The organism is Streptomyces sp. NPDC051677, assembly GCF_044453465.1.
In the GTDB taxonomy this organism is placed as follows: domain Bacteria; phylum Actinomycetota; class Actinomycetes; order Streptomycetales; family Streptomycetaceae; genus Streptomyces.
Window position 1 is genome coordinate 630,429 of record NZ_JBITCT010000001.1, and the last position, 57,300, is coordinate 687,728.

At 70.8% G+C, this 57,300-nt stretch carries 48 protein-coding genes and 4 pseudogenes (1 of these 52 cut by a window edge); 32 read left to right on the forward strand and 20 right to left on the reverse strand.

The features are described 5' to 3' along the window. Positions 1-1,213 carry the 3' portion of an RNA-guided endonuclease InsQ/TnpB family protein gene (locus ACIBAF_RS02750; RefSeq protein WP_399461268.1) on the forward strand. Its footprint begins 2 nt before the window's first position, so the window shows 1,213 of its 1,215 coding nt (coding positions 3-1,215); its start codon straddles the left edge of the window (only 1 of its three bases is visible, at position 1); its stop codon occupies positions 1,211-1,213. 79 nt (positions 1,214-1,292) lie between these two features. Here ACIBAF_RS02750 and ACIBAF_RS02755 read toward each other — a convergent pair whose 3' ends face one another. Continuing rightward, positions 1,293-1,916: a hypothetical protein gene (locus ACIBAF_RS02755; protein ID WP_399461269.1), complete on the reverse strand. Its 624-nt coding sequence runs from the start codon at positions 1,914-1,916 to the stop codon at positions 1,293-1,295. 146 nt (positions 1,917-2,062) lie between these two features. On the opposite strand from ACIBAF_RS02755, the gene ACIBAF_RS02760 reads away from it, so the two are divergent. From ACIBAF_RS02760 to ACIBAF_RS02785, 6 genes and pseudogenes are all read left to right on the forward strand, one after another. Continuing rightward, a complete protein-coding gene (locus ACIBAF_RS02760) occupies positions 2,063-2,950 on the forward strand; it encodes an LLM class flavin-dependent oxidoreductase (RefSeq protein WP_399461270.1) in 888 nt (295 codons plus the stop codon). 43 nt (positions 2,951-2,993) lie between these two features. Continuing rightward, positions 2,994-4,190 (forward strand): annotated as a pseudogene (locus ACIBAF_RS02765) (FAD-dependent oxidoreductase); the annotation flags it as partial. 98 nt (positions 4,191-4,288) lie between these two features. Then, positions 4,289-5,029: a response regulator transcription factor gene (locus ACIBAF_RS02770; protein WP_399461271.1), complete on the forward strand. Its 741-nt coding sequence runs from the start codon at positions 4,289-4,291 to the stop codon at positions 5,027-5,029. 79 nt (positions 5,030-5,108) lie between these two features. Beyond that, entirely contained in the window at positions 5,109-7,223 is a 2,115-nt protein-coding gene (locus ACIBAF_RS02775; protein WP_399461345.1) for a sensor histidine kinase, read from the forward strand. A gap of 171 nt (positions 7,224-7,394) precedes the next feature. Next, positions 7,395-7,796, forward strand: coding sequence for a sortase-dependent protein (locus ACIBAF_RS02780; protein ID WP_399461346.1), 402 nt, complete (start codon positions 7,395-7,397; stop codon positions 7,794-7,796). 94 nt (positions 7,797-7,890) lie between these two features. After that, on the forward strand, positions 7,891-8,544 hold the full coding sequence (locus ACIBAF_RS02785; RefSeq protein ID WP_399461272.1) for a class F sortase: 654 nt from the start codon (positions 7,891-7,893) through the stop codon (positions 8,542-8,544). A 111-nt stretch (positions 8,545-8,655) separates the two neighbouring features. Here the strand turns inward: ACIBAF_RS02785 and ACIBAF_RS02790 are convergent, their stop codons facing one another. The 5 genes and pseudogenes from ACIBAF_RS02790 to ACIBAF_RS02810 form a co-directional block, all read right to left on the reverse strand. Continuing rightward, positions 8,656-9,339 (reverse strand): DUF4232 domain-containing protein, encoded by a 684-nt coding sequence (locus ACIBAF_RS02790; protein ID WP_399461273.1) that lies wholly within the window; start codon positions 9,337-9,339, stop codon positions 8,656-8,658. A gap of 220 nt (positions 9,340-9,559) precedes the next feature. Beyond that, positions 9,560-9,799 (reverse strand): hypothetical protein, encoded by a 240-nt coding sequence (locus ACIBAF_RS02795; protein WP_399461274.1) that lies wholly within the window; start codon positions 9,797-9,799, stop codon positions 9,560-9,562. A gap of 25 nt (positions 9,800-9,824) precedes the next feature. Next, a complete protein-coding gene (locus ACIBAF_RS02800) occupies positions 9,825-10,217 on the reverse strand; it encodes a hypothetical protein (RefSeq protein ID WP_399461275.1) in 393 nt (130 codons plus the stop codon). Positions 10,218-10,233: 16 nt separating this feature from the next. After that, positions 10,234-10,749: pseudogene (locus ACIBAF_RS02805) on the reverse strand (transposase family protein). Between the two features lie 325 nt (positions 10,750-11,074). After that, positions 11,075-12,289 (reverse strand): helix-turn-helix transcriptional regulator, encoded by a 1,215-nt coding sequence (locus tag ACIBAF_RS02810; RefSeq protein ID WP_399461276.1) that lies wholly within the window; start codon positions 12,287-12,289, stop codon positions 11,075-11,077. A 508-nt stretch (positions 12,290-12,797) separates the two neighbouring features. On the opposite strand from ACIBAF_RS02810, the gene ACIBAF_RS02815 reads away from it, so the two are divergent. Both ACIBAF_RS02815 and ACIBAF_RS02820 read left to right on the forward strand, forming a co-directional pair. Then, entirely contained in the window at positions 12,798-12,998 is a 201-nt protein-coding gene (locus ACIBAF_RS02815; protein WP_399461278.1) for a hypothetical protein, read from the forward strand. A 364-nt stretch (positions 12,999-13,362) separates the two neighbouring features. Then, positions 13,363-13,572, forward strand: coding sequence for a DUF397 domain-containing protein (locus ACIBAF_RS02820; protein WP_399461279.1), 210 nt, complete (start codon positions 13,363-13,365; stop codon positions 13,570-13,572). 336 nt (positions 13,573-13,908) lie between these two features. Here ACIBAF_RS02820 and ACIBAF_RS02825 read toward each other — a convergent pair whose 3' ends face one another. Together ACIBAF_RS02825 and ACIBAF_RS02830 are read right to left on the reverse strand one after the other, a co-directional pair. After that, positions 13,909-14,439, reverse strand: a complete 531-nt coding sequence (locus ACIBAF_RS02825) for a tetratricopeptide repeat protein (RefSeq protein ID WP_399461280.1) — start codon at positions 14,437-14,439, stop codon at positions 13,909-13,911. Between the two features lie 209 nt (positions 14,440-14,648). Then, on the reverse strand, positions 14,649-15,950 hold the full coding sequence (locus tag ACIBAF_RS02830) for an RNA-guided endonuclease InsQ/TnpB family protein (protein ID WP_399461281.1): 1,302 nt from the start codon (positions 15,948-15,950) through the stop codon (positions 14,649-14,651). Positions 15,951-16,884: 934 nt separating this feature from the next. On the opposite strand from ACIBAF_RS02830, the gene ACIBAF_RS02835 reads away from it, so the two are divergent. The 9 genes from ACIBAF_RS02835 (at position 16,885) to ACIBAF_RS02875 (ending at position 28,301) form a co-directional block, all read left to right on the forward strand. Beyond that, positions 16,885-17,826, forward strand: a complete 942-nt coding sequence (locus ACIBAF_RS02835; protein WP_399461282.1) for an ABC transporter ATP-binding protein — start codon at positions 16,885-16,887, stop codon at positions 17,824-17,826. Next, positions 17,823-19,202, forward strand: coding sequence for an ABC transporter permease (locus ACIBAF_RS02840; protein WP_399461283.1), 1,380 nt, complete (start codon positions 17,823-17,825; stop codon positions 19,200-19,202). The genes ACIBAF_RS02835 and ACIBAF_RS02840 overlap by 4 nt, the downstream gene beginning before the upstream one ends. A 3-nt stretch (positions 19,203-19,205) precedes the next feature. Further along, positions 19,206-21,962: a phosphoesterase gene (locus ACIBAF_RS02845; protein WP_399461284.1), complete on the forward strand. Its 2,757-nt coding sequence runs from the start codon at positions 19,206-19,208 to the stop codon at positions 21,960-21,962. Between the two features lie 275 nt (positions 21,963-22,237). Beyond that, positions 22,238-23,167 carry an ABC transporter ATP-binding protein gene (locus ACIBAF_RS02850; protein WP_399461285.1) on the forward strand — a complete coding sequence of 310 codons (930 nt, stop codon included), beginning with the start codon at positions 22,238-22,240 and terminating at the stop codon, positions 23,165-23,167. After that, positions 23,167-24,021 (forward strand): ABC transporter permease, encoded by an 855-nt coding sequence (locus ACIBAF_RS02855; protein ID WP_399461286.1) that lies wholly within the window; start codon positions 23,167-23,169, stop codon positions 24,019-24,021. Before ACIBAF_RS02850 ends, ACIBAF_RS02855 begins: the two co-directional genes overlap by 1 nt. 86 nt (positions 24,022-24,107) lie before the next feature. Continuing rightward, positions 24,108-25,463, forward strand: coding sequence for a sensor histidine kinase (locus ACIBAF_RS02860; RefSeq protein ID WP_399461287.1), 1,356 nt, complete (start codon positions 24,108-24,110; stop codon positions 25,461-25,463). Beyond that, positions 25,460-26,125: a response regulator gene (locus ACIBAF_RS02865; RefSeq protein WP_399461288.1), complete on the forward strand. Its 666-nt coding sequence runs from the start codon at positions 25,460-25,462 to the stop codon at positions 26,123-26,125. The genes ACIBAF_RS02860 and ACIBAF_RS02865 overlap by 4 nt, the downstream gene beginning before the upstream one ends. 236 nt (positions 26,126-26,361) lie before the next feature. After that, positions 26,362-26,565: a hypothetical protein gene (locus ACIBAF_RS02870; protein WP_399461289.1), complete on the forward strand. Its 204-nt coding sequence runs from the start codon at positions 26,362-26,364 to the stop codon at positions 26,563-26,565. Then, the gene (locus tag ACIBAF_RS02875) at positions 26,562-28,301 is read left to right on the forward strand and encodes a D-glucuronyl C5-epimerase family protein (protein WP_399461290.1); all 1,740 of its coding nucleotides are present in this window, start codon (positions 26,562-26,564) and stop codon (positions 28,299-28,301) included. Before ACIBAF_RS02870 ends, ACIBAF_RS02875 begins: the two co-directional genes overlap by 4 nt. A gap of 58 nt (positions 28,302-28,359) precedes the next feature. On the opposite strand, the gene ACIBAF_RS02880 is transcribed toward ACIBAF_RS02875, so the two are convergent. Together ACIBAF_RS02880 and ACIBAF_RS02885 are read right to left on the reverse strand one after the other, a co-directional pair. After that, positions 28,360-28,653 carry a putative quinol monooxygenase gene (locus ACIBAF_RS02880; protein ID WP_399461291.1) on the reverse strand — a complete coding sequence of 98 codons (294 nt, stop codon included), beginning with the start codon at positions 28,651-28,653 and terminating at the stop codon, positions 28,360-28,362. A gap of 150 nt (positions 28,654-28,803) precedes the next feature. Continuing rightward, positions 28,804-29,766, reverse strand: coding sequence for a carbohydrate kinase (locus ACIBAF_RS02885; protein ID WP_399461292.1), 963 nt, complete (start codon positions 29,764-29,766; stop codon positions 28,804-28,806). A gap of 322 nt (positions 29,767-30,088) precedes the next feature. Between ACIBAF_RS02885 and ACIBAF_RS02890 the strand changes: the two genes are divergently transcribed. From ACIBAF_RS02890 to ACIBAF_RS02930, 9 genes are all read left to right on the forward strand, one after another. After that, positions 30,089-31,105: a sugar ABC transporter substrate-binding protein gene (locus tag ACIBAF_RS02890; protein WP_399461293.1), complete on the forward strand. Its 1,017-nt coding sequence runs from the start codon at positions 30,089-30,091 to the stop codon at positions 31,103-31,105. 422 nt (positions 31,106-31,527) lie between these two features. Continuing rightward, positions 31,528-32,541, forward strand: coding sequence for an ABC transporter permease (locus tag ACIBAF_RS02895; RefSeq protein WP_399461294.1), 1,014 nt, complete (start codon positions 31,528-31,530; stop codon positions 32,539-32,541). After that, positions 32,541-33,377 carry an ATP-binding cassette domain-containing protein gene (locus ACIBAF_RS02900; protein WP_399461295.1) on the forward strand — a complete coding sequence of 279 codons (837 nt, stop codon included), beginning with the start codon at positions 32,541-32,543 and terminating at the stop codon, positions 33,375-33,377. The genes ACIBAF_RS02895 and ACIBAF_RS02900 overlap by 1 nt, the downstream gene beginning before the upstream one ends. Before the next feature lie 76 nt (positions 33,378-33,453). Then, positions 33,454-34,491: a LacI family DNA-binding transcriptional regulator gene (locus tag ACIBAF_RS02905; protein WP_399461296.1), complete on the forward strand. Its 1,038-nt coding sequence runs from the start codon at positions 33,454-33,456 to the stop codon at positions 34,489-34,491. A gap of 191 nt (positions 34,492-34,682) precedes the next feature. Continuing rightward, on the forward strand, positions 34,683-35,105 hold the full coding sequence (locus ACIBAF_RS02910; RefSeq protein ID WP_399461297.1) for a hypothetical protein: 423 nt from the start codon (positions 34,683-34,685) through the stop codon (positions 35,103-35,105). 160 nt (positions 35,106-35,265) lie between these two features. Further along, positions 35,266-37,077, forward strand: coding sequence for a GMC family oxidoreductase (locus tag ACIBAF_RS02915; RefSeq protein ID WP_399461298.1), 1,812 nt, complete (start codon positions 35,266-35,268; stop codon positions 37,075-37,077). Beyond that, positions 37,074-38,927 (forward strand): peroxidase family protein, encoded by a 1,854-nt coding sequence (locus tag ACIBAF_RS02920; RefSeq protein WP_399461299.1) that lies wholly within the window; start codon positions 37,074-37,076, stop codon positions 38,925-38,927. Before ACIBAF_RS02915 ends, ACIBAF_RS02920 begins: the two co-directional genes overlap by 4 nt. 1 nt (position 38,928) lies before the next feature. Further along, on the forward strand, positions 38,929-41,001 hold the full coding sequence (locus ACIBAF_RS02925) for a trypsin-like serine peptidase (RefSeq protein WP_399461300.1): 2,073 nt from the start codon (positions 38,929-38,931) through the stop codon (positions 40,999-41,001). Between the two features lie 118 nt (positions 41,002-41,119). Next, positions 41,120-41,431, forward strand: a complete 312-nt coding sequence (locus ACIBAF_RS02930) for a hypothetical protein (protein WP_399461301.1) — start codon at positions 41,120-41,122, stop codon at positions 41,429-41,431. Between the two features lie 78 nt (positions 41,432-41,509). On the opposite strand, the gene ACIBAF_RS02935 is transcribed toward ACIBAF_RS02930, so the two are convergent. From ACIBAF_RS02935 to ACIBAF_RS02950, 4 genes are all read right to left on the reverse strand, one after another. Further along, a complete protein-coding gene (locus ACIBAF_RS02935; protein WP_399461302.1) occupies positions 41,510-42,376 on the reverse strand; it encodes a hypothetical protein in 867 nt (288 codons plus the stop codon). A 590-nt stretch (positions 42,377-42,966) separates the two neighbouring features. Next, the gene (locus tag ACIBAF_RS02940; protein WP_399461303.1) at positions 42,967-44,211 is read right to left on the reverse strand and encodes an MFS transporter; all 1,245 of its coding nucleotides are present in this window, start codon (positions 44,209-44,211) and stop codon (positions 42,967-42,969) included. A gap of 20 nt (positions 44,212-44,231) precedes the next feature. Then, positions 44,232-44,762: a DinB family protein gene (locus ACIBAF_RS02945; protein ID WP_399461304.1), complete on the reverse strand. Its 531-nt coding sequence runs from the start codon at positions 44,760-44,762 to the stop codon at positions 44,232-44,234. A 283-nt stretch (positions 44,763-45,045) separates the two neighbouring features. Further along, positions 45,046-46,080, reverse strand: coding sequence for an alcohol dehydrogenase catalytic domain-containing protein (locus ACIBAF_RS02950; protein ID WP_399461305.1), 1,035 nt, complete (start codon positions 46,078-46,080; stop codon positions 45,046-45,048). A gap of 523 nt (positions 46,081-46,603) precedes the next feature. Between ACIBAF_RS02950 and ACIBAF_RS02955 the strand changes: the two genes are divergently transcribed. Then, positions 46,604-49,165, forward strand: a complete 2,562-nt coding sequence (locus ACIBAF_RS02955; RefSeq protein ID WP_399461306.1) for a GH32 C-terminal domain-containing protein — start codon at positions 46,604-46,606, stop codon at positions 49,163-49,165. A gap of 250 nt (positions 49,166-49,415) precedes the next feature. On the opposite strand, the gene ACIBAF_RS02960 is transcribed toward ACIBAF_RS02955, so the two are convergent. From ACIBAF_RS02960 to ACIBAF_RS02975, 4 genes and pseudogenes are all read right to left on the reverse strand, one after another. Further along, positions 49,416-50,072 (reverse strand): sigma-70 family RNA polymerase sigma factor, encoded by a 657-nt coding sequence (locus ACIBAF_RS02960; protein WP_399461307.1) that lies wholly within the window; start codon positions 50,070-50,072, stop codon positions 49,416-49,418. Between the two features lie 200 nt (positions 50,073-50,272). Beyond that, positions 50,273-51,037, reverse strand: coding sequence for a hypothetical protein (locus ACIBAF_RS02965; RefSeq protein ID WP_399461308.1), 765 nt, complete (start codon positions 51,035-51,037; stop codon positions 50,273-50,275). A 556-nt stretch (positions 51,038-51,593) separates the two neighbouring features. Next, positions 51,594-52,340 carry a hypothetical protein gene (locus tag ACIBAF_RS02970; protein ID WP_399461309.1) on the reverse strand — a complete coding sequence of 249 codons (747 nt, stop codon included), beginning with the start codon at positions 52,338-52,340 and terminating at the stop codon, positions 51,594-51,596. A gap of 330 nt (positions 52,341-52,670) precedes the next feature. Further along, positions 52,671-52,906 (reverse strand): annotated as a pseudogene (locus tag ACIBAF_RS02975) (glyoxalase); the annotation flags it as partial. A 138-nt stretch (positions 52,907-53,044) separates the two neighbouring features. Between ACIBAF_RS02975 and ACIBAF_RS02980 the strand changes: the two are divergent. Further along, positions 53,045-53,299 carry an acyl carrier protein gene (locus tag ACIBAF_RS02980; RefSeq protein WP_399461310.1) on the forward strand — a complete coding sequence of 85 codons (255 nt, stop codon included), beginning with the start codon at positions 53,045-53,047 and terminating at the stop codon, positions 53,297-53,299. 124 nt (positions 53,300-53,423) lie between these two features. Continuing rightward, positions 53,424-54,095: pseudogene (locus ACIBAF_RS02985) on the forward strand (cysteine hydrolase family protein); the annotation flags it as partial. 278 nt (positions 54,096-54,373) lie between these two features. Here ACIBAF_RS02985 and ACIBAF_RS02990 read toward each other — a convergent pair. Continuing rightward, positions 54,374-54,751, reverse strand: coding sequence for a TetR/AcrR family transcriptional regulator (locus ACIBAF_RS02990; RefSeq protein WP_399461311.1), 378 nt, complete (start codon positions 54,749-54,751; stop codon positions 54,374-54,376). A gap of 33 nt (positions 54,752-54,784) precedes the next feature. Here ACIBAF_RS02990 and ACIBAF_RS02995 point away from each other — a divergent pair, with 33 nt between their 5' ends. After that, complete coding sequence (locus tag ACIBAF_RS02995; protein ID WP_399461312.1) at positions 54,785-55,198, forward strand: PIN domain nuclease; 414 nt, start codon at positions 54,785-54,787, stop codon at positions 55,196-55,198. Between the two features lie 271 nt (positions 55,199-55,469). Here the strand turns inward: ACIBAF_RS02995 and ACIBAF_RS03000 are convergent, their stop codons facing one another. Then, positions 55,470-55,994 (reverse strand): hypothetical protein, encoded by a 525-nt coding sequence (locus ACIBAF_RS03000; RefSeq protein ID WP_399461313.1) that lies wholly within the window; start codon positions 55,992-55,994, stop codon positions 55,470-55,472. A gap of 297 nt (positions 55,995-56,291) precedes the next feature. On the opposite strand from ACIBAF_RS03000, the gene ACIBAF_RS03005 reads away from it, so the two are divergent. Continuing rightward, the gene (locus ACIBAF_RS03005; RefSeq protein ID WP_399461314.1) at positions 56,292-57,068 is read left to right on the forward strand and encodes a maleylpyruvate isomerase family mycothiol-dependent enzyme; all 777 of its coding nucleotides are present in this window, start codon (positions 56,292-56,294) and stop codon (positions 57,066-57,068) included. The last annotated feature ends 232 nt before the right edge of the window (positions 57,069-57,300 follow it).

Here is a 57,300-nt window from a genome sequence, read left to right on the forward strand (position 1 = left end):
GATCCGTGCGTACAAGTTCCTCATGCGGCCCACCGTGGGCCAGGCCGCCGCGTTGACCGCGATGCTGGCCGATCACTGCTCGCTCTACAACGGGGCGTTACAGGAACGCCGCGACGCCTACCGGCACGCGTCGAAGACGAGCATCAAGTACGGGATGCAGTCCGCACAGCTCAAGGACGTCCGCGCGTTCGACCCGGAGCGTCAGGGCCGCTGGTCGTTCTCCTCCCAGCAGGCCACCTTGCGGCGTCTCGACAAGGCGCTCGCCGCGTTCTTCCGCCGGATCAAGGCCGGCGAGACGCCCGGCTATCCGCGCTTTCGCGGCGTGAACTGGTTCGACACGGTGGACTTTCCCAAGGACGGGGACGGCTGCCGGTGGGACTCCACCCCGCACGATCCGGTGACCCGCGTCCGCTTCCAGAGCGTCGGACACGTCAAGGTCAACCAGCACCGGCCGGTGATCGGCAGGGTCAAGACCGTCAGCGTCAAACGCGAGGGCCGTAAGTGGTTCGTCGTGCTGACCGCGGAGCAGGAACAGCCCGAGCCGCTGCCGAACACGGGCAGTGTCGTCGGCATCGACATGGGCGTAGCGAACTTCCTCGCCGACTCGAACGGCGAGTTCGTGCCCAACCCGCGCCACGGCCGGAAGGCCGCCGCGAAGCTGGAAGCCGCGCAACAGGCCTTGTCCCGGTTCCCACGCCGCAAGGCCAAGGACCGCACCGCCAACCACCAGCGTGCCGTGGAGAAGGTCGCCAAGCTGCACGGCAAGGTGCGACGCCAGCGCCTCGACCACGCGCACAAGACCACGCTTGGTCTGGTCCGTGAGCATGATTTCATCGCGCACGAAGACCTCAAGATCCGCAACATGAGCAAGGCCCCCGCGCCGAAGCCCGACCCAGACCAACCGGGCAGCTTCCTGCCCAACGGGGCCGCCGCGAAGGCCGGGCTGAATCGCTCGATCAACGATGCCGGATGGGGGGTGTTCCTGACGATCCTGCACGCCAAGGCTGAAAGCGCCGGACGGGAAGTGATCGCCGTGGACCCCCGCAACACCTCCCGGCGGTGCCCCGAATGCGGGCACACCGCCAAGGAGAACCGGCCCACACAGGAGAAGTTCCACTGCGTCTCGTGCGGCCACAACGCGCACGCGGACACGGTGGGCGCCCTGAACGTTCTACGGGCCGGGCTGGTCCGTCGCGACGCCAACCAGGCATAGCGAGAAGCCCCCTCGTTTACGAGGGGGAGGAGTCACCACCTCGGGATCCTACGGTTACTGCGGAATCACTGGTGGCCGGTCACCTCCGTTGGAGGGATGCAGCGGCTGCCGTGTTCCTCCTCGTCCGGGCTCGGTCCGCGTACCACATGGTCAGAGCCACCAGTGCCGCCACCCCGAACGCGTACGCCGGCAGCCACAGGGTTGTCGTCGCTGACAGGCAGTCGGCGACGGCCTCATGGATCCTGGCCTGCTGGGCGTGAGCCAGGGCGGATTTGTCGCGGCCGACCAGGTTCGCCAGCGCGGCCTCGGCCTGGATGCCCTCGTACCTGCCTGTCTCCGGGCACCCGCGTCGCGTGCCCGGCATCGGGAACAGCCACGCCGAGCGCTGCAGCACGGGGGCCAGGGTGATCGCCACGCACAGGCCGACGACCAGGGAGAACGCGGCCGTACTCCGCATGTACACGGATGCCAGGCCGGGCGTCCATGTCGGCGGCCGGTAGTAGGAGAAGATCACCGCGAGAAGCGTCACACCGATGTATGTGGCGAACCACTGCCAGGAGCCCTGCGCGAAGGCGGCCGTCAGCACGGCGGCGAGCGCGATGCCGATGACCCCCGACTGACCGGAAGCGTCAGGGGCCGCGCCGACGGATGGCGGCGGCCGGACTCCTTGAAGGCTGGGGCGGTCGTCCATGGTCATCAGCATCCGGGCATGATGCGCCTCGGCATGACGCCATGCCGGACCCGCCGGGAGGTCCCGCCCGGTTGGCGGGGGAGAACCATCGGGTGGGGTCGCCGTCGATCCGCATACGCCGTTGATCCGACCGGCGCCCACGCCGTAGGTTCCTGAGCATGACGAACCTACGGATCGGTGTGATGTTCGACCGCGACTGGGCGCCGGAAGGGCTCCCCGGGTTCGCGCGGCAGGTCGAGGCGCTCGGCGTGGACGATCTGTGGGTGGTCGAGGACCTCGGGTGGAACGGCGGGGTGTCGGCGGCGGCCGTCGCGTTGGGGGCGACCGAGCGGCTGCGCGTCGGCATCGGGATCGCCCCGGCGCCGTTGCGCAGTCCGGCGTTGCTGGCGATGGAACTGGCCACGCTGGCCCGGGTGTTCCCGGGGCGGCTCGTGGCCGGGATCGGGCACGGCGTGCGCGAGTGGATGGTCTCGGTCGGCGTCGCGCCCCGGTCGCCGCTGGCCCTGCTGGAGGAGACGATCACCTCCGTGCGCGCGCTGCTGCGCGGCGAGCGGGTCGAGGTGGACGGGCGGGAAGTCCGGCTGGACGGCGTCCAGCTGGTGCATCCGCCGGCGCAGGCGCCGCCCGTGGTGGCCGGGGTGGTCCGGCCGCGGTCCCTCGAACTGTCCGGCCGGGTCGCGGACGGCACCCTGATCGCCGAGGGCCACGGCCCGAGCGACCTGGAGAACATCCGCGCGCTGACGGCGAAGGGCGGCGCCGGAACCGACCACACCCTCACGGTGTTCTCCTTCGCGTGCGTGGGCGACGACCCCGACGAGGTCGCCCGGACCCTGCACCCCCACACCGAGGGCCACGGCGCCTGGCTGGGCCGCCCGCAGGAGGAGGTGTTCACCGTCTCCGGGACGCCTGCGCAGGCCGTCGGCGACATCCGCGCCCTGGCGGCGTCCGGCGCGGACACGGTCGTCCTGCGCCTCGTGGGCGCCGAGCCGCTCCGTCAGCTCGAAGCCGTCCTGGGCGCCCTTCGCACCGGGCCGGCCGCGGACTGACGCCGGGGCGCGCGCTCATGCGAAGGTCCGTACGGCGAAGTACACGACGAGTGGGGTGAGCATGACGCGTTTCCTGGTCATCGGCGGCGGTACGGCCGGTACGGCGGCGGCTCTGGCGCTGAGCAAGGCGGGCCGGGAGGTCACCGTGTACGAGGCGCACCCCGACTCCGCCGAGGACATCGGCGCGTTCCTCACCCTGGCGAGCAACGGCCTGCGGGCCGTCGCGCAGCTCGACGCCTCCCCCGCGGTCACCGCGCTCGGGTTCCCGCTGACCTCGATGCACGTGACGGACCACACGGGCGCCGAGCTGGCACACGTCCCGCTCGGCGAGGCCGACGACCCCCGGCTGCGGTACCGGTGCCTGCGGCGCGGCGAGCTCAACGCGGCCCTGCAGGTGGAGGCCGTGCGGCGGGGCATCCCCCTCGTCCACGGCGCCCGGCTCGCCTCCGTCCAGGACGGGCCCGACGGCATCACCGCGCACTTCGCCGACGGCAGCACGGCGTCGGGCGACGTGCTCATCGGCGCCGACGGCCTCAACTCCACCGTCCGCCGCGCCGTCGCCCCCGCCGCACGGCCCCGTTACGCGGGACAGCGCGTCTTCTACGGCTACACCGGCGCCGCGCCGAAGGCCGCCGTCGACCGGGCCGCGTGCATCACGATGGTGCGTGGCAGCACGGCCGCCTTCGGCCACGCGACGTCACCCGACGGCGAGACGTACTGGTTCGCCCGCGTCGGCGCCGACGCTCCCCTGACCGCCGAGGAGACGGCGGGCGCCGCCCCCGACCGGTGGCGCGACCTGCTGGTCCGGCTGCTGCGCGAGGACCCCACCCCCGCCGCGGACATCGTCGCGGCCACCACCGCGCCCGTCCTGGTCACCAACGCCACCGAGATGCCCAACGGCGCCCCGTGGCGCTCCGGGCGGACCCTGCTCATCGGGGACGCGGCCCACGCGGCCTCCCCCGCGACCGGGCAGGGCGCCTCCCTGGCCCTGGAGGACGCGGTGGTCCTCGCCAAGTGCGTGCGCGACGCGCAGGACGTCGACTCCGCGCTCGTGCGCTACGAGGCGCTGCGCCGGCCGCGCGTGGAGCACAACACCACCGTCAGCGGAAACATCTCCCGGGGGGTCCAGGCGCCGTCCCGGGCCGCCGGGGCGACTCCCGCGCCCCGGCGGCCCGGCGACGACGAACTCGTCCGCCAACTGGAGTGGGACTCCCCCGTCCCGGCCGCCCCGACCTCCTGATCACCCGCGCCGGCCGGCCGCCTCGCCGGCGGAACTCCCTTCGGGGCAAAGCCACTTACCGCCGTCCCCCGGTCAAAGGCTCGCTTACGATCCTCGGCGTGTGCGCAAACATCCTGGTCGCCGAAGACGACACGAAGCAGGCAGAACTGGTGCGCCGTTACCTGGAGCACGAGGGACACGCGGTCACGGTCGTCGAGGACGGCCGTGCGGCTCTCGAAGCGGTACGGCACCGGGAACCCGACCTGGTGGTGCTCGATGTGATGATGCCCCGGGCCGACGGTCTCGACGTCGTGCGGATCCTGCGCGCCGAGTCCCGGGAGGTGCCGGTGCTGATGCTGACGGCCCGAAGCACCGAGGACGATCTGCTGCTCGGGCTGGATCTCGGCGCCGACGACTACATGACCAAGCCGTTCAGCCCGCGTGAGCTGGTGGCCCGGATCCGCACGCTGCTGCGCCGCAACAAGCGCTCCTCCGCCCCCGAACCCGTGCCCGCCCCCGTCGAGGAGGACGACGCGCTGTCGGTGGGGACGCTCAGGGTCGATCCGGTGCGCCACGAGGTGTCGGTCGGCGGGACGCCGGTCGTGTGCACGCCCGGGGAGTTCCGCATCCTCGCGGCGATGGCGGCGGAGCCCGACCGGGTCTTCTCCAGACAGCAACTGCTGGCGGAGCTGCACGGCTTCGACAAGTTCATCAGCGGCCGCACCGTCGATGTGCACGTCATGAACCTGCGCAAGAAGATCGAGCGCACCCCGCGGCGGCCGGACCGGCTGCTCACGGTCTTCGGCGTCGGCTACAAGCTGACCGACCCGGCGAAGGGCAAACGCCGTGCTTCGTCGTGACAAGGATGACAAGGGCGGCAAAGGTGGCAAGGGTGGCAAGGGTGGCAAGGGTGGCAAGGGTGGCAAGCAGGACGGTCGGGTGGGGCGGGCGCGGCTGCCGCTTCGCAGGAGCCTGCTCGGGCGGCTGCTGACCGTGTCGGCGCTGGTGGCCTTCTGCTCGGTCGCCGCCACCGCCTGGCTCGCCGTGCAGACGACCACCGTCGCGATCCGCCAGGAACAGGGGCAGAACCTCAGCGCCGACGCGAAGATCTACAACACCCTGCTGGGTTACGCGGCCGGCCATCCCGACTGGGCCGGCGCCGAGGCCACCGTCCGGAAACTGGCCCAGCAGTCCGGCCGCCGCATCGTGCTGACCACCGAGGACCGGCGCCCCCTCCTCGACTCCGCCCACGCCGACGGCGCCTCGTCCTCGTCCGCCTCGTCCTCGTCCGCCTCGTCCACCGCCTCGCTGCCGTCGCAGGCGTCGGCGGTCGTCGACCCGCTGTCGGTCGACACCGTGCTGGTGCCCGACGCCGTTCCGGTCGGCGCGGACCGGGTCGATCCACGGGCCGTGGGGCCGTTCCTGCTGCCCGCGAAGGAGCGGGCGGACCTGCGCAGGGCCACCGCCCGCAGCGTGGGGTGCCTCGCCGAGGCGGGCATCGCCGCGGACGTCGTCCAGAGCCCGAGCGGGCGGCCCCGGGTCCAGTTCGTGAGCGACGCCACCGACCGCTCCGTGGAGCTGAAGTGTCTGGCGATCAGCGGGGCCGCCGAGGCCACCCCGACCGAGGAGAAGGCCCTGCGCGCGCTCGAACTGCTCGCCGGCTCCTGTCTGAAGCGGCAGGGCCGCACGGGCGTGAAACTGAACCTGGGCCTGTCCTGGGAGCGGGGGTACGGGCAGGACGGCACGGACGTCGGCGCGTCGGCGCCCGTCCCCGTGCCCGACACCGGGATCACCGAGGGCGTCACCGAAGGCATGACCGACGAGGAGATGCTCCGACGGAAGGCGGCCGAAGACCGGGAGGCGGCCGCGGCCGCCGGCCGGGACGACGGCAGGAGTGACGACGCGACAGACGGCCCGACGGACAGCCCGAGGAAGGCGCGCGACAGCGGGTACGACCGGGCCGTGGCCGCCTGTGTCGGCAGCGCCCGCCGCGAGCAGCTCACGGCGTATGTCGCCGCGCCCGCGCTGCTGTTCATCGACGGGCCCGGCGCCGTCAGCGTGCCCGGTTTCGACCTCTCCCCGGCCAGCACCGCACGCATCGCCGGTGTCACGGCCCTCGTCCTCGCCCTCACCGTCGGCGCGTCGATGATCGCCGGCGCCCGGCTCGTCCGCCCGCTGCACGCGCTCACGGGCGCCGCCCAGCGGATGCGGGACGGACTGGACTCGGCGCCCGTGCCGGTCGGCGCGGACAACGAGATCGGTCGGCTGGCGGCGGCGTTCAACGACATGGCCGCGCACCGCACCCGGCTGGAGGAACAGCGCAAGGCGATGGTCAGCGACGTCGCCCACGAGCTGCGCACCCCGCTGAGCAACATCCGCGGCTGGCTGGAGGCCGCGCACGACGGGCTGGCCGAGCCGGACCCGGCGTTCGTCTCCTCTCTCCTCGACGAGGCGGTGCAGCTCCAGCACCTCATCAACGATCTGCAGGACCTGGGGGCGGCCGACGCGGGCGCGCTGCGGCTGCACCTGGAGCCGGTGCGCGTGGACGACCTGCTCGGCCAGGTCGCCGCGGCGCACCAGGCCCTGGCCGAGACCGCGGGCGTCACCCTGCGGGTCTCCGCGCCGCCGGACACCCCTGCGCCGTCGTCTCCGCCGTCGGCTCCGCCGCTGATCGAGGGCGATCCGGTGCGGCTGCGGCAGGCCGTCAGCAACCTGCTCTCCAACGCCGTACGCCACACCCCGCCCGGTGGCCGGGTGACGCTGCGCGCGTACGTGAACAAGGCCGGGGACGAGGTGGCCGTGGAGGTGGCCGACACCGGCAGCGGCATCCCGGCGGGCGACCTCCCGCATGTCTTCGACCGCTTCTGGCGGGCGGAGAAGTCCCGCAACCGCAGCACCGGCGGCAGCGGGCTCGGCCTGGCGATCGTCCTCAAGCTCACCGAGGCGCACGGCGGCACGGCGGACGTGGTCAGCACCGAGGGACTGGGCTCGGTCTTCACCCTGAGGCTGCCGGCCCTGCCCGGCCCCGAAGCCGACGGCCCCGCCCGACCCTGAGCCACCCCTGAACCGCCCGAACCACCTCCTGAACCGCCCGAACCACCTCCTGAAACCACCCTGATGCGATGACCATGGTGCTCTGACAGGTTCTTCACAAGTGGTCGCGAGTCTTCGGTCATGCCCGCGGCCACCGAGGCCGGGCCAGAACTGGAGTCCTACATGTCCCGCATGCCCCGCCGTCTCACCCTGCGTCTCGCCGTCCTGACCGCCGTCGCGGCCGGCGCCCTGCTCGCCCCGGCCACCGCGGCGCTCGCCGACGACGTGGTCCCGTCGGCGAGCGCCGTCGCGGGAACCGACGACTCGGACGCGGCGAAGGAGAAGGAGGAACTCGCCAAGAAGGTGGAGGAGGACGCGGCGCAGAAGCGCAAGGAGGCTGCGGTGGCCGAGGCCCGCAAGGGCGAGGAGGCGAAGAGGATGCCGCGTGGCGGCGTCGACGCCGGAGAGGCCGTGACCAAGGACGGCGGCACCGACACCACCGCTGTCGCCGGTTCGGCCGCCGGCGCCCTGCTGCTCGCGGGTGCGGGCGCCTTCGTGGTCCGTCGTCGCGCCGCCGGACGCCGCGAGGGCTGATCCGGCCCGCCGTCCGACCGCACACACCTGTGGCGCCGTCCCTCGTCGGGCGGCGCCATCGCCTGTTGCACCCACCCCTGTTCTGGAGTCCGTCGTGTCCCCTGCACCCCTCCCGGTACGGCGCTTCGGCACGCTGCCGGCCCTCGCCCGCCTCGCCCTCGTCGTGCCCGTGGCCCTCACCGCGCTCACCGGCTGCTCGTCCGCCGACGAGAAGCCCGCCGCGCCGGTCACGTCCGCCGCGTCCGCCCCGTCCGCCGCCGGGGCCCGCGTGCCCGCCGGCGGCGGCACTGCCGTGGCCGGGCGGCCCGCGGCCCCCGCCAAGGTGGCCATCCCCTCGCTCGGGATCACCAGTTCGCTGCTGGAGCTCGGGCTCGCCACGGACGGCGCCGTCGAGGTCCCGCCGGCCGAGAAGGGCATGACCGCCGGCTGGTACACCGGCGGTTCCCTGCCCGGCGAGCCCGGTGCGGCCGTCATCATCGGGCACAACGACACCCGCTTCGGCAAGGCCGTCTTCCACGACCTGCACAAGATCGCCAAGGGTGCGGACATCACCGTCACCGACGTGCGGGGAGAGTCGGCGCACTTCACGGTCACGGGCACCGAGAGCGTCAGCAAGACCTCCTTCCCCACCCAGAAGGTCTACGGCCCCACCCAGGACCGCGCGCTGCGGCTGATCACCTGTGACGGCGACTTCGACGCCCAGGGTCACCCGGTGAACAACCTCATCGTCTACGCGACGCTGACTTGAATTGAGCCGAACCCGGCCGGCCGCCCCGCTCAGCCCAGGCGAAGGCGGGCCGCCAGGGCGGCGAGGGCCTGGGCGGTGCCGGTCGGCGACTGCACGGCAGCCGCCAGGTCTTCAGCTGCCGACGGGGCCGGTGTAGGTGCCGGGATGCGTGGCGCCGTCCTGGAGCAGGACGCTGCCGCCGGGCCAGGCCAGGGTGGTCGAGGTGGTCTCGTTCGGCGGGGTGACGACGACGGAGGTGGCCTTGAACTCGGTGCCGCTGCCCTGGGTCCACGGCAGGAAGGCGATGGTGAACGTCGCGCTGCTGCCGGCGGCCAGGGTGATCTTCTTGGGCGTGGCACTGCTGCGGGTCAGTGACCAGCTTCCCCCGGAGGACTTCAGGTCGACCCCGGGAAAGCCCTGGATGGTGCACGCGGCGGACGTCTTGTTCTTCAGCACCACGGGCAGTTGCTGCTGGTCGTCCGAGCTGCTGACCTTGCCATCGCCGGAGCCGAAGGAGAAGCCCAGCCCGGCGGTGTGGCAGCGGTCCGCGCCGGTGCCGTCACTGCTGGTGCCCGTACCGCCGCCGGTGCTGCTGCCCGCGGCACTGCTGCCACTACCGGTGCTGCTGTCCGCGTCCTTGGTGGCGCCCGCGTTCTCGGCCGTGGCGCTGCCGGCGGCAGTGGCCGAGGACGCGGACGTCGGTGTGGACGGCTGCCCGCCCGAGGTGTCGTTGCCACTGCCGTTTCCGCAGGCGGTGAGCGTCAGGGCGAGCGCTGACGTGGCGGCGAGTGCGGTGGCAGAGTGGAGCAGACGCATCGTGGTGTTTCTCCGTTGCATGAGGTGCGCTGACGAGCGCGGTGTTGATCACCACAGTATGGGTGAAATCTCAACAGGCCTGTAACCGCAGTGTTCTGATGTCACATCAGGTGTCAACGGGTGGCCGCGTACCGGCGGACGAACCTCACCCTGCGGCAGCTCGCCCCCGCTGTTCGGCGCCTTGCAGTTGGACGCGCCATTCCCCGCTCACCTGCGTTGATCAGGCGCCGCTGCTTTCCTGCATGGCGCACGAGGACCGCGTCAGCGATTCCGCCTCGGACGCGCGGCCGGACAACCGCCCGGCCTCCCGGATCTGGTCGGGCGTCATGGAGCCTTTTCCAACCTCAGGTTGGGCGTGGTGAAGGACGAAAACGGGCTTCACAGCTGCTGTGGCGGAGGCGTACTGGCCGCGCGCCTGCGCCCGCGCGGAGACGACGGAGCCGTCCCCGGTGACACGCACCGGGGACGGCCCCTTGCCCACTCGTTCAGGAAGCCCGGATCGCCTGCTCGATCTCCGCGCCGCTACGGGCCACGACGACGGGCCATTCGTCCTTGAGGGAGGCGGGCAGAAGCTCGCGGTCCTCGTCCCGCTGAATCATGGTCAGCCCGCCAGGGACGACGAGCACGGCATCCAGTTGACGTAGCAGGACGGCGAGGAGGTCCATGATCCCGTCCCCTCCGAAGCGGTTGAAGGTGATGCCGGTCGGGCTGTTGAAGTACACGCCCGCTTCCTCCCCCTCCGCCGTACTCACCAGCAGGAAGTCCGTCTCGGGGTCCCGCGCCACCGCATAGGGGTCGAGGACCTCGTGCGCGGCACCCATGTCCAGCGGTGCCAGCTCACCGTTCTCGAACCGGCACACGAAGATGTCAAAACTCATGGAGTCTTTTCTAACCTCAGGTTGAGGTGTGGTGAAGGACGACGACGGCCTTCACGATGTCGGTGATCCGGTTGGTGCTGCAGCGGAGCTTCCGCAGAAGGCGCCAGCCCTTCAGGGTGGCCATGGCCTGTTCGCCGAGACCGCGGATCTTGGCGTGGGTGCTGCCGTGGCGCCGGGCGGCGGTCAGGTCATGGGCCGAGCCGGGCAATGCCGGCGAGGCCCACAGCAGTCGATCACGAAGGCTTTCGCTCGTACGGTTTTCATCGCCTGGGTCAGGGTCGGCGCGGCGGCAGCCAGGACGTCGATCGCCTCACGTATGTATCGGTACACGGTCGCGACGCCGATGCCGAACCCGGCGGCGAGCCGCACCTAGGTGTCCCCGCACCGCAGGTGGGCGAGGGCGAGCAGGGCCTGACGGTCGGCAGGTAGCCGTCGCCACCGGGTCCCGATCTTTCGTTGCCGGGCACGGAGCCGCGGTCAGGTAGCGCAGGGTGCCGCTGGACAGCTCGATCGACGAGGGGTAGGCAAGCACGCGAAGCTCCTGGCGGACACGGATGATCTTGGTGGAGATCCCGTCCACCAGGAGCTTCGTCGTTCCGTACAGCTGGCAACCTCCAGTACCTCACCGCCGCAGCCAGGTTGGAAAAGGCTCACTGATGTGTTCTATGTGCCCTCCCACTCAACCCTGTCTGCTGGCCCAGTCTGCCGCACATCCCGACCAGCAGACAGGGCCATTGGTCACGAAATTCACGGAGATCGCTTACGGGACAACCCTTAATCAGGCACAGCAAACAGGTAAAATGATCCCTAGGTAATTCGCAGACGCACGATTACCCGAGAGCCTCTCTTGCTGTTGCCTAGGATTCGATCGCCTTCAAGCCCTCGTATGCTTCACGCAGGTCGGATGCTTCCGGCAGTTGTCTAACCTCAACCGCGTTGACGACTTCTAGCGCTCGCCAGTGGTTAGAAGGGACTACGCGCCCGCTCAGTATGGCTTTCTGGGCGGAGTGGCAGGCTTCGTCTAGTCGGTCACCTGCGAGGAGCACTAGAGCCAAATCGATGTTCGCGGAGGCCACGCGGCGAGGCCATTTGGTGACATCATTGGATGGACTCAGGCGCGCGATTACCTCGCGCGCGTACGGCTCTGCGGCAGCGTCGCCCAACCATGCGAGAGTTGTCGCGGTGTAGGCGAGCGCCTTTGCCGGATCATATTGATAGTGGTGCTCCGTGGGACGCTCCGGGATGCCTAGATTCGCAGCCATCTTCTGGATTTTTTCGATCGCTGCGTACGTCTCCTTTTCGTGGCCTAGCCTGGCGCGTGCCCGCCCTTCCTGGGCGGTCGCCTGAATTAGGGCAGAAGTTCCCGCAGGCGCGACGCTTTGCGCGGCAAGGGACAGTTCAAGGGCCTGTGCATATTCGCCATCTGTCAATACGCGCCATGCGTCGGTTTCGTAGCACCATGCTTCGATTTCGGGGTGTTCCGCCTGTCGGGCAAGTGTGACCGCCGCTTGCAATCGTGCCGTTGCCGCATGCTCCTGCTTCAAGTCGATATGGAGAGTTGCGCCGAGCAGAGACAGCCAACCCCCGACGACCAGCAGACGCCTATGTTCCGCAAGCGTCTTGCGCGCATCGAGTAGGTGCACGACATATGCAGAGTGCTGCCGCACCCGCTCCAATAGTTCGCGTGGAGGCGCAACCGGATAAGCCGTAGCAAGGTCATCGAAAGCGCGCTCTAGACGTGTAAGCGTCGTCGATCCAACGTCACTTGCTTGAACGCGTCGAGCCAGCTCCCAAGCGGCCATTTCATCGTCGTTGGCCGGTTGTGCGGGCACATTCCAACCGGGTGCCGAAGCAACGGGCAGAATGTCCGCCGTTAGCAATTCGTCCAGCTCTTTAGAGGTGAGCTGCAACAGCTTTGACATTTTCGGCCGTTGATGCGGCTGCGGATCAACCTCGCCTTTTTCCCAACGCTGCACAGTCGTGCGGTCGACTTTCAAGGCATCCGCGAATTGCTCTTGGGTGTAGCCGCTGGCCTTCCGGCGTTGCACGAGGTGCTGCCGCTTCCCTGCCATTCCGGTACTCCGTCCGGGGTGCTGTCTTCCCTGGTCAGGGTACAGCGTGCGGCCAACTTGCCGCCTAAATGCGGCACTTCTGCCGTGGTGCAGCACGCCTGCCGCGCGGCAGCGTGGCCAGACGCAAGGACCCCCGCACCGCTGGAACGGCCGGGGGCATGGACCACCTGAGAGAGCAGGCAGTCATGAACTTGGTATCACGAACCCTCGAACGGGTGAGAGGGGCCTTACGCGGGCGACGCACACCAGGCAGGCACAGCCGACCGGCGGCACCGCAGGCAGCGCCCCAGGCGGCCCCTGCGCGGCTCTCGCCGGACGCCTGGGGTGCGCGACCGGCCGTCGCCCGCAGGGAGCGCAGGGAGCGGCACGCGCCGCGCGCCGACTGGTTCCCGCCCGAACCGTGGGAGCACACAGGCGCTCCCGTCCGGCCCTACGTCGAGCGCCTGGGCGACTCGCCCAGGAAGGCCAGCACAAGCGACCAGGCAGACCCCTGGAGGGATGCCCGGTGATGACAATTTCGGTGTACCGCATCAATCCGGAAACGGGCGTCCGGACACCCGTGCGCGAAAAGCACACGGTAAAGCCGGTACAGATGGCGGAAGTTGGCCAGAAATACCCGCCCTGCGCGTGCACGCGCTGCGAGAGCCGTCCGGAAATACTGCGCACCAAACTGGCTGAAGTAAACAGGCGCAGCCGGGGGGAACTGTGACGCGGTCAACTGTCAGGCCTGACGCTGACCCGTCGACCATGTCCGCAGAATGCGCGCTCGCGCAACGCACGGAATACGAGGATCTGCACAGCAGTTGCCGCCGAACCGAGGACATTCCGCTACCGGGTGAAGCAGGGATCGTTCTAGTGCCACGCTGCACCTGCCACTGCCATCCGTACGCCAAGAGGGCGAAATCCTGAACCGAGTACCACACCCCGACGGCTGCCGCTCCGGGGCGTCGCGATACGCATGGACAGCGCCGAAGCCCCCGTTCCGGCAGGTGAGTTATCGCGTCTGCCGGAACGGGTTGCATGACGGTACGGGGACCGATTCCCCGAAGTGGTTCAGCGAAGGGATAAGCACCATGAGCGAAATCCCCGAATTCGAATTCTTCAGTGCGGCAGCCTGCCGGGACAAGAAAGTTGGCAACTGTCCCCAGGTGGCGGTGAACGTGCCCGGCACGGTGGCATTGCGGGACAGCGAGCGTCCCGACACGATCGTCACCATGACGTCTGAGCAGTGGGTGACGCTCACGGCAGCCGTCAAGGCCGGAGAGTTCGATCTGAGCGCCTGAGAGAGGTCCCGTGAACAAGTGCCCCCGCTGTTCCGCTGAATGCCCGACGGACCCTGAGAACGGGCTGCCGTGGTGTCCACGGTGCGGGGCGCACTTCGGCCTCTCGCAGCCGTCGTGCAGGGGCTTGTGGTGGTGGCGCAACGCTGCCACTCGCGCCCCTGCGCGACCGCGTGAGCACTGAGCACTGAGCACTGAGCACTGAGCACTGAGCACTGAGCAGACTCCCACCCCGGCCCCCGTCCGGGACGGGCCCGGCGCCCCCAACTCGGCTGTCCGCCCAGACGCACCATTCCCCGCCCACCTGCTTGATCAGGCGCCGCAGCTTTCTTGCAAGACTTACGAGGACCGCGTCAGCGATTCCGCCTCGGATGCGCGGCCGGACAACCGCCCGGCCTCCCGGATCTGGTCGGGCGTCATGGACCGGGCCAGTTCGATCGCCTCGTGGACTCCGTCGCCGTTGTTCCGGTCGAGCATGGTGAGGAACCATCTGACGGCCTGCACGGGATCCGCCGCGCATCCGATGCCGTCCCGGTATCTGCCGGCCGCGGCGAACATCGCGGGCGCATGTCCCGACTCGGCAGCCCTGACGTACCAGGCGAGGCTCTCTCCGTCGCTGCCCTTCCTGGCCAGTTGGTCGCCGAGCACGGCGCAGGCCTCCGGGATTCCCAGCTCGGCGGCGACCCGCAGCCAGCGGAAGAACTCCCAGAAGTTCCGCATGCCGCCGACGCCCTGATAGCAATTGACGGAGAGATTGAAAGCGGCGTAACCGTCCCCGGCCTCGGCCGCTTTCCGGAACAGGGCATTGGCCCGCACCGGATCGCGTTCCACACCGACGCCGTTGGTCAGCATGAATCCCCATTCACGCATGGCCTCCACCACACCCGCGTCGGCTGCCTCACCGAAGAGACGGGCGGCCCGGTCCAGGTCGCTCCCTCGGTCAAGGGGAACGGCGGCAAGCAGCGCCTTCGCATCAGCGTCCCCATGGGCGACAGCCGACTCCAGCTCGGGGACGAGGGTCGTGATCCGGTCCGCCGCACCCGTGGCTCCACGGCGTTTCGCTTGACATCCTCCCCCTCTTAAAAGAGGGGGATTCCAACCCAAATGGGTTGAGGTTCACGGACGTTCTTCGACCGCGTGGGCGGCGTCGTCCCTCCGGCACCGGCTGTGCGCCGGGGGCGGGGGATCCCGCCCTGTCCTGCCGCGACGTTGTGACTGGCATTGGTGTCCGCGTTGCAGGTGAAGCCACAGGACACACACGCGAAGTCGGCTTGGCTCTTGCGCGACTTCTTCTCGATCCACCCACACGCACTGCACCGCAGAGACGTGTAGGCAGCGGGAACGTCCTCGACCCGGCCCGGCGCCTTGTGCCCGGTGCGCTGCCGCAGCAGGCCCCAGCCCTGGGCGAGAATCGACCGGTTCAGCCCGGCCTTCTGCGCCACGTTCTTACCGGGCTGCTCCACAGTTCCCTTCGCTGAGCGGGTCATGTTCTGGATGTTCAGCTTCTCGAACCGGATCTGACCGTAGCTGCGGGCGAGCATGGTCGAGGTCTTCTCGCACCAGTCCTTACGCCGGTTCGCCTCCCGCGCCTTCAGCTTCGCGACCCTCGTATACCCGGCCGCCTTCCGCTCGCTGCCCTTCGGCGCGCGGGCGGCGCGCCGCTGGTGTTTGCGGATCTGCGCCCGTTCCCGGACGGTGAGCTGCGGGCAGTTCAGTTTCCGCCCGTCGGAGAGGGCGGCGGTGACGGTCACCCCCCGGTCGATGCCGATCACCCCACCCCCGGCGGGCGCTGGTACCGGCTGGGGGATGACGGCGAACGCCACATGCCACTGCCCGTTGCGGTAGGTGACCCGGAACGTCTTCGCGTCGGGCAGCTGCGCGCCCCTGCCTGTGGTGCTGAGGCGGAAGCGGACCCAGCCGCAGCCGGGCACCCTGACCTGGGCCCACCGCCGGTTGAGCTTCTGCACGACGACGGAGCGGCCCAGGACCTGCCGGCCGGTCTTCGCGTTCAGCTTCGGCGAGCCGTCCTCATGGTATTCGGGGACGCGGTCGGTGCCGATGACTCTAAAGCCCTCGTGCACATGCTTCCGACGCCAGGTCGGCTCACCGAACCCGGACGTGAAACGCGCCTGCTTGGCCTTCGCGAAGTCCTTCAGCGCCTGCTGCTGCACGTCCGCGTTCCCGGACCCCAGCCACTCGTTGTCGCGCCGGGCCGCGGTGAGCTGACGGCACTGCTCCGCGAAACCGGGCGCACTGCGACGCCACCGGCGCCAGTGCGCATGCTGCTCCACGGCAAGATTCCACACGTACCGCGCGTGCGCGCAGTGCGTGAGCATCAGCCCGGCCTGCGCGGGCGTCGGATACAGCCGGAAACGTGCCATGCCACGAAGCTAGCCACCCAGTTCCCCACCCGCCCACGGTTTCGATCACCATCACCCGGGAGAGTGAACGGCATCTTTTCGCGATCCGCCCCCGCCCTGACCACAGCACCCGCAACCCGCCCGACGCCACCGAACCGCTTGAGACCGGCCTCACCGCCATATCGCCCGGGACGCCCAATCGCCTCGGCGGCGATTCGGCTGCCTCTGCCCCGCTACGCGGGAGCGGGCATTCACCCCGGTCCTGAAGGACCGGGCCCCCTGCCCGGCAGGCAAGGTGGAAATACCAGTTCCCCGCACCCACCGAGTCGCCCCGGGCATGGGCGTCTTCCGCACGCTCGATCAACTCCGCGACGGAGACGCCGGCCGGGTACATACGCCAGTTCAACGCGCTCTCGCCTTCAGCGGGCCCGACAGTCGAACGAATGCCGCAGGCCATCCGGCGCGTGACCACGTGAACCACGGCCCGATCGGAGCCGACTGTCGGTACGCCGGGTGGCGGGGCTCGACTCCGGAACCAGGGTATGCCGTCAGGTTGTGGAGGTCGGCCGCGCTGGGGGTCACGGGGGACGGTCCATGACGCGGGCGACCCTGCACGTACCGGCCGGGCGGGGCGTTGGCCAGATGCGTCGGCGGCGCGGGCAGCGTGAGGGAGACCTCCTCGCCGTCGGGACCGACGCTGGGGGAGCTCGTTGCCGTACCGCCTCCCCGATTCGCCGTCCGCCTGGAGGAACCGCCGTTCGGTACCGCGTGCAGCCGGTCGGCAGGCTCCGGGGACGGGCCCCCGACGCGTCCGGCTTTGCTCAATGCTGGGTCGCCGCTGGGCAATCCATGGACTGCCGTTCCGGCAACATTCAGTCCATCGTTGCTGCTTGCGTTTTGTGAATTCCCTAGGGTCCCTGAAGGCGCGATCGCCTTCCTTCGAAAAAGGGGACCCATGGACACCCTCCTTTCCGTCCGGGCTCGCGGGATCACCAAATGCTTCGGAGACGTCGTCGCGCTCGACGGCATCGATCTGGATGTGGCGCAGGGTCAGATACACGGCCTGGTCGGGCCGAACGGCGCCGGCAAGACGACGCTGCTCGGCCTGCTGCTGGGCCTGGCCGTCGCCGACAGCGGCCGACTGGAGATCCTGGGCACGCCCGTCGGACGGGGGCTCGCCGCCCCTGACGGCGTCGCCGGCTTCGTGGACGGCCCCGGCCTCTACCCCTCGCTGACCGCCCGGCAGAACCTCGCCGCGCTGGCCGCGCTGCGCGGCGGCGACGCGCGCACGGCGGGCATCGACGACGTGCTCGACGAGGTCGGGCTCACCGATGTCGCCGACGACCGGACCCGCGGCTTCTCCCTCGGCATGCGCCAGCGGCTCGGGCTCGCCGCCGCCCTGCTCACCAGGCCCCGACTGCTCGTGCTCGACGAACCCGCCAACGGCCTCGACCCGGCCGGGAAACGGCACGTGCACGGTGTCCTCGCGCGGCTCGCGGCGGACGGGACCGGCGTGGTGCTCTCCAGCCACCGTATGGACGACCTGGAGGCGCTGTGCTCCGAGGTCACCATCCTCGCGACCGGACGCGTGGTCTTCTCGGGCCCGCTCGGCAAGCTGGCCGCCGAAAGCCGTGAACTCGACTACCGGTTGGTGACCTCCGACGCCGAGGCCGCCCGCCGGGAGGCCGTCGACACGGCCGGGATCCACGTCGTGGACGACGCCGGGGCCCGGCGCGGCGTCGAGGGGCTCGTCGTGCGCGCGCTGACGCCAGCCCTCGACGAGCTCGTCGTACGGCTCGTCCGCGCGGGCATCGCGGTGCGCGAGCTGACCCCCGTGGTGTCGCCGCTCGAAGCCGCGTTCCTCGCCCTCACCGATCAGCAGGAGGCCGTCAGATGACCGCGACCGCAGTGGACGAGCGCGCCGACGACCGTGCTGGCGCCGCCGGTCGGGCGGCCCCCGTCTCCGTGCCGCGCGCCTACCGCTTCGAGTTGGTCAAGCTGGTCTCGCAGTGGCGGATCCGCCTGCTGGTCCTCGCCTGCTGGATCGCGCCGGCGCTCTTCGTCGCCGCGGTGAGCCGGCAGAGCACGCTTCCCTCCGACACCCTCTTCGGCCGCTGGATGCACGCCACGGGGTGGGCCGGACCGCTGGTGATGCTCGGGTTCGCGGGCGCCTGGGCGCTTCCGCTGCTGACCTCGGTGGTCGCCGGCGACGTGTTCGCCGCCGAGGACCGGCTCGGCACCTGGCGCCATCTGCTGGTGGCGGTCCGCTCGCCGCGGCGGATCTTCGCGGCGAAGGCGCTGGCGAGCCTCACCGTCATCCTGCTGCTCGTGGCCGGGCTGGCCGCATCCAGCACGGTCGGCGGGGTCGTGGCGGTCGGAAACCAGCCGCTGGTCGGCCTCGACGGCCACCTGCTGGCGCCGGGGGACGCCGCCGGGAAGGTCCTCCTCGCCTGGGTGTGCGTGCTCGCCCCGACCCTGGCCCTCGCCGCGATCGGGCTGCTCGGGTCGGTGCTGCTGGGACGGTCCCCGATGGGCCTGCTGCTGCCCGCGCTCGTCGCGCTGGCGATGCAGCTCGCCCAGATGCTGCCGCTGCCCGTCGCCGTGCGCCTCGCCCTGCCCGGCTACGCCTTCATCGCCTGGAACGGCCTGTTCACCAGCCCGACCCAGCTCGGCCCGCTGTTGATCGGCATCGCGGTCGGCCTGGTGTGGGCGGTCCTCGCGACCGCGCTGGCCTATCTGCTGTTCCTGCGGCGGGACTTCACCGACCTGACGTACGACGGTTCCGGGCGCCGCGCGATCACCGTCGGGCTCCTGCCGCCGGCCGCGCTGCTCGCCCTCACGGTCGCGGTCGTCGCCGTGGCGACCCCGTCCGGGGGTTCCGGGATCCGGCAGAGCAAGGTGCAGCGGTCGGTCGCCACGGCCTTCGCGCACCTCTACCGCATGCAGACCGAGCAGCTCCACCGCCCGGCCGTCACCGAGGCGGAGCTGCGGGCCGCGGCGGCGTGCACCAAGAGCGACGGCCGGGCCGCCCAGGAGGGCCCGGGCAACGACTGGCGGTGCGTCGTGACCTGGCATCTCCCCGGGGTGTCGGTCACGGGGTCCGCCGTCTACCAGCTCGACATCACCTCGGACGGGCGGTTCGTGGCCGACGGCGACGGACCGAAGGAAGTGAACGGCTACTTCCTGGTGCGGACTTCGACAGGGGACGCACCGAACCCGCTCTGGCAGTTCGACGGCAACGTCGAGCTGCTTGACACCACCTCGAAGGGATAGTCCATGCAGGTAACACGGCAGCGCCGGGTGGCCCAGAGGGAGCAGCTCAACCTCTTCGGCAGACGTGTCGGCCGCCGCACCGTGCTGGTGACGGCGGGCATAGCGGTCGCCCTCGGCGTCACGGGCACCGCGGTCGCCTCGACGTACCGGTTCGGCACCCAGCAGGTCGCCCAGACCACCGCCGACGGCCAGGTCATCTCCAGCGACCAGTACATCAAGCCGTACGGCAGCCGCACCGTCGTCAACGACGGCAAGATCATGTCGTCGGCGGTCAGCCCGGACGGCGCCCACCTCGCGGCCGCCGTCGCCGACGGTGACGCGTCGCTGGTCGTCATGGACCTCGCGACCGGGCAGGTGAAGCAGAAGGTCGGCACCAACGCGGCCGACGACCTGCGCATCAAGAACGGCTCCGTCGGCCAGGAGGGCCCGACGTACTCGCCCGACGGCAAGCAGCTGTGGCTGGGCCAGACCGACGGCTACACCAAGTTCACCGTGGGCGCGGACGGCACGCTCGCCAACCCGGTGACCGTCTCGATCCCGGCCGACGGCGCCAAGCACGCGCTCGTGGGCGCCGCGGTGTTCTCGGCCGACGGCTCCACCGTGTACTGCGCGGTCAACGGCCAGAACCGGGTGGTCGCCATCGACGCGGCGACCGGAACCGTCAAGCAGAGCTGGGCCGTCGGCAACGCCCCGCGCGGCCTCGCCCTGGTCGGCGGCAAGCTGTACGTCAGCAACGAGGGCGGGCGTCCGGCCAAGGCCGGCGACACCACGATCAACTCCTACGGCACCGACGTCCCGGCGAACCCGGACACCGGCGCCACCACCACCGGCACGGTCAGCGTCATCGACCTGGCCGCCCCGTCCGCCGCCGTCGCGAGCATCGACGTCGGTCTGCACCCGACGGCGGTGTACGCCAAGAAGGGCACGGTGTTCGTCACCAACACCGCCGACAACAGCGTGTCGGTCATCGACACGGCCAAGGACAAGGTCGTACAGACCGTCGCCACCCAGCCGTGGCCCGAGGCGTCGGTCGGCTACGAGCCCGACGCGGTGACGCTCACCGACGACGGCCGTCTGCTGGTGACGCTCGGCCGCGCCAACGCGGTCGCCGTCTACCGCTACACCTCCCCGCAGCAGCCGGCCCGCTACGTCGGCCTGCTCCCCACGGACTACTTCCCCGCGGAGATCACCACCGTCGGCAGGAAAGTGATCGTCTCCAACACCCGTGGCATCGACGCCCGCCGCCCCACCACCGCCGCCGGCCACGGCACCCACGACACGACGTCGAGCCTGACGCAGTTCACGCTGCCTGCCGACAGCGTCATCAGGTCGCAGACGGCCAAGGTCTTCAAGCAGAACGGCTGGACGCCCGGCTCCGTCCTGACGGCCAAGGGCAGCAGTCACGCGAAGGCGCTGCCGGTCCCGGTGCGCCTCGGCGACCCCTCGACGATCAAGCACGTCTTCCTGCTCGTCAAGGAGAACCGGACCTACGACCAGGTCTTCGGCGACATGCCGCAGGGCAACGGCAACGCGTCGCTCACGACGTTCGGCGCGAACGTGACGCCCAACCAGCACGCGCTGGCCGAGCAGTTCGGTCTCTACGACAATTTCTACGACGTCGGCACGAACTCCGCCGAGGGCCACAACTGGCTGATGCAGTCGGACAACCCGGAGTACACCGAGTCCTCGGCCGGCGAGTACCAGCGCAGCTACGACACCGAGAACGACGCCCTCGGCCACCAGAAGAGCGGCTTCATCTGGACCGGGGCGCAGGCGGCCGGCAAGTCCGTCAAGGACTTCGGCGAGTTCCAGTCGCTGGAGACCAAGCCGGCCGGCGCGACCTGGCAGAACCTGTACTGCGACAGCAAGAACATGGCCGCGACCGGGGCGCAGACCCAGTACCCCATCAAGACCGGTTCGGCGATCCCGTCGCTGAACAAGGTGTCGGTGCAGGGATTCCCGCTGTTCGACCTCGACGTCCCGGACATCTACAAGGAACAGGTCTGGCAGCAGGACTTCGAGAAGAACGGTCCGGCGAACCTGAACATGTTCTGGTTCTCCAACGACCACACCGGCGGCCCGGCTAACGCGTCCGCCGAGGTCGCCGACAACGACCTCGCGGTCGGCCGGATGGTCGACGAGATCTCCCACAGCAAGTACTGGAAGGACTCGGCGATCTTCGTCGTCGAGGACGACTCGCAGAACGGCCTCGACCACGTCGACGGCCACCGTGCCCCCGTCCAGGTCATCAGCCCGTACGCCCAGCGCGGCGCGGTCGACAACCACTACTACTCGCAGATCACGATGGTCCGCACCATCGAGCAGATCCTCGGGATGCACCCGATGAACCAGCTCGACAGCGCGGCCACCCCGATGTACGGCGCGTTCACCCCGAAGGCGAACACGACTCCGTTCACCGCGGTGCCCAACCGGACCTCGCTGACCCTCGGCGTGAGCCCCCAGCCGACCTGCGGCGCGGACACCCCGGCGCCCCAGGACACCAAGGCCGCGGCCGCACCGACGTCCGTCGCGGTGCCGGAGGCCAAGCAGGAGCTCGCGGCGCAGTGGAAGTCCTGGGCCAAGCAGCAGCGGCTGACCGGCCCCAACGCCGTGCCCGACTACGCCAACCCCACGCAGATGAACCGCTACACGTGGTACCAGACGCACAACTGGACCAAGCCCTACCCCGGTGACAAGCAGGTCTACGCACCGGCCGACGTACCGGGCGCCTACCTCCCGTCGCCGGACTCCGACGGCTGACACAGCCCGCGCCCAGCCAATAGCCCCTGGTCGGCATCATCGCTGACCAGGGGCTATTGGCTGACCAGGGGCTTTGGCTGATCGCCGAGAGTCCGCCGGGTCCTCGCTGCGAGCGGTCGGCGAGGGCGGCCCGAGTGGTACCGGGGTACCACTCGGGCGCCGAAGATTCCCCCGCGGTCCCAGGGTTCGGGCCTGCCGTGCTCCTAGCGTCGAAGACAGCCACCGCGGCGCATCCGCCGACGAGTTCGAGTCCCAGGCAGGAAGGGCCCACTCCCATGATCGAAGCGCGTGAGCTGACGAAGCGGTACGGCGACAAGACGGTCGTCGACCAGCTGAGCTTCACCGTCAAGCCCGGCGAGGTGACCGGCTTCCTGGGTCCCAACGGCGCGGGCAAGTCCACGACCATGCGCATGGTCATCGGCCTGGACTCCCCCACCAAGGGCTCGGTCGTCGTCAACGGCCGGCCCTACGCCAAGCAGACCGCGCCCCTGCACGAGATCGGCACGCTGCTGGAGGCCAAGTCCGTCCACCCCGGGCGCAGCGCGTTCAACCACCTGATGGCGCTCGCGCACACCCACGGCATTCCGCGCCGCCGGGTGGACGAGGTCATCGAGCTGGCCGGACTGACCAGCGTGGCCGGCAAGCGTGTGGGCGCCTTCTCGCTCGGCATGGGTCAGCGGCTCGGCATCGCCTCGGCCCTGCTCGGCGACCCGGCGATCGTCATGCTCGACGAACCGGTCAACGGCCTTGATCCGGAAGGCGTGTTGTGGGTGCGCAACCTACTGCGCTCGCTGGCCGGCGAGGGCCGGGCCGTGATGCTCTCCTCGCACCTGATGAGCGAGACCGCGCTGATCGCCGACCACCTGGTGATCATCGGGCGGGGCCGGCTGCTCGCGGACACCACGGTCGACGACTTCACCCGGGAAGCCAGTGGCGGCGGCGTGAAGGTCGTCAGCTCCGAGGCCGCGAGGCTGCGGTCGCTGCTGGCCGGCCCGGACGTCACGATCAGCTCCTCCTCCGCCGAGGAACTGCTGGTCACCGGCCGCGACGCCCGTGAGATAGGCACCATCGCCGCCCAGCACGGGGTGCCGCTGTACGAACTCACCCCGCAGGCCGTCTCCCTGGAGGCGGCGTTCATGGACCTCACCCGTGACGTCGTCGAGTACCAGAGTGCTCCGGCCGACACCGAACGAAAGGTCGCGTGATGGCTACCACCAGCCTTGCCCCCGTCCCTGACCCTGCCCCCGTCCCTGACCGCCCGACGGCCTACAAGGTGACCGGCGTCCGGGTGCTGCGCTCGGAGTGGGCCAAGTTCTGGTCGCTGCGCTCCAGTTGGATCACCCTGGGCGTCGCCGTGTTCCTGCTGGTCCTGTTCGGGGCGATCGCCTCCTACACGTACAGTCCCGACGCCGTCGCGCCCGACGGGCCGCCCGGACCGGGGAACGGCGCCGACAGCGACGCGGTCAGCCTGGCCCTGACCGGCGTCACCTTCGCCTCGCTGGCCATCGGTGTGCTCGGGGTGCTGCTGTCCGCGGGCGAGTACAGCACCGGCATGATCCGCTCCACCCTCGCCGCGGTGCCGCGCCGGCTGCCCGTCCTGTGGTCGAAGGCCGCCGTGATCGGCCCGATCGCCCTGGTCCTCACCACGATCGGGGCCCTGGCCGCGTTCCTGCTGGGCACGCCGGGCCTGGACGGCGAGAAGATCGCCCTGTCCCTGGGCGACGACGGCGTGCTGCGCAGCCTGGTCGGCGCCGGCCTCTACCTGGGCCTGGTGGCCGTGTTCGGTGTGGCGCTGGGCGTGCTGATCCGCTCCTCGGCCGGAGCCATCGCGGCCCTGGTCGGCATCCTGCTCATCCTCCCCGGCCTGGCCACGCTGCTGCCCGACTCGCTGTACGACAGCATCAACCCCTACTTCCCCGGCAACGCGGGATCGGCGGTCTACGCCCTGCACCAGTCCTCCGACGCCCTCTCCCCCGGAGCGGGCCTCGCCGTCTTCGCCGGCTGGGTGGCCCTGACCCTGGCCGGGGCGGCCTTCCGGCTCGTCAAGACCGACGCCTGACCTGGGACGAGGACCTGGGACGAGGACAGACGAGGACCTGGGTCGAGGACAGGGGACGAGGACAGGGGACGAGGACAATGGTGTCCATGACTGCGCACCGTGCGGCAGCCCCCGCGGACACGGCCCGGGGGACGGCGCCCCGGTCGTCCCTCGGGTTCGACACCGCGTGGGCGCACCCGCTCCTGGGCCGTCTGCTGCGCCACGGGAGCCGGCTGCGGCGGCTGGACCGCCGGCGTCCGTGGCTGGCCGACACCGCGGTGGTGCTGACCGTCGCCCTGATCAGCCTGCCGGCCCTGCTGCGCAGCGACGGCGACTCCCCGTTCGGGGACCCGGACGTCCGGGACCAGCTGCCGTTCGGCGCCCTGCTCGTCTGCGTCGCCGCGTTCGTCGTTCCGCTGTGGTGGCGTCGCAGGGCCCCGGCCCTCACGTACTTCGCGATCGTGGCGGTGTCTTTCGCCCAGTGGTCCCTGGGCGTCTGGCTGCCGACCGGCCTCGCCGCGCTCATCGCCCTGTACACCCTGGCCCGGAACGGATCCCTGCGGCTGCTGGGCTGGGCCGCCGCGCTCACCGTGGTCCAGACGGTGCTCGCGGCCTTCGTCCTGGTGCCGATCACGCATCCGTGGCTCGGCCTCTTCTTCCTGCTGGGCACGGCGACCGGGGCCGTCGCCACCGGCCTGACGCTGCGCATCCGGCAGATGTATCTGGCGGCACTGGAGGACCGCGCCCGACGTCTGGAGATCGAGCACGAGCAACGCGTCCTGCTCACCGCCGCCGCCGAGCGCTCCCGGGTCGCCCGCGAGATGCACGACATCATCGGCCACAACCTGTCCGTCATGGTCAGCGTCGCCGACGGCGCCGCGACCCTCGCGGCCAACCGGAACGAGCAGTCCACCGACGCCCTGCGCATCCTCGGCGACACCGGCCGCCAGGCCATGAGCGAACTGCGCCGTGTGCTGGGCGTCCTGCGCGAGGAGCAGGACGACGAACGACCGCTCGGCCCCCAGCCCGGCCTCCGCGACCTGGACCCCCTCCTCGCGCGGGTGCGGGCGGCCGGTGTGCCGGTGACCTACCGGACCATGGGCGATCTCGACGCGCTGAGGGACGGCGTCCAGCTCACCGTGTACCGCATCGTCCAGGAATCGCTGACCAACACCCTCAAGCACGCGGGGTCCGGGACGTCCGCCGAGGTCACCATCGCCGCCGGGGCGGGAGAGGTACGCGTCGAGGTCGCCGACAGCGGCGTACCGCCGGGGACACCCGCGCCGGCGAAGCCGCGCACCCGCGAGAGCGAGAGCGACCTCGGCCCCGGCCACGGCCTCGTCGGCATCCGCCAGCGGGCCGCCATGTACGGCGGCACCGTCATCATCGGCCCGCGCGACACCGGCCACGGCTGGCTCGTGGACGTCGTGCTGGACGTACCGCCAGGAGAGCAGCTGCCATGACCACCGTCCTCATCGCCGACGACCAGCCCCTCCAGCGCATGGGCGTCCGCATGCTCCTGGAGGGCACCCCGGGCCTGCACCCGGTGGGCGAGGCCGAGCACGGCGCCGAGGCCGTCCGCATGGTCGCCGAACTCCGCCCCGACGTCGTCCTCATGGACATCCGCATGCCCGGGATGGACGGCATCGAGGCCACCCGCCGCATCATCGCCGCCGGAGGCCGCACCCGCGTCCTCATCGTCACCACCTTCGACCTCGACGAGTACGCCTACGACGGCCTGCGGGCCGGCGCCTCCGGCTTCCTGCTCAAGGACGCCCGTCCCGAGGAACTCGTCGCGGGCATCCACGCGGTCGCCACCGGCGACGCCGTCGTCGCCCCCCGCCTCACCCGCCGTCTGCTGGACGCCTACGCCCACCGGGTCCTCGCCCCGGCCGACGCCCCCGCCCCGGAGGACCCCCGGCTGGGCGCCCTCAGCGACCGCGAACGCGAGGTCCTGGTCGCCATCGGCCAGGGCTGGACGAACACGGAGATCGCCGAACGGCTCGTCCTCACCGAGTCCACCGTGAAGAAGCACGTGGGCCGCGTCCTCGCCAAGATCGGGGCCCGCGACCGCATCCAGGCCGTGATCACGGCGTACGACACCGGGCTGGTCACGGCCAAGTAGGGCCACTCTCCCGGCGATGCGGAGCCGCGTCAGACGACGACACAGCTGGTCTGTGCGTCCGGCGCCAAACAGCTCGGCAAACGTGTTCTGACTCGGGGTCGGGCTGGTCCGACTCGGGGTTGCTGCGGGGCCGCATCGCCCGATCCAGCCTCTTGACGCGTCCCCCTTGGGCAGTGACGGCTCGCCGACTTCACGAAGAACTCCGCCGATGCGTGGCCCAAGCCGGGAAATCAGGCATGGTGGCAGTCCGCGTGCGGCTCCGCACCGGCTGGAACGGCTTCGCCTTCGGCGGAACGGGTGACTTCACCGGCGACGACACCGCCGACCTCGTCACCCGTGAGGACGCCACCGGCATCCTGTGGCCGAACCCCCGTTGGGTCCGCCATGCCTCCGTGCATGGCATCAGCATGCCTCCCCTTTTCCGAAGGAGTCGTACGTGACGGGTCAACGACGCACCGATCTCGGACGCCGCCGGTTCATGCGCCTCACCGGCGGCTCCGCGCTCAGCGCACTCGCCCTGAGTGGCAGTGCGTCCCCCGCGTCAGCCGACGTCCTCGCCGTCCCCACCCCGGATCCGTCGGCGGGAATCCCCATGTCGCGGGTGCTCAGCCTGCCGATCGTCCAGGAGCCGACCACCGTCCTGGGGCCGCCGCCGGAGCAGTTCACGGGCGGCACGATCACGCCCCCGAGCAGACGGATCCCCTACACCGCCCGCAGCGTCACCCCGCGGACACGCGTCGACGACGTGCCCACCACCCTGCCGTTCGAGTTCAACACCACCGGCTACGCCATCGCCGACGTGCCCGAGGAACTCCGCCCGTGGCGCAACCGGCCCGTCGCCAAGGGCGACGAGGGCGCCTACGTCGACGCCGACGGCGTCCGGATGTTCTACAACGACCCGAAGGTGTTCATCAACGGCGACGGCAAGCTCTACGACCACCCGGTCACGCAGATCCAGTACGGCCTGGGCTGCCTCGCCTCGTACCGCACCACCGGCGACGAGTGGTTCCTCACCCGCGCCAAGGCCCACGCCCAGCGACAGATCGACCGGCGGGTCGAGACCCGCGGCGCCTGGTACTTCCCCTACCCGTTCGACTACACCCACAACTCGCACAGCGGCCTGGTCTTCACCGCCCCCTGGTACTCCGGCATGGCTCAGGGCGAGGCGATCTCCCTGTTCATCCAGCTCGCCCAGCTCGCCGAGATCACCGACGAGGAGCGCACCCGGTACCTGGCAGCGGCCGACGGCGCGTTCGCCTCGCTGCTGCTCGCCGACGACGCCGACCCATGGGTGATCAACAAGGACGGTGCGGGTTACTTCTGGATCCAGGAGTACCCCGTCGACGCGCCCGGCACCTCGGACTACACCTACAACGGCATGATCTTCGCGCTGTTCGGACTGTGGGACTACTACCGGCACACCCGCAACGAGTTGGCGCTCAAGCTGTGGGACGGCGGCCTGACCACCATCGACCACCGCTACCCGCGGCTGCGCAACACCCACTGGGTCTCCTACTACTGCGACACCCACCGCATCGCCCCGCTCACCTACCACCACCATCACATCGACCTGTTCATGCAACTGCAGTGGTTCTCCGGCCACTACGCCTTCGCCCGCGGCATGGACCAGCTGCTGGACGACTACCCCTACCCCGGCCTGGTGTCCGACCGCCTGCCGGACGGCGGCACCATCGCCTTCGCCGCCGGCACCCACACGCTCCACCAGTACGCCACCACCGCCACCGGCGCCTACGACCCCGCCAAGGACGACGTCCGGACCGCCACCACGCAGGTCACCTTCGCCGGGGACGTCACCGCACCCGCCACCATGCGCCGCCGCATCCACGGCCGGGGCGTTCACTACCGGATCGGCGCCGGGGCCCATGCCGGCTGGTGGGTCGGCGAGTCCTACCCCGACGCCTTCCTGCGCGGGCAGTGGTGGACGAAAAGCTACCTACCGGCCCGCACCATGACCTTCCCCGCCCGCACCCCGGTCGACGTCTTCAAGTACGGCACCGACGGCACCGTCGGCGCCACCAGGACAGTCCAGTGGGACCACCCCTCCAACGCCCCGTTCGACCAGCGCGCCACCATCAACGGCCGCACCATGCTCCGCATCAGCGCCGGCGCACTCACCGGCCACTGGGTAGGGCAGGACGACGTCACCACCCTCTGAACCCGAAGCCCTTACGGGCTGACAGGCTGGCGGGCTGGCGGGCTGGCGGCCTGACGGGCTACGCCAGCGGGTCGAGGAACGTCAGCACGGAGGCGTCCTCCTCGATCAGCGGGACGAGGGCGGCGTTGAACGGGCCGCCGTACGGGGCGTTCAGGTGTGCCTGGAAGGCGTCCTCGTCCCGGTACACCTCGAAGATCCAGAAGGCGCGCGGCGCGGCCGCCTTGGTGTAGACGTCGAAGGCGATGTTGCCCTCTTCCTCGCGCACCTTCAGGGCGTAGTCGCCGATCATGCGGGCGACCTCGTCCTGCGCTCCCTCACGGGCGGTGAACTCGGCGAGCAGGGTCTTCTTCACGGTCTCGTGTCCTTCTCGGTCGTGACGAGCCAGGTCGATGTCATCGTTGACTTGTGTCATCGATGACATCGAGTCGCCCGATGATGGACGCAACGCGGCCGACGCGTCAACGGTTCGGGCGGGACCGCCCGGCACGAACCGCCCGCCCCGTCAGACGCCGCCGGCGATCGTGAGCTCCTCCAGCTCGTTGCGCCACGGCGGATTGGGACCGGCGACCGAGCAGGTCAGGGCCGCGACCCGAGCACCGAACCGGCAGGCCTCCGCGACGTCGTCGAGGCGGAGTTCCGTCAGCCGGCCGCCGAGGAGTCCACGGGCGCCGAGGCGGTGCAGCAGTCCGGCCGTGAAGGAGTCCCCCGCGCCGACGGTGTCGACGACCCGGGCGGTCACCGCGGGCACCCGCACCCGTTCGCCGTCGAGCGAGGCCAGGGCGCCGTCGGCGCCGCGCGTGATCACGACGAGCCGCGCCCCGGCCGCGTGCCAGATGTCGCACGCCTCCTCGGGCGAGACGCCCGGCAGCAGGAGCGCCAGGTCGTCCTCGCTCAGCCGCAGGATGTCGGCGAGAGCGCACCAGTGCGCCAGCCGGGCGCGGTAGACCTCGGGGCGCACCAGCAGCGGCCGGACGTTGGGGTCGATGCTGACGGTGGCCCGGGGCGCCGCTGCCGCCAGGAACTCCTCCACCACCGCCCCGCCGGGCTCACGGACCAGCGCCAGCGACCCGGTGTGCACACAGGCCGATTCGGACAGATCCACCCGTGCCAGTTCCTCGGCCGTCCACTGCCAGTCGGCCGTGTTCTGCGCGTGGAACGAGAACTGGGCCTGCCCGTCGGCGTCCAGTTCCGCCACGGCCAGCGTGCTGGGCTCGGCGGCGGCGACGGCGTACGACAGGTCGACGCCGGACGCCTCCAGGTGGGCCCGGAACAGCCGGCCGAACACGTCGCCGGACAGGCGCGCGAGGAACCGGGCCGGGGTGCCGAGCCGGGCCAGGGACACCGCCGTGTTCGCAGGTCCGCCGCCCGGCAGCACCCTCAGGGCGAGTTCGTTCGAGGCGTCCGCCGGTTCGGTGAAGGCGTCCGCGACGCACTCTCCCAGGACGGTGATCTGACGCGGGCTCATGTGCTGCTCCCTCTCGGAAGGGCTCGGAAGGCTCGGAAGGACCGGGGTGCACCGGGTGGACCGGAGGACCGGAGGACCGGATGGACCGGATGGACCGGACAAACGGGCGGCGCGGCGACACCGGCGCTGACCGGCTGTGCGGAGACGGGGGCGAGGGGCGTTGCCGATTTGTGACGAGTGGAAGGCATTGACGTTGCCGGGATCCGGAGTCCATCATCCTCGCCAGGCAGTGTCAACGATGACATAAGTCAACGATGACACCCCGGGGCGGCAACGCTCTGATCCCAACCCCGTGCTGCCCGCTATCCCACAGGAGTCGATCATGTCTCGCACCACTCGCCTGTCCTCCTCCCTCCTCAGAGCCGCAGCGGTCACGGGCGTCGCGGCACTCACCCTGACGGCCTGCGGGTCCGGCTCCGGTTCGGGCTCCTCGAGCACCGGCTCGGGCGAGGTCAAGGTCGGTCTGATCACCAAGACCGACACCAACCCGTTCTTCGTGAAGATGAAGGAGGGCGCGGAGAAGGCGGCCAAGGAGAACGGCGTCCAACTCTCCACCGCGGCAGGCAAGTTCGACGGGGACAACGCCGGACAGGTCACCGCCATCGAGAACATGGTCGCCGCCGGGGTGAAGGGCATCCTGATCACCCCCAGCGACTCCAAGGCGATCGTGCCCGCGATCGAGAAGGCGAAGGCCAAGGGGGTCCTGGTCATCGCCCTGGACACGCCGACCGAGCCGCAGAGCGCGGTCGACGCCCTCTTCGCCACCGACAACCTCAAGGCCGGCCAGCTGATCGGCGAGTACGCCAAGGCCGCCATGAAGGGCAAGACGGCGAAGATAGCCGCCCTCGACCTGGCGCCGGGCGTCTCCGTGGGCGTCCAGCGGCACGACGGTTTCCTGAAGGGCTTCGGCGCCACCGACAAGGACGTCGTCTGCGCCCAGGACACCGGCGGCGACCAGGCCAAGGGCCAGACCGCGATGGAGAACTGTCTGCAGAAGTCGCCCGACATCAACGTCGTCTACACCATCAACGAGCCGGCCGCGCTGGGCGCGTACACCGCGCTGAAGGCCAAGGGCCGGGAGAAGGACGTGCTGATCGTCTCCGTGGACGGCGGCTGCACCGGCACCCAGGCCGTCAAGGACGGCAAGATCGCCGCGACGTCGCAGCAGTACCCGCTGAAGATGGCCGCCGAGGGCGTCAAGGCCGTCGTGACGTACGCCAAGGACGGCAAGAAGGCGTCCGGTTACACCGACACCGGCGTCACGCTGATCACCGACAAGGCGCAGGCCGGCGTCACCTCGAAGGACACCGCCTTCGGCCTGGAGAACTGCTGGGGCTAGGGCGTGTTTCGAAAGTCCCGTCTGCCCGGCGACGCCTGGCACGCTCCCCCAGAGGGGGCACCCCCACCCCCAGAGGGGGGACCCCCAGCCGCGTTGTCGGGATCGCCCCGATACAACCAGTATCGGGGCGACCCTCCGCCTTGCGATCGCACGCTCCCCCACGCTCGACTGCGCTCGCGCGGGGGGACCCCCATGCCCCCGCCGGGCCTGCCCTTCGGGCAGACGACGCTACTTTCGAAACACGCCCTAGGCGCTCCGCGGGCGCCCCGACAGGGCGCTGCCGAACCGCAGCGGTCTCCGCCCGACCGTCTTGGACGCTCCCAAGGACCGTACGAAACGTCTCTCCCTCTCAGCGGGGCGGCCGCCCCGACCTCTCCCCGACCCGGGGCGGCCGCCCCCTTGTCTTCCGACAAGGACTTCGCATGACAGCCACGACCACGCCCCCGAGCACGTCCTCGCCCTATGCCGAGCTCAAAGCGCCGTCAACGGCCCGCAGACTGCTGACCGCGCCGACCACCGGCCCCCTGGCCGCCCTCCTCCTGGCCTGCGCCTTCTTCTCCTTCTCCACCGACCAGTTCCTGACCGGCGGGAACTTCTCGCTGATCGTGCAGCAGGTCATGGTCGTGGGCACCCTCGCCATCGGGCAGACCCTGATCATCCTCACCGCGGGCATCGACCTGTCGTGCGGCGCCGTGATGGCCTTCGGCAGCATCGTGATCGCCAAGATGGCCGCCGAGGGCTCCCTGCCGCCGCTGCTCGCCATCGCGCTGGGCATCGTCGTCTGCGGCGGCTTCGGACTGCTCAACGGGCTGCTGGTGCAGAAGATCCCGCTGCCGCCGTTCATCGTCACCCTCGGCATGCTCAACGTGGCGTTCGCGCTGACCCACATCTACTCCGAGGAGCAGACGGTCACCAGCCTGCCCGGTCCGCTGACGGCCCTCGGGGAGACCTTCCCGCTGGGCCACACGGACATCACCTACGGCTCCCTGGTCACCATCGCCCTGTTCCTTCTCCTCGCCTACGCGTTGAGCAGCACCGGCTGGGGCCGGCACGTCTACGCCCTGGGCAACAGCGCCGAGGCCGCCCGGCTCAACGGCATCCGCACCTCCCGGCTGACCATCGGCATCTACACCGTGGCCGGGCTGCTGTACGGCATCGCCGCCCTGCTGCTCATCTCCCGCACCGGGGTCGGCGACCCGCAGGCCGGGCAGACCGACAACCTCGACAGCATCACCGCGGTGGTCCTCGGCGGCACCAGCCTCTTCGGCGGGCGCGGCTCGGTCCTGGGCACCTTCATCGGCGTCCTCATCGTCGGCGTGTTCCGCAACGGCCTGCAGCTGATGGGCGTCGCCTCCATCTACCAGACCCTGATCACCGGCGTCCTGGTGATCCTCGCGGTGACCGTCGACCAGATCTCCCGGAAGAAGGCACGTTGATGACCGCCACCTCCTCCGCCACGCCCGTGCTGCAGGCCCGCGGTCTGGTCAAGCGCTACGGTCACGTCACCGCCATCGACGGCGCCGACTTCGACCTGCTGCCCGGCGAGGTCCTCGCCGTCATCGGCGACAACGGCGCCGGCAAGACCAGCCTGATCAAGGCCCTCACCGGCGCGGTGGTACCCGACGCGGGCGAGATCCGCCTCAACGGCGAGCCCATCACGTTCTCCGGTCCGCAGAGCGCCCGCGCCCACGGCATCGAGACGGTGTATCAGGACCTCGCCGTGGCCGCCTCCATGGACATCGCCTCGAACGTGTTCCTCGGGCGCGAGCTGCGCCGCCCGGGCGTCCTCGGCAGTGTCTTCCGCATGCTGGACAAGAAGCGCATGCGTCAGGAGGCCGCCGAGCACATGGCCGACCTGAAGATCGGGCTGCGCTCGCTGACGCAGTCGGTGGAGACGCTCTCCGGCGGACAGCGCCAGGCCGTCGCGGTCGCCCGTTCCGTCGCCTGGGCCCGCAGCGTCGTCGTCATGGACGAACCGACCGCCGCACTCGGCGTGAAGGAGTCCGGCCAGGTGCTGGACCTCATCCGCCGAGTCCGCGACAAGGGCATGCCGGTCGTTCTCATCAGCCACAACATGCCCCATGTCTTCGAGATCGCCGACCGGATCCACGTGCACCGGCTGGGCCGGCGCGCCGCCCTGATCAAGCCCTCCGACTACTCCATGGCCGAGGTCGTCGCCATCATGACCGGGGCGCTCAGCATCGACGAGGCCGGAGATACTGTCGTAGCGGATTCGGAGGCCGCGAAGGCCGCCGGAGTCCAGGCCACCTGACAGCACAACCCAGCTCTCGCAGTCTCCGGCCGAGGCCGCGGCCGGAACCGAGAGCCCTCAGGAGACGGTTTCCTCCATGGCAGCGAACCGCCGCCCTACCCTGGCCGACGTCGCCCGCGAAGTCGGCGTCAGCGCCAAGACGGTGTCCCGAGTCCTCAACGAGGACGGACCCGCCTCCGCGCAGACCAGGGAACAGGTGCTGGCCGCAGTGGCCAAGCTCGGCTTCCAGCCGAACCTCATGGCCCGCAACATCCGCGTCGGCGGCCCGGACACCACCATCGGTCTGGTCATTCCCGACCTCGCCAACCCCTTCTTCGGAGCCGTGGCCCGCGCCATCGAGGACACCGTCCGCGAACGCGGACTGACCCTGCTCATGGGCTCCTCGGCGGACGACCCGGCACGTGAACGCGCCCTGACGGACAAGTTCCTCGCCCGCCGCGTCAGCATCCTGATGGTCGTCCCGTCCGTCGGCGCCGACCACTCCCACCTGAAGTCCCACCGTACGGCGGGACTTCCCGTGATCTTCCTCGACCGACCCGGAGTCGGCCTCGTCACGGACAGCATCGTCAGCTCCAACCGTGCCGGAGCCCATGACGGCGTCGCGCACCTCGTCGCCCACGGACACCGGCGCATCGGCTTCGTCGGCGATCTGCCCCCGAAGCTGTACACACGCCGGGAGCGTCTGGCCGGCTACCGCTCGGCGCTCCAGGAAGCCGACATCCCCTACGACCGCTCGCTCGTCATCAGCGCCCACGACCAGCGGGGCGCCGAGGCCGCGACCGCCCAACTCCTCGGCCTGGCCGATCCGCCCACCGCCCTGTTCGCCGGGAACAACATCATGGCGCTGGGCATAGTCGCCGAACTGGCCCGCAGCAAGCGCAAGCACGTGGCCCTCGTCGCCTTCGACGACGTGGCGCTCGCCGAGGCGCTCGAACCGGCCCTGACGGTCGTCGCCCAGGACGCGGAAGAACTCGGCAGGGCTGCCGCGACCACCGCGCTGACCCGGCTCGACGGCGACCGCTCCCGCGCCCGCACCCTCACCGTCCCCACCCATCTGATCGTCCGGGGCTCGGGCGAGCTCCCCGTCCCCGCGCTGCAGGAGGCGCTGACCTGAGCGGCGCGGGGGACGGTGGCCCACGTGGGCTCCGGGGCTCGGCGGTGGAGCCCCGGAGTTCGAGGTGCAGGGGAACCCCGGTTCCCATAATGTGGAGATTGCAGTGTTTCCGGGGTGTTTGTCTCCCCCGGCGGGGGGTGCGGCGGTAATCACCCGTCACCGCATGAATCACCGCACCGTCAGGAGACGTGATGGCCTCCCACAAAGCCGTCCCTCGCGCTGTCTCGGTGTACGCGCTCGCCGGCATCCGGATCTTCAACGGGGCCGCCGGACTGCTCGCACCCGACCTGCTCATCCGGCGCCTCGACCCCGACCGTGAGCCGCCCAGTCCGGCGGCCATATACGCCTTCCGGCTCTTCGGGATCCGTACGATCCTGCTCGGCCTCGATCTGCTGACCAACCGCGACGAGCGGTTGCGGGAGAACCTGCGCGACGGCGTCCTGATCCACGGCAGTGACACCGCGACGGCGGCCTCGCTGGGTCTGAGCGGCCGGGTCCCGCCGCGGACCGCGGCGCTGACCACGCTGATCTCGGCCGTCAACACGGTCCTGGCCGCCGCCTCGCTCGCCAACTCGGCGAAGGCGAAGCCGAAGACGACGGAGAAGCCGACATGACCGAGGGCCCCTGCGCCGTTCCCCCGGCCGAGACGGGTTTCGAGTACGTCGTCGTCGGCGCCGGAGCGGGCGGCGGACCGTTGGCGGCCAACCTCGCCGCCGCGGGCAGGCGCACCCTGCTGCTCGACGCGGGCGGCGCCCCGGACAACGACGCCTACGGGTGCCCGCCTTCCACGCGGACGCCTCCGAGGACCCCGTCCAGTGCTGGAACTACTTCGTACGGCATTACGCCGACGAGCGGCAGCAGCAGCGCGACAGCAAACTCGTCCCGGACCAAGGCGTCCTCTACCCGCGTGCCGGGACGGTCGGCGGCTGCACCGCGCACCACGCGCTGATCACCGTCTATCCGTACAACCGCGACTGGGACGCGATCGCGGCGGAGACCGGCGACGCGACCTGGCACAGCACGGCCATGCGCCGCTACTTCGAGCGGCTGGAACGCTGCACCTACCGGCCGCGACCCAAGGAGCCGCCCGCCGTCCCGCTGCTGGGCCCGCTGCCGGCCGCGCTGCTGAAGGTCCTGCCCTTCGTGGGCGCCCGGTACCGCAACGACGCACGCCACGGATTCGACGGCTGGCTGCCGACGGCCCTCGCCGACCCCGAACTGGCCGTCCAGGACAAGCAGTTGCTGAAGGTGGTCCTCTCGGCCGCGGAGGGCGCGCTGGCCGACTTCCTGGACCGGCCGCTGTCCCCGCTGGAGGGGTTCGGCTCCTTCGTCGACCCCAACGACTGGCGGGCGCAGACGCATGCCCTGCAGGGGCTGTGGCAGATCCCCCTGTCCACGGCGGACGGGCGGCGCAGCGCCGTACGCGAGCGGATCCAGGCGGTGCAGCGCAGTCATCCGGGCAACCTGGCAGTCCAGACGAACGCGCTGGCGGCCCGCGTCGTGCTGGGCGAGGACGGAGCCGCGGCCGGCGTCGACTATCTGGACGGGGCGCACGCCTACCGGGCCGACCCCGCGAGCCGGCCGGCCGCCGGGCCGCCGGTCCTGCGCAGGGTGCTCGCCTCCCGTGAGGTGATCCTGGCCGCGGGGGCCTTCAACACGCCCCAGCTGCTGATGCTTTCGGGCATCGGGCCGCGTGAGGAGCTGCACCGGCACGGCATCCCCGTAGGGGTCGACCTCCAGGGGGTGGGCGCGAATCTGCAGGACCGCTACGAGGTCGGCGTGGTCAGCCGGATGGACCGCGAGTTCCCGGTCCTCCGGGACTGCTCCTTCCACGCGCCGCAGCCCGGGGCCGAACCGGACCGCTGCTACCGGGCCTGGCAACGCGGCGAGGGTCTGTACACGACCAACGGCGCCGTCGTCGGCGTCACCCGCAAGTCCCGTCCTGAGCTGGACGCACCCGACCTGTTCGTCTTCGGCGGCCCCTTCGACTTCCGGGGCTACCGCCCCGGCTACTCGCTCGACCTGACCCGCCACAAGGACCGGTTCACCTGGGCGATCCTCAAGAGCCGCACCCACAACACCGGGGGCCGGGTGCGGCTGCGCTCGGCCGACCCTCGCGACACCCCGCTGGTGAACTTCCACTACTTCGACGAGGGCACGGACAAGGACGCCGTGGATCTCGAAGCCATGGCCGACGCCGTCGAGTTCGTGCGCGGGATGAACCGCAGGGCCGGCTCCGTGATCGCCGAGGAGCTGTGGCCGGGCGAGGAGGTCGTCGGCCGCGACGCCGTCCGGCGTTTCGTGCGGGACGAGGCCTGGGGCCACCACGCGTCCTGCACCTGCCGGATGGGACGCGCGGACGATCCCTCCGCCGTCGTCGACAGCGAGTTCCGGGTGCGGGGAGTGGACCGCCTGCGGGTCGTCGACGCCTCGGTCTTCCCCCGCATTCCCGGATTCTTCGTCGCCGCCCCCATCTACATGATCAGCGAGAAGGCGAGCGACGTGATTCTCGCAACCGCCCGAGAAGCACCGCGAGGAGCGCCCCGAGGAGCGCCCCCACGAGCACCGCAAGGAGTACCGCCATGAGCAAGCAACGAGGCGCCGCCCGACGTTCCGCGGCCGGATACCGTACGTCCCTGCCCTGGCGGATCGTCACCGCCGTCGCCGAGGTCGTGGACCGGCGCATCGGCTGGGACAGACTGCCCGTCCTGCCCGGTCTGCTGACGCTCCTCGGACTGCGCGTCAAGCTGCGGCAGAAGAACCTCCACGACACCGGCCGGCTGCCCTCGGTGAATCTGCCCGATCCGGCGCCGCCCTCCGAGACCCACAAGGTCAACCGGACCGCCGACGGCAGCCACAACGACCTCGACCAGCCGCGCATGGGCATGGCGGGCACCCGCTTCGGCCGCAACATCCCGCTGGACCGGATCGCCCCGGCCGCGCCCGAGGACGTCCTGTCCGCGCCCAGCCCGCGCGAGGTCAGCCGCGCCCTGCTCACCCGCGACGAGCTCACCCCCGCCGAATCGGTCAACTCCCTGGTCGCCGCCTGGCTCCAGTTCATGATCCGCGACTGGTTCAGCCACGGGACCAGCCCCACCGAACGGCCCTGGGAAGTACCCCTCATGGACGACGACCCGTGGCCGGAGCACCCCATGCGGATCATGCGGACACCGGACGACCCGACCCGCGACCCGCAGGCGCCCGCCGGGACGCCCGACACCCGTGTCAACGTGTCCTCCCACTGGTGGGACGCGTCGCAGATCTACGGTGCGAACGAGACCGAACAGCGCCTGATGCGCGCCGGCGAGCTGGGCAAGCTGCATCTGTGGGACGACGAGCAGTCCCCGATCCCCTCGGACCCCGCCCGGGACCCCTCGCAGGTCCCCGGCTTCTGGCTGGGCCTCGCCATGATGCACGACCTCTTCGCCCGTGAGCACAACGCGATCTGCGATCACCTGCACGGCGCGTACCCGTCGTGGGGCGACGAGGAGCTCTTCCAGCGGGCCCGGCTCGTCAACGCCGCGCTCCTCGCCAAGATCCACACCGTGGAGTGGACGCCGGCCGTGATCAGCCACCCCACCACCGTCAAGGCACTGCGCGCCAACTGGTGGGGCATCGCGGGCGAGCGCGTCCACGACCTCTTCGGCCGGATCAGCGACAGCGAGGTCGTCAGCGGCATCCCGGGCGGCGAACGGGACCACTACGGCGTCCCGTACTCCCTCACCGAGGAGTTCGTGGCCGTCTACCGCATGCACCCGCTCATCCGCGACGAGTGGCATCTGCGCTCCGTCGCCGACGACACCAGCCTGCGCCACTGCACCCTCCGCGACATCTCGGGCCCGGGGGCGCTGAAGGTCCTGGAGACCACCGAGATGGCCGACCTGCTCTACAGCTTCGGCACGCTCCACCCGGGACTGGTCACCCTGCACAACTTCCCCAGGTTCCTCCAGGAGTTCGAACGCCCGGACGGGCGTCTGCAGGACCTCGCCGCCACCGACATCCTGCGCACCCGGGAGCTGGGCGTCCCCCGCTACAACGAGTTCCGGCGGCTGCTGCGGCTGAAGCCCGCCGCGAACTTCCTGGAACTGGCGGAGAACCGGGCGGTGGCGGAGCAGATCGAGCAGCTCTACGACGGCGACGTCGAGAAGGTCGACCTCATGGTCGGGCTGTACGCGGAGAAGCTGCCGGCCGGATTCGCGTTCAGCGACACGGCGTTCCGCATCTTCGTCCTGATGGCGTCACGCCGGCTGAACAGCGACCGCTTCTTCACCGAGCACTACACGCCCGAGGTGTACTCCAAGGCGGGCATGGCCTGGATCGACGACAACTCCATGAGCACGGTGCTGCTGCGCCACCACCCGGAGCTGCGCCCGGCTCTCGCGGGCCTGACGAACGCCTTCGTGCCGTGGCGCCAGGCCGCGGGGACGGTGACCTGACATGGCAGCGGTGGACAGGCTCCACGAGGAACGGGAACGGCAGGTCGCGGCCGCCGCCGCACGGTACCGGGAGTCCACCGACGAACGGCGGGCGATCGAACGGCAGCGGGACGCCGGGATCGTCTTCCCCGACGCACCGGAGGCACTCGCGGCGCGCGCGTCCCGACTGCTCGACCGGAACGCGGTGCCGGCCGCGCTGGTCATGGCGGCCGTCCGGGCGGAACCGCTGGACCCGCCCGCCGCATACGAACGCATCCTCGGGGTGTCCAAGGATTTGCAGGCATGGAGCTTCCTGCCGCGCGGCGCCCGGGCGGCACGCACCGTCGCCCGGATCTCGGTGCGGGAGAACGGGCGCGAACTGCCTCTCGGCACCGGCTTCCTGGTGTCGCCGGGCCTGCTGTTGACCAACCATCACGTGCTCACCGACGCGGAGACCGCCCGGCAGTGCTTCGTGGAGTTCGACGCGCAGGTCACCGTCGACAACGCCCCGCAGCCGACGACGCGGCTGGAACTGGACCCCGACGGCTTCTACGCGACGGACGAGCGCCTCGACTTCGCCCTGGTGCACGTCGCCGCCGGCCCGGACGGGCGGCCTCCGGGGGAGACGTTCGGCTGGAACCGGCTCAGCGTCCAGACGGGAAAGCTGGTCGTCGGCGAACCGGTCAACATCGTCGGGCACCCGATGGGCCGGCTGAAGGAGATCGCCGTCCGCAACAACCTGCTCCAGGTGCGGCTCGACGACTTCCTGCAGTACACGACGGACACCGAGCCGGGAAACTCGGGCTCACCCGTCTTCAACGACCAGTGGGAGGTCGTCGCGCTCCACCACAGCGGCGTGCCCAGGACCGACGAACAGGGCCGTGTCCTGCGCCGTGACGGTCAGGTCTGGCGGCCCGGTGACGGCGACGACGCCATCGACTGGGTGTCCAACGAGGGCGTGCGGATCAGCTCCGTCCTGAAGCATCTCGCCGCCCTGCCCCTCGCCTCCCCGCAGCGGGCGCTGCTGTCCGAGATGGGCCCGGAGTCGGGGCTCGGCCTCGCGGAGGCCGCCGTCGCTCCGGCGACGGCTGCCGCTCCGGCTGCCGCTGCCGCTGCCGCTGCCGCTGCCGCTGCCGGAGCGGGAGCGGCGTCGCGGCCGGCCGCCGAGAAGGTCACCGCGCGTGCGGGACTGCGCGGCCGGGACGGCGCGTTCGGCGGCGGACGGCATCTGGTGTTCCTGCACGGCCGTTCCCAGGAGGGCAAGGAACCCGAGAAACTGCGCCGCGAATGGGCGGCCGGACTCAACCAGGGGCTCGTCCGCGCCGGGCTCCCTCCCATCGACCCGGCGGACGTCTGGTTCCCCTACTACGGCGACAGACTGGTGCAGGCCCTGACCACGCACGAGGCCGTCCCGCACATCGTCGAGGCGCCGGCCGCCACGGCGGCGGAGGTGGTGGCGCCCTCCTCCCCCACCGCGCGCGCGGTGTACGAGGAGATCGTCGGCGAGGCGGCAGCCAAGTGGGACATGCCGCGGGAGGGGCAGCTGGCCACCGAGCGCATCGGCCTGCCGGACGTGGTGGGGGCCCTGCAGAAGCGGCTGAGCTGGCTGGCCGCCAGAAGCGACCTCGACGCCTGGGCCATCGCCCTGGTCTTCCGTGACGTGGCCGCCTACCTCGACGACCGGCGCATCCGGGACGCGGTCCTGGACTGCGTGCTGGAGACCATGCCGGACGACGGAGAGGTGGTCCTGGTCAGCCACAGCCTGGGCACGGTCGTCGCCCTGGACCTCACCACCCGGCTGTCACCCGGGGTGCACGCCGTCCACCTCACCACGGCGGGCAGTCCGCTCGGCCTGGACAGCGTGTACAGCAGGCTGCTCGTCGGCGGCCCGAAGCGTCCGGACATCGTGGCGGACTGGCTGAACCTCTGGTGCCCGACCGACGCGGTGGCCATCGGCTGCCCGCTGGGCGACGACTGGGCGGACGGACTGTCCGACCTCGCCGTCGTCAACGCCCGCGACCGGGCGCACAGCATCGTGGAGTACCTCTCCCACACCGAGGCGGCCCGCCCGATCGGCGGCCGGCTCGTCGGCTGAGCCCGACGCGGGGTCCGGCGTCCGCGCTGCCGCGCAGGTGAGGGCCTATGGCCCGGGCATGCCCGCGCCTGCATGATGGACAGGGCCCACTCACAGCGCGGAGGACACCTTGGATCCCTTGTCGCTTGCCATCGCCGGAGCCCTCGCCGCCGGCCTCGCGACCGGAGCGGGCGAATCCACGGGCGCCGCTCTGCCCGCGCTCTTCCGGCGGATCAGGGAACGGTTCGCGGGTCGCCCGGACGTGCCGGAGTCCCGGGCGCAGTTGGCGGCGGCGCTGGACGAGGAGTTCGCCCGCGACCCCGGCTTCCGTCAGGAATGCCAGAACCTGTGGAACCAGGCGGCCGGCGACGGGGTCGTCAACTCCTTCCACGGCCACGCCAAGAACGTGGTGCAGGTCCGCGACATCCACGGCGGCCTGACGATGGAGTGACAGCACGTCCGGGTCAAGTCTCCGGCCCGACGACCCCGACGGCCTCGACCGCCTCACAGCCCGCCCGAACCACCCCCCTCACTCGTCCTCCCCGGTGTTCCTGTTCGGCAGGAACGTCTGGCGTGCCCAGAGGCCCAGCAGCGCCGTCCCGCCCACCCACAGCGGCACCGGGTCGCTGGCCAGGGGCGCCAACGCGTATCCCAGCGCCGTCACCGTGCAGACGGTCAGGGGAATGAACGCCGCGGCGCCTTCCATCCCCGACCGCAGCGCCGGCCGGCCCGCGCCCAGGACGCTCGCCCCGCCGGGGACCCAGGCGGCGACGGCGACGATCAGCAGTCCTGCGGTATCGCAGCCGTCGGCCAGCAGGGACGTCCCCTCGGGGCCGTGTGGGCCGACCGTCCACAGGCGCACTGTGTCGCCGATCAGCATGAGGGACAGTCCGACGATCGTCACCCACACCGTGGCCTGCTGGTCGCTCCGCACGAGCCGTCGCAGCGCGAGCAGGAAACTGAGGAACACGACTTCCGCAGTCCACAGGACGCCCACCATGCCCGTCTCGGGCCGCCAGCCGTCACCGGCTCTCCCGAGAAGCACCCATCCCGAAAGGAACACGGCCCCGGCCGTGACGGTCCCGTCGAGCACCCGCCGCAGCCACGCGTGCCTACCGGTGCCGGCATCAGCCGCGACCACCAGCCCGGCCATCCCCAGACCGACCGTGACCGTCACTCCGGTGACCACCGCAAAACCGACCAGGCTCCGTGCGTCCAGTCCCTGCGCCGGTCGCTCCGACAGAACGGCGATCGCGACCCGGTAGACCCCGCCGGCGGCCGCAGACCCAGCCAACAGCAGCAGACGCGTCCGTACCCGCCCGCACGCGCCCCCGACCCGGAGCAGCAGGGAGACCGTCAGCACCCAGCAGCCGACGGACGGTCCGAGCGACATCATCCGCACCTCCCGGCCCTCGCCCGGCCACCACCCGGGGCTGCCCTGGTCCGACGGCAGCCACTAGGGCGTGTTTCGAAAGTAGCGTCGTCTGCCCGAAGGGCAGGCCCGGCGGCGTCATGGAGGTCCCCCCACGTGAGCGCAGTCGAGCGTGGGGGAGCGTGCGATCGCAAGGCGGAGGATCGCCCCGATACTGGTTGTATCGGGGCGATCCCGACAACGCGGCTGGGGGTCCCCCCTCCGGGGGAGTGCGTGCCAGGCGTCGCCGGGCAGACGGGACTTTCGAAACACGCCCTAGTCCGGACTCCGAGCAGGTCCGGCGCCTTCCCCAACCTCAGCATGACGCCGACCGTACGAGAGTCACCACCGGCGCCGAGCGGAAAGCCGGTTGATTCACTCGGGCTGTGGACCTCGGCCGCGGGAAGGTTTGCCTTACCGCCGCGCGGAGCAGGGGTGTGCGGTCCGATTGGCCGGTGACAGCGGGGAACGCTCTTTCAAGGGGTGGAGACCTTCGCCGGACGTCGAGGCGAATCCCGACGAGGTCAAGGCCTGGCTCGGCCAGGACAGGCCCTGGGGCAGCCCGGGCAGGTCGTTCACCGGCTGCTCGCGGTGGCGGCGACGGCGGGGAGCACGGCGAGGGCGAGGACGCCGCCGGTGAGGGCGAGGGCGGGGTAGCCGGCGGCGGTCACGACGAGCCCGGAGGTGAGGCCGCCGGTGGCGCCGGCGATGGCGATGGACACGTCGACCATGCCCTGGGTCTTGGCGCGGGTGGCCAGCGGCACGGCGTCGGTGATCATCGCGGTGCCGGAGACGAGGCCGAGGTTCCAGCCGAGGCCCAGCAGGGCGAGCGCCAGGGCGAGCAGGGCGACGGAGTCCGCGGGCGCCGAGGCGGCGGTGAGTCCGGCGGCCAGGAGGGTGAGGCCGGAGGCGGCGGCGACTGCCTTGGGGCCGTGGCGGTCGACGAGCCAGCCGGTCAGCGGCGAGGGCAGGTACATGGCGCCGACGTGGATGGCGATGACCAGGCCGGCGGCGGCGGTGCCGTGACCGTGGTCGTGCATGTGCACGGGGGTCATCGTCATCACGGCGGTCATGACGAGCTGGGTGAGGATCATCGTCAGCGCGCCCGGTATCAGCCCTGGACCACGGGCGGGTGCCGCCTTCTGCGCGGTGGCTTCCGTCCGTTGCTGAAGGTCGAGGCTGCGGGCGAGCAGCAGGGGGTCGGGGCGCAGCCAGACGGCGAGGACGAGGGCGGCCAGCGCGTAGGCGGCGCCGGAGAGCAGGAACGGTCCGGCGAGGGCGGGGATGCCGAGGCTGTCGGCGAGGCGGCCGGTGGGCGCGGCGAGGTTGGGTCCGACGACCCCGCCGAGGGTGGTGGCGACCAGGACGGTGGAGACGGCGCGGGCGCGGTGCGCGGGGGCGGCGAGGTCGGCTCCGGCGTACCGGGCCTGGAGGTTGGTGGCCGTGCCGGCGCCGTACACGAACAGGGCGATGAACAGCAGTACGGGGCTGCCTGCGACAGCGGCGGCGATGACGCCGGCGCTGCCGACGGCGCCGGTCAGATATCCCGCGGCGAGGCCCGGTCTGCGGCCCCGGGCGTGGGAGACGCGGCCCACGGCGACGGCGGCGAGGGCCGAACCCGCGGTGAACAGGGCGCTGGGCAGGCCCGCGAGGTCGGTGGAGCCGAGCATGTCCTGCGCGAGCAGGGCTCCGACGGTGATGCCGGCCGCGAGCCCGGCCCCGCTGAGGATCTGGCTGCTGACCAGCACGGTCAGGACGCGGCGCTGTGCCTCGGTCTGCGGGGACGTACCGGCGGCGGTGTCCGGGGCGGTGCTTGTCACGGGTGGGTCTCTCCCTACCGTTACAGGACGTCGACGACGAGATAGCCGTCGATACGGCGCAGGTGCTCGCTGGCGGGGTCGGGCGGCAGTGCGTGGCCGAGGTTGTCGGCGCGGAACTCGCTGATCCACTGGTCGTGCTGGTACTCGTGGTTGATGAGTGTGGTCAGCAAGTGGCCGGCCACGATGGTGAGTTGGGCGGGGGCGCCGACCCGTCCGGCGGCGATGTCCCCGATGCGGGCGTGCACGCGTTCGGCGACGGTGGTGCGGAACTCGGTGAGCCGTTTGACGGTGGGCAGCGTGCCGCGGAACTTCTCCGGGTTCGCCGAGTCCATCAGGGCGTCCAGCTCCGGATCGGGGCTCGGCTCCGCCGCGGTGAGGTTGCGGATCATGAAGTGGGCGACGTGGGCCTGGTGGCCCAGGTGCCAGCCGATGGCGCTGGAGTCCTCGTGCGGGCGCCAGGTCACCTCGTCCGGGGTGAGGTCCTTCCACAGGTCGTCGGTGTAGGCGACGGCGCGGTCGTACTCGCGCAGCAACGCGTCTATCTGGAGCATGAGCTCGCCTCGTCTTCGGTCAGGGACGCCGTCACCGCTCGCTCGGCGGCGGCGAGGGCGTCCTCGATGTGTCCGGCATACCGGTCGGCCGTCTCGGTCGACGCCCAGTGCAGCCTGCCGTCCAGCGCGGGCCGCCGGTAGAGGGGGTGCCCGAACAGGGAGTAGTCGGCCTGGTGGTGCGAGCGCCCCTGGCGCGGCGGCCGCGGCCAGTCCGGCGCCGACCACGACGACGTCGTGACCGTCGTGCTGGAGCATGGAGGGCTTACCTCCCTCAGGACGACGGTCAGGCACCGGTGGTCAGGACCATCCGGAAGCGGGCCTTGCCCTCTTGCTGGGTGTCGAGGGCCTGCTGCGCCTCCTCCAGCGGGACGGTCTGCACCCGGGGGCGGACACCGGTGGCGACCGCGAAGCGCATGGCCTGCTCGGTGTCGGCAGGGCTGCCCGTCAGATGACCGGAGACGCTGCGCGCCCCCATGACGAGCTTGGCCAGGGGCAGTTGGAGGGGAGCTTTGTCGAAGCCGACGACGGTGAGCCGCCCGTGCGGGGCGAGCCCGTCCACCAGCTCCGCCAGCGGCTTGCCGCTGGAGGCCGTGGACAGGATCAGCCGCGCCCCGCCCGACTCCCGCAGCGCCGCCCCGGGTTCCTGCCGCTCGGTGTCGATGTAGTGCCGCGCGCCCAGCTCCTCGGCGAGCTTCCGCTTCTCCTCGCCCCGGGCGATGGCCACCGTCTCGAACCCCATGGCCGCGGCGAACTGCACCGCGAGGTGCCCCAGACCGCCGATCCCGAGGACGGCGACCAGGTCACCCGGCCCGGCGACCGAGTGCCGCAGGGCGTTGAAGACAGTGACGGCGGCGCAGCCGAAGGGCGCGGCCTCCTCCGCGGACAGGCCGTCGGGGATCCGGGCGAGAGCGGCGGCGGGAGCCGTGATGGTGCTCGACCAGCCGCCCGCATACGACATGCCCGGAACCTTCCGCTCCGGACAGTGGACGACGTCCCCGGTACGGCAGGCGGAGCAGTGCCCGCAGCTGCCGCCGAACCAGCCGACCGCCACCCGCTCCCCCACCGCCCACCCCTGCACCTGGGGACCGATCTGCGCGATCACACCGGCGACCTCGTGGCCCGGAGTGACCGGGAAGCCGGTCGCCGGAGCGCGGTTGCGGACCGTACCGATGTCCGCGCCGCAGATGCCGGTCGCCTCCACGTCGACCCGCACCTCGCCGACACCGGGCGGCTTCGCCTCCACCGGGACGACCCGTACGGCAGCCCCGGGCTCCGCCACCTGTGCGGCCCGGTGAACACGGTCAGCGTCTCGGGACATGGAAATCCCTCCCTGAAAGAGAAGAAAGGAAATAACAGGACGCGGACATCCACGGAAACACCTCGCGCGTGGCTCCGCCCGCACCGTAGGACGTCACGGACGACTCCGGTAGAGGATCACGGCGAATGGGGGCATAAAGAACGGCTATAGCCCCTCGCTCGGCGCCTTCGGGGTGAGGGTCAGCCGCTCGGCCCGACGATCGGGCGACCCTGAGGAGCAGTCAGAACCCGTGGTCGCCGACCTCGTTGGCTTCACTCGACGGTGAACAGCCGCGGGCGCCCGCACGGGAGGCGCAGGCGGTCGACGCGGCGGACCGCGCCGGAGCAATCACGCCCGAACCGTTGACGCGTCGGCCGGGTTGCGCTCATCATCGGGCCACTCGATGTCAACGATGACACAAGTCAACGATGACATGTCTGGTCGACGGCGTGGACGACGCCGCCGACCAGTACGCCACTTTTCGGTCCGTCCGCGCCAGGACCGCAGGCTCCACGGCGTGGACGGCCGCAGCACAGGAGGCCTCATGAGCTCTGCCCGCGTGTCCCGGCATGCCCGTACCCGGATGATCGCGGCGGTGGCGACCGTCTGCGCCCTGTCCGCGACCCCGTTCGCCCCTCAGGCCGTCGCCGCCGACACCCCGCCGTACTCCGAGACCTACCGGCCCCAGTTCCACTTCACACCGGAGAAGAACTGGATGAACGATCCCAACGGCCTCGTGTACTACAAGGGCGAGTACCACCTCTTCTACCAGTACAACCCCAACGGCAACACGTGGGGAGACATGTCCTGGGGCCACGCGGTGAGCACGGACCTCGTGCACTGGAAGCAGCTGCCGCTCGCCCTGTCGTACGACGACAAGGAGATGGTCTTCTCCGGCAGCGCGGTGGTCGACTCGAACAACACCACCGGGTTCGGCACGAAGACGAACCCGCCCATGGTGGCCGTCTACACCAGCCACTCCAAGGACACCGGCAAGCAGGCACAGGCGCTCGCCTACAGCACCGACCGCGGCCGCACCTGGACCAAGTACCAGGGCAATCCGGTCCTCGACATCGGCTCCAAGGACTTCCGGGATCCCAAGGTCCAGTGGTACGCGCCGACGAAGAGCTGGCTGATGACGGTGGCGCTGTCCGCCGAGCACAAGGTGCGGTTCTACTCCTCCAAGAACCTCAAGGACTGGAGCCTGCTCAGCGAGTTCGGGCCGGCCGGCGCGACGGGCGGCGTGTGGGAGTGCCCCGACCTGTTCCCGCTCGCCGTCGACGGGGACCCGAACCACATCAAGTGGGTCCTGGTCGTCAACATCAACCCCGGTGGCATCGCGGGTGGTTCGGCAGCCCAGTACTTCGTCGGCGACTTCGACGGAAAGACGTTCACCGCCGACGACAAGGGCGCCTACACACCGCCCGCCGGCGAGGTCGTGCAGGACTTCGAGGGCAGCGACTTCGGTGCGTGGACGACCACCGGCACCGCGTTCGGCCAGGCGCCGGCAGCCGGGGCGCTGGACGGTCAGGGAACCGTGGCCGGATTCGACGGCAAGGGTCTCGCCAACAGCTTCCATGCGGGCGACGGCGCCACCGGCACCCTGACCTCGCCCTCCTTCACCGTCGACAGCCCGTACCTGAACTTCAAGGTCGGTGGCGGTCGGCACCCGCACACGCCCGGAACCGTCATGGAGCAGGGACCCCCGCCGGCGGGCACGGTCCTCGCCGACTTCGAAGGCGGCACCTACGGCGTCTGGGCGAAGACCGGGGACGCCTTCGGCGCCGCGCCGGCCGCCGGCGCCCTGCCCAACCAGCAGGAGGTCTCCGGATTCCTGGGCAGCGGCCTGGTCGACACCTACCTGAACGGCGACGCTGCCACCGGCACCCTCACCTCGCCCGAGTTCACCATCGACAAGGACTACGTCGACTTCCTCGTAGGCGGCGGCAACCACCCCGCCGGCTCCGACAACCCGACCGCCGTCGAACTCCTCGTCGACGGCAAGGTGGTCCGCAGCACCACCGGGCAGGACGCCGAGGCACTCAACTGGGCGTCCTGGGACGTGAGCGACCTCGCCGGCAAGAAGGCGCAGATCCGGATCGTCGACGACAACACCGGCGGCTGGGGCCATCTGAACGTCGACCACATCATGCTCTCCGACACCCAGGCCCAGCCCGTCTCCCAGGAGACGTCCGTCAACCTGATCGTGGACGGCCAGGTCGTCCGCAGCGCCACCGGCTCCAACAGCGAGACCCTGGACTGGTCTTCCTTCGACATGCGCCCCTACCTCGGCAAGAAGGCACAGGTCCAGATCGTCGACATGAACAGCGCCGGCTGGGGCCACATCCTCGCCGACGGGTTCACACAAGCCGACGCCCCCGCGAAGTCCGTCGTGCAGCGGGCCGACTGGGCCGACTACGGCAAGGACTACTACGCGGCGGTGTCCTGGGAGAACGCCCCCGGCGGCAAGCGGTACATGATCGGCTGGATGAACAACTGGGACTACGCCGGCGCCATCCCCACCTCGCCCTGGCGCAGCGCGCAGAGCATCCCCCGGGAGATGGCCCTGCGCACCGTCGACGGCCGGATCCGGCTGACCGGCGAGCCGGTGAACAGCCTGACGTCCCTGCGGCAGGATCACCCGGCGTCCGCGACCGGGGTCACCGTCGAGAACACCTCCCGACCGTTGATCGGCTCCGCGGCCGAGGGCAAGGCGCTCGACATCGAGGCGACGTTCTCCCTCAAGGACGCCGAACGGTTCGGCCTGAAGGTGCGTACCGGCGCCGACGGCGAAGAGACCGTCATCGGATACGACGCCACGACGCAGGAACTGTACGTCGACCGCACCCACTCCGGCGCCGTGGACTTCAACAGCACCTTCCCCGGCGTCCAGACCGCACCGCTGAAGGCCAGGAACGGCAAGGTCAAGCTGCGGATCCTCGTCGACTGGTCGTCGGTCGAGGTCTTCGGCGGCACCGGCGAGGCCGTGATCACCGACCAGATCTTCCCCGACCCCGCCAGCCAGGGAGTGCAGGTCTTCGCCGAGAACGGCTCGGTGAGGCTGGACCAGGCCCGGGTCTGGCGCCTCGACTCCGCCCACGACTGAACCAAGGGGCTGCTTCCGTGACACGGGCCGCACGGTGTTCTTCTGCGAGACCGCCCCGGCCACCGCCAGGCCCGCGCGAACCGCCGCGGTAGCGGGCTGTTCAGCGGGGGGCCCGGAACGTCCACACGATCTGATCCAGCGCCGGGTCTCCCGTGCCATCCGGCCGGTGACATGGCGCAGGAGGATCTCCCACACGTCGCCGCCCGGGACATCCTCGCCAAGACCGGCGGCGCCGCCGGCGCCCCTCTGCTCACGCGGCGACGGCAGCCGGGCGGCCCTCGAGTTCCTCGGCCTCGTCGAGGAACTCGATCAGTGTCGCCCGGGCCCGTGCCACTCGGGAGCGGATCGTCCCGACGGGGCAGCCGCCGGCCGCGGCGGCCTCCTCGTAGGGCAGCCCGGCCAACTGGGTGAGGACGAAGGCTTCGCGGCGCTCGACGGGCAGCGCGTCCAGCAGGTCGAGCAGGGCCACGCCCTCGTCGAAGCCGGGCAGACCGCTCGGCTGAGCCCGCTCGGCCCATACCGTCCAGTCGTCCAGATCGGCCGACCGCGGCCGGGAGGCGGCGTACCGCAGGCTGTCGACGACCGTGCGGCGCGCGATGGACAGCAGCCAGGTACGCGCCGACGAGCGCCCCTCGAACCGGTGCAGGCTGCCGAGCGCCCGCAGGAACGTGTCCTGCGCGAGGTCGTCGGCCAGCTGCCGATCGGCGGAGAGGTGCCTGACGTAGCGGACGACGTCGGGATGCAGGGCTCGTACGAAGCGGTCGACGGCGTCGGGATCACCGGTTCGGGCGGCCAAGGCCCAGGTGGTGGCCGGGTCTTCGGACTCCGCCGGCATGGCGGTCTGATCGGCCGCGGCGGGCGCCGCCGCACGTTCCCGGCGCGATGCCGGCAGGACAGGAGTGATCACCTGAGGTCCTTCTCGGGTGGTCCGGGACCGATCCGGCTAGGCGGCGCACGCGCCCGGACACGCCGGACGCACGGTGTGCCGATACACAAGAGGTCCCGGGACGGGAGGGGGAAGAGTCGTACGACGTGCACGACCCGTGCCCGAGGCGTCGGCGCCCGCAGTCGCGGCGCCCTTGGGACGGCCTCGGGGAACCAGCTGTCTCAGACGACAGCGATCCCGGCCGGAGGTCCCCGAGAGATGATCGTGTGCGTGAGCGCCAGCCGCGGCACACGCCGCGCACGCTCACGCGTCGGCCGCAGACTGGGCCGCCGCGGTGGGACGAAGAGGGCGGTGAGGGGCAGCCGCAGCGGAGCGGCAAGCCACCCGGCGACGGCTCGCAGGATGCGGAACGCGGCGCGTTCGCCGTGGGCCAGCCACAGACCGGTCAGCACGGCGGCCAACGAGTGGGCGGCGAGCATGCCCAGCGACGACATACCGCCGGCGCCGTGGGCCATGTGGCCGAGCTGCTCGGCATGCGTCGCGTGACCCATGCCCATGGACCCCATGCCACCCATGACGCCCACGTCCATGGACCCCATGCCCAGGGAACGCACGGAACCCATGTCCATCGCGTCCATGGCCATCGACCCCATGGACATCGACCCCATGGACGTTCCGCCCATGCCATGCGCCATGGAGCCCGTGCCGGTTCCGAGCCCGGATCCCGACACGGCCGACTGCCCCCAGGAGAAGGCCGAGTGAAGTGCCCCTTGCGTGACGACCACGGCGGCCACCACCAGCGGCAGTCCGCGCTCCCGGCCCGCCAGGCACCAGCCGACACCGCTCGTGGCGACGAATCCGGCGGCGACCGTCCACCACGGCACGGTGGAACCCGACATCAGCACGTGCCCGAGGGCCGCGAGCAGCACACAGACGGCCGCGAACACCGCGGCCCGTATCGTGCGCGCACCCCACCCAGCACTCATGACGGCCTCATCCTCGCATCCGGGCTCCGCTCGTCACGGATGGGTACGCACAGCACCCGGGTCTGCCACTCAGCCCGAAGGGAGTGATACAGGACACCGTCTCTCGCCGGAACTCGACGAACGGCCCGCCCGACTCCTACGGCGAGGGTCATTCCGGTCGGCCGTTGGCGGGACGGCGGATCAGCCGCGCCGGCGGACCACTTCGGAGACGGCGGCGTTGCCGGCGAGGGGCGGGGCAGCAGGTCGTCGGCGCGCGCCAGGCACCGTACGACGGTGTCGAGGTGGGTGAAGAGCGGTTCGGCGGCGGCTTCGAGTTCGCGCGCTCGTCCTGCATCGGGGCAGCCGGTCCGCATGATCGACCTCAGGCAGGAGAGCCCTCGCGGTCGCACCGACAGGCGCCAAGCCCCTCACCGGCCGACAGCACACCCAGCGGCTTCACGCACACCTGTGACCTGCGAACACGCCTCATCAGGGGTGCGGATTCAGGGCTTTGGGGCAACGAACGCATTTTCACAGGCCGGCGCGTGTATGCGGAGTGCGAGCCACAGGAACGGAATCAGACCGCGCCCAGCCTGGCCGCCTCGACGGGATGCCGCCGCAGCCAGGCCTCGGCGTCGGCGTTCTCCTTGAGCCAGCGGGCACAGACGGCCCACTCGACGTGCTCGCTGCCCGCGTCCCTCAGCACCACATCCGCGACCAGCGCCGCACAGTCCGCCCCGACACCATGGGCACTGCACGCCTTCTTGGCATTCGCGTGCGGAGCGATGGAGACGATGCGGGACGCCATGGTCCCCTCCCCCTCGACATACGTACGGTCGAACCACTCGATGAACTGGTGCACCGTGCCGACCTTGGCCACCCGGTCATGCAGGGCCTTCTGGTCGTGGCCGGTCAGGAACCAGCCGATCGTGACCGGCGCCCCACAGCCGCAGCCGCAGGTCCTGGCGGCATGAGGGGAGTCGAAGTAGGTCACCGGATTGCGGGCTGCGGCGACCGGCTGAGGCTTCCCCACGTAGGCGTCGTAGACGGGGTGACCTGCCTCCAGATAGCGGCCTTCGATGGCGCGGCGGCCGCCGGCGACCGATGCCAGGCCGTCGATCTCAATGGCTTGGCGCACGATGCCCTGCGCCGACAGCAGCGCATACTGCTCCCGGTCTGCCCGCTCACCCAGCACCCAGCACCCGCGATTGGCGCGGAACAGCGCCGCGTCGTCCATGTTCGAATCCCAGCCCACGTGATCCCGCCCCAGCTGGTCCTGCTCGGGATTGACGTAGCGCATCGGACCGAGCGTGATGTGAATCATGACCGCCCCCAATAGCCTTATAACCAGGGCTCCTTGCCCTGCAACTATCGATATCGTGACGCACGGAGCTCAATACCCGCAACCCCTAGTACTCATGGGTTATCAGGTAGTTGGGGACGACCCGTAGGTGGGGACCGTCACGCAGCGGCTTCTGCACAGCCGAGGCAAGGAGGCGTTCCCCTCAACCAACTTGCCCAGAGGCATCGAGGGCCGCCCACGGACCGGCGAGGACAGCCCGGAGTCGACACCCGGGCCTTGCGGAGCTGGTCGGCATCGCTGCCGCCGACGGCGATCGGGCTGGATCGCCACCGCCCGCAGAAAATGCCAGACGGCGAACACCTGGGAGTCGTCGGCGACGCCTTGAACTCCAGGGCGTTGCCGGCCGGGTCTAGCAGGAACATCGTCCACTGCTCGCCGGTCTCGCCCTCGAAGCGCACGTAGGGCTTGATGACGAATTCGGTGTCCGCGGTGCGCAGCCGGTCGGCGCTGCGGGCCGGGGCGAGGTGGGTGACGAACTGGCCGCCGTGCAGGCTCCAGTCCACCCACGTGTCCGCACTGCGGCCTCTGCCGACGGCGCCGAACCGACCACCGCGATCACCAAGGACGCAGCTTGCGATCTCGGCCTGACAGAGGGCTCCGCCGTCACGTGCGGCGCGATGCACGCACGACGCAAGGCGGTGCCCGCACCGACGCGTTGCAGAAGCATGAACGACCGCGTCATCGAGTGGATCACGGAGAAGAACCCGCATCTCACGGAGCCCCCGGGAAGGGACGACGACCTCATCGAGGGCAGGCTCATCGACTCCCTGGCCTTCCTGGAGTTCGTCTACCTCCTGGAGGAGGTCACCGGGGCGGCCGTCGACCTCGGCTCCATCACCGCCGAGGACTTCCGCGGCCTCGCCGCCATCGAGACCCGTTTCCTGGCTCCGGCCGGTCAGGGCGCGGAGGCCGCCCGATGAGTGCGCAGGGAGTCGAGGACCCGCACACCCGGCCGGACTTCGCGTCCGCCGCACTGGTGACCATCGACGTCCAGAACGACTTCCTCTCGGACTCGCCCTACGGCATCCCCGGCACGGCACGACGGAGGTCCTGCCGGCGCTGCGTTCCGCCGTGTCCGCCTTCCGCTCCGCGGGCCGCCCCGTCATTCACATCGTGCGCCTCTACGACCCCGCGAGCGGTGACGTGGACCTCGTCCGGCGCGGGCTGATCGGCAGCGGCGTACGCATCGCGGCACCGGGAAGCCCCGGCAGCGGGCTCGCACCGGGACCGGCCCCGGACGACGCGCCCGAGCTGGATGCCGAGTCGCTGCTCGCAGGCCGGCCACAGCAGCTCGGGCCCGCCGAGTACGCCGTCTTCAAACCCCGGTGGGGCGCGTTCTACCGCACCCCGTTGCAAGACCTGCTCACGGAACTGGGCGTGAACACGGTCGTGTTCGCGGGCTGCAACCTGCCCAACTGCCCGAGGGCGAGCATCTTCGAGCCGTCGGAGCGCGACTACCGGGTCGGCCTGCTCACCGACGACCAGATCGTCGTGACGGCAGGCGGTGATCTCCGAGCCGCGCGCGGGTCGGGCGGTGGAGGTCCACAGCAGCCGCCCCTTGACATCAGCCAGGCCGATGACCAGCAGCCCGTGCCGTTTGTGCTTGGCCGACCAGCAGCGTCTCATCGGGTGGCCGGTGCGGCGGCGGTGAAGCGCGTCAGTTCTCGCGGTGAAGTGCGCTATTCCTCGGCTGGGGTGGGCCCGGGGAAGGCGTAGCTGGAAGCATGCCCCGAGGGTCCGGGGGGTGAGGGTGTCCATGGCGGCCCGCGCGTGGCGCTGCCCATCATCCTGCAGGAGGGGTTCCGGGAGTTCAGCCATCGGCACCGCGGGCGCGGACAGTGAGGCCAGGCAGGAACAGGGTGAGCCAGCGGGCGCGCACGTCGGCGGTCGGTCGGTGGGGACGGTGGGGACGGTGGCGAAGAGGAGGCACATGTCGCCGATGGTGACGTCCGGATGGATGTCACCATCGGCCTGACCGGCCCGGATGAGCCTGGTCAGGGCGTCGGCGGCACGTTCCACGGAGTCCTCGTCGACCGGGTCTTGACGGCGCGGTCGGCGGCAGCGGCCTCGACAACACGTTCGAGAAAGCCGGTGATCTCGTCCAGGGCGCGCGCGCCTGACCCGACGCGTCCGACGGCCGCCTCGGCCTCGTCGGCCACCCCCTCCAGGTACTCCGCGATCACGGCGGCCACCAGGTCGGTCTTGTTGGGGAAGTGGCGATACAGCGCGCCGACGGCGACGCTTGCCGCTGCGGCGATCTCGTCCATCCCGACCTCCTGCCCATGCAGCGAGATCTGCTCGCGGGCGGCTTCGAGGATCTTCTTCCTGTTGCGGACCGCGTCGGCGCGCGGCGCTCGGGCCTGGGTCCTCAAGGGCAGGCGACATCATGGCGCCGGAGCGGACGAGTGACCGTCGCCGACTACCTCATCGACACCTCCGCCCTCGCCCGCGTCCTGCTCCGCCAGAACACGGCCGAGTGGGACGACAGGATCGCCGCCGGCCTCGTCGCCATCTGCGACATCACCGAACTGGAAGTCCTGCACTCCGCCCGTTCGGCCACAGACCGCACCCGCCTGAAGGCTGCACTCGACGTCCACTACGCCTGGTGTCCCATGCCCGACGGCGTCTACCGCCGCTCCCGCATCGTCCAGGAACAACTCACCGCCAAGGGCGAGCACCGCAGCGCGGGCCCCGTCGACCTCCTGGTGGCCGCCGCCGCGGAAGACGCGGGACTCACCCTGCTCCACTTCGACCGCGACTTCGAAACCATCGCCCGGGCGACAGGGCAGCCGGTCCGCATGATCGACCTCAGGCGGTAACGCCCGCGCAGTCCACCACCGGGCACCGATCCTCTCCGGGCGCTTGCGCCGACCGGCGCGCTGGGACCGTTTCCTGTACGGGCCGATTTCCCCGGCGCTCACCTCGGGTCATCTCGGGCCACCTCGGGCCCGGACGGGCCACCGTACGCACCCGCCGACCCCGCAAGGCGGCGGAGCCGAAGATCACCAGGCAACACTTCCGATTCTCCGCAGGTTGGCCGAGGCGGACGGGGAGAACCGGGCACGGCCCGGCTGTCCCCGTCCGCTGCCCTCAGTGCCGGCCCATGTAGTGGAAGCTGCCGTAGTGATCGTTCGTCCAGAACACGTCGCCGGTCCGGACATTGCGGACGATCCGGTTGGCGTCACGCCGGGGAATGGCGGCGTTCAACTGCTGGTGGTACACGGTCGTGTTGTACTCCTGGAACGCGCCTCCGGCGTGCACGCTGGACGGCCCGGCATGCCCGCCGTCCATGAAGCGGCGCAGCGAGCCGTCCCGGTCCTGGTACCAGCCGCCGGTGAAGACAATCTCGTTCACCCTCTGCCGGGTGCTCGGGTTCACGAACGAGCCGGCGTGGACCCAGTCCCGGTTGCCGAGGTTGTGGAAGTTCGGCCAGCCGAGCTGCTCCCACAGGTGGATGCCCTCGTCCATGTAGGTGGGCGGCTGCTGGGGGTGCGCTGTACTGCCGGACACGGGGGCCGGCGCCGGGGGCGGCGGGGGCGCCTGGGCAACGGACGTGCCGGCGCCGACGAGGGTCAGGCACGCGCCCAATGCCGCCGACGCGAGACCGGCGGCCATCGCTCGCCTGGTTCGGGAAGCGCGCTTCACCTTGACTGACCCGTTGGCTGTGGGAGACATGGCACTTTTCCTTCTGTGAGATGGGCGGAAGGTGGACCTCGTTCTCCGGTGCCGTACTCGACGCCGGATGACCTGGTCACGGCTCGATCGTCAAAGCCGCAGGGTTGATTGGCCAGCCGATTCATCGACGCAAACAACGAGCTTCCGCGGTGTCTGTCGCCTGGGCCGGAGTTCCTCGCCGTACCGGCTGGGAAAACCGCTGTCGGGCAAATGGATCAAGATGATAGAACGACCGCTGTGCACAAGACTTTGGAGTTTCCCGATCTGCTGCGGCTGATCGACGAACGGGCAACCGCCTTCCGCGCCGCGATCGCCGCCGCGCCCAGCCTCGACCTGCCCGTGCCGACCTGCCCCGGGTGGACGCTGTCCGACCTGGTGCAGCACATCGGCGAGGGCCGCCGCCGCTGGGCCGCCACCGTCGCCGCCGGGCCGGACGCCGCGTCCAGGACCCCGGCCCAGGGTGACGCGGTCGCGCCGCAGGAGCGCGAGGCCGTGCCGGCCTGGCTGGCCGCCTCGACCGAGCTGTTGCTGGCGGCCCTGCGGGAGGCCGGTCCGGACCAGGGCTGCTTCACCGGCTGGGGTAACACGCAGACGCCGCACACCGCCGGTGGCGTCGCCCGGCACCAGGTCCAGGAGATCGCGGTGCACACCTACGACGCCCAGCTCACCGTGGGCGAGCCGGCCTCACTGCCGGTCGAGTTGGCGCTCGACGGTGTCGAGGAGACCCTGTTCATCACCTGCTTCACAACGAGCGCCTGGCCGCACAAGCCCACCGCCTTCGACTTCCACGCCACCGAGGGCCGCTCCTGGCGCCTCACGGCCGACGGCGACGGCGCACGGACCACCCGGCTGCCCGCTGCCGGCGAGGACCCGGACGCGGCAGGCATCTCCGTTCGCGGCACGGCCAGTGATCTGGTCCTCTACCTGTACGACCGCATTGCGGCGGACTCCCTGCAACTCGACGGGGACCCGGAGCTGCTCGACCTGCTCCGCGCCTGGGAGCCGGAGGACTAGGGCGTGTTTCGAAAGTAGCCTCGTCTGCCCGAAGGGCAGGCCCGGCGGCGCCATGAGGGTCCCCCCCTCTGGGGTGGGGGTGCCCCCTCTGGGGGAGCGTGCCAGGCGTCGCCGCAGACGGGACTTTCGAAATACGCCCTAGAAGACCGATGAAGATCTTGGTGGGGGGCTGTCTGGCCGGAGGCCGGATGGTCCCTCTTCGTTATGTGGTGACTGGGGCGAGGTGCCACGT

What these genes read in the sequence shown, in the direction of transcription:
- ACIBAF_RS02760 (WP_399461270.1), top strand. Translation starts at nt 2,063, where the DNA reads ATGACGAACCTACGGATCGGTGTGATGTTCGACCGCGACTGGGCGCCG.
- ACIBAF_RS02980 (WP_399461310.1), top strand. Translation starts at nt 53,045, where the DNA reads ATGAACGACCGCGTCATCGAGTGGATCACGGAGAAGAACCCGCATCTC.
- ACIBAF_RS02950 (WP_399461305.1), bottom strand. Translation starts at nt 46,080, where the DNA reads ATGTCCCGAGACGCTGACCGTGTTCACCGGGCCGCACAGGTGGCGGAG.
- ACIBAF_RS02895 (WP_399461294.1), top strand. Translation starts at nt 31,528, where the DNA reads ATGACAGCCACGACCACGCCCCCGAGCACGTCCTCGCCCTATGCCGAG.
- ACIBAF_RS02900 (WP_399461295.1), top strand. Translation starts at nt 32,541, where the DNA reads ATGACCGCCACCTCCTCCGCCACGCCCGTGCTGCAGGCCCGCGGTCTG.
- ACIBAF_RS02845 (WP_399461284.1), top strand. Translation starts at nt 19,206, where the DNA reads ATGCAGGTAACACGGCAGCGCCGGGTGGCCCAGAGGGAGCAGCTCAAC.
- ACIBAF_RS02920 (WP_399461299.1), top strand. Translation starts at nt 37,074, where the DNA reads ATGAGCAAGCAACGAGGCGCCGCCCGACGTTCCGCGGCCGGATACCGT.
- ACIBAF_RS02935 (WP_399461302.1), bottom strand. Translation starts at nt 42,376, where the DNA reads ATGATGTCGCTCGGACCGTCCGTCGGCTGCTGGGTGCTGACGGTCTCC.
- ACIBAF_RS02835 (WP_399461282.1), top strand. Translation starts at nt 16,885, where the DNA reads ATGGACACCCTCCTTTCCGTCCGGGCTCGCGGGATCACCAAATGCTTC.
- ACIBAF_RS02825 (WP_399461280.1), bottom strand. Translation starts at nt 14,439, where the DNA reads ATGCGTGAATGGGGATTCATGCTGACCAACGGCGTCGGTGTGGAACGC.
- ACIBAF_RS02870 (WP_399461289.1), top strand. Translation starts at nt 26,362, where the DNA reads ATGGTGGCAGTCCGCGTGCGGCTCCGCACCGGCTGGAACGGCTTCGCC.
- ACIBAF_RS02780 (WP_399461346.1), top strand. Translation starts at nt 7,395, where the DNA reads ATGCCCCGCCGTCTCACCCTGCGTCTCGCCGTCCTGACCGCCGTCGCG.
- ACIBAF_RS02755 (WP_399461269.1), bottom strand. Translation starts at nt 1,916, where the DNA reads ATGCTGATGACCATGGACGACCGCCCCAGCCTTCAAGGAGTCCGGCCG.
- ACIBAF_RS02965 (WP_399461308.1), bottom strand. Translation starts at nt 51,037, where the DNA reads ATGAGTGCTGGGTGGGGTGCGCGCACGATACGGGCCGCGGTGTTCGCG.
- ACIBAF_RS02810 (WP_399461276.1), bottom strand. Translation starts at nt 12,289, where the DNA reads ATGGCAGGGAAGCGGCAGCACCTCGTGCAACGCCGGAAGGCCAGCGGC.
- ACIBAF_RS02955 (WP_399461306.1), top strand. Translation starts at nt 46,604, where the DNA reads ATGAGCTCTGCCCGCGTGTCCCGGCATGCCCGTACCCGGATGATCGCG.
- ACIBAF_RS03000 (WP_399461313.1), bottom strand. Translation starts at nt 55,994, where the DNA reads ATGGCCGCCGGTCTCGCGTCGGCGGCATTGGGCGCGTGCCTGACCCTC.
- ACIBAF_RS02820 (WP_399461279.1), top strand. Translation starts at nt 13,363, where the DNA reads ATGAGCGAAATCCCCGAATTCGAATTCTTCAGTGCGGCAGCCTGCCGG.
- ACIBAF_RS02905 (WP_399461296.1), top strand. Translation starts at nt 33,454, where the DNA reads ATGGCAGCGAACCGCCGCCCTACCCTGGCCGACGTCGCCCGCGAAGTC.
- ACIBAF_RS02925 (WP_399461300.1), top strand. Translation starts at nt 38,929, where the DNA reads ATGGCAGCGGTGGACAGGCTCCACGAGGAACGGGAACGGCAGGTCGCG.
- ACIBAF_RS02800 (WP_399461275.1), bottom strand. Translation starts at nt 10,217, where the DNA reads ATGAGTTTTGACATCTTCGTGTGCCGGTTCGAGAACGGTGAGCTGGCA.
- ACIBAF_RS02850 (WP_399461285.1), top strand. Translation starts at nt 22,238, where the DNA reads ATGATCGAAGCGCGTGAGCTGACGAAGCGGTACGGCGACAAGACGGTC.
- ACIBAF_RS02855 (WP_399461286.1), top strand. Translation starts at nt 23,167, where the DNA reads ATGGCTACCACCAGCCTTGCCCCCGTCCCTGACCCTGCCCCCGTCCCT.
- ACIBAF_RS02945 (WP_399461304.1), bottom strand. Translation starts at nt 44,762, where the DNA reads ATGCTCCAGATAGACGCGTTGCTGCGCGAGTACGACCGCGCCGTCGCC.
- ACIBAF_RS02970 (WP_399461309.1), bottom strand. Translation starts at nt 52,340, where the DNA reads ATGATTCACATCACGCTCGGTCCGATGCGCTACGTCAATCCCGAGCAG.
- ACIBAF_RS02815 (WP_399461278.1), top strand. Translation starts at nt 12,798, where the DNA reads ATGACAATTTCGGTGTACCGCATCAATCCGGAAACGGGCGTCCGGACA.
- ACIBAF_RS02890 (WP_399461293.1), top strand. Translation starts at nt 30,089, where the DNA reads ATGTCTCGCACCACTCGCCTGTCCTCCTCCCTCCTCAGAGCCGCAGCG.
- ACIBAF_RS02790 (WP_399461273.1), bottom strand. Translation starts at nt 9,339, where the DNA reads ATGCGTCTGCTCCACTCTGCCACCGCACTCGCCGCCACGTCAGCGCTC.
- ACIBAF_RS02865 (WP_399461288.1), top strand. Translation starts at nt 25,460, where the DNA reads ATGACCACCGTCCTCATCGCCGACGACCAGCCCCTCCAGCGCATGGGC.
- ACIBAF_RS02885 (WP_399461292.1), bottom strand. Translation starts at nt 29,766, where the DNA reads ATGAGCCCGCGTCAGATCACCGTCCTGGGAGAGTGCGTCGCGGACGCC.
- ACIBAF_RS02860 (WP_399461287.1), top strand. Translation starts at nt 24,108, where the DNA reads ATGACTGCGCACCGTGCGGCAGCCCCCGCGGACACGGCCCGGGGGACG.
- ACIBAF_RS02910 (WP_399461297.1), top strand. Translation starts at nt 34,683, where the DNA reads ATGGCCTCCCACAAAGCCGTCCCTCGCGCTGTCTCGGTGTACGCGCTC.
- ACIBAF_RS02840 (WP_399461283.1), top strand. Translation starts at nt 17,823, where the DNA reads ATGACCGCGACCGCAGTGGACGAGCGCGCCGACGACCGTGCTGGCGCC.
- ACIBAF_RS02830 (WP_399461281.1), bottom strand. Translation starts at nt 15,950, where the DNA reads ATGGCACGTTTCCGGCTGTATCCGACGCCCGCGCAGGCCGGGCTGATG.